The sequence below is a fragment of the Phocaeicola abscessus CCUG 55929 genome (assembly GCF_000312445.1).
GTDB classification, from domain to species: domain Bacteria; phylum Bacteroidota; class Bacteroidia; order Bacteroidales; family Bacteroidaceae; genus Phocaeicola; species Phocaeicola abscessus.
This window is the reverse complement of sequence record NZ_HE997182.1, coordinates 428,360-486,030: the sequence shown is the minus strand read 5'-3', so window position 1 is coordinate 486,030 and position 57,671 is coordinate 428,360. Positions and strand designations below refer to the sequence as shown.

Genomic DNA, 57,671 nt, shown 5'->3' with positions numbered 1-57,671 from the left:
TATTTCAATACCGCTAACGAATTGACCATATTCGATTTCGAGGGGTTTTCCCGTCCTTTCTTTGCCCAATAAGGATTTAAAACTAAGGTGGATTTAGGCGTCCACGTCAATTGTTTAAGATGTCCCATCTCGTCGACATAGGACCCGGCTTTTATATCTTTCGTACGGATGCTGCGGGGCATAATAAAGGCCTGCATCATCGGGCTAAAGTCACTGTCACCTTGGTCGGGAGAGTTCTTGACGTCCTCCAGATACCAAGTCACTTTGAAATCGAAAGTCACATGCTTCCACAGCTCGGCAGTCATTTTCAGATTGAAATTATGCCGTTGCATTTTATTGGTATTGATCAGGCCTTGGGCTGTCGTGTTCGCATACGAGAAATAGGCACTGTATTTCTCGTTTCCTGCACTGTACGAAATGCCGTTTACCAAGTTGTATCCCGTACCGAATATATCTTTCACATTATTTTTCTGAGGGAGCAACGGAATATCCTCTCCCGTCCAATTTTTTACCGTTTGTCCCATCATCCTGGCTCCCCAACTATCGCCTTCGGCATTGGCCGAATATACGCCGTTACTGCCTTGCGAATATTCATTTTGAAATTCCGGATAGAGAAAAGGCTGATCAAAAACAGACGACGAGTTAATCTCTATCTGCGGTTTTCCGATTTTACCTTTTTTAGTGGTCACGATAACAGCACCATTCTGAGCGCTCGATCCGTAAAGGGCGGCTGCCGTCGGCCCTTTTAAAACGTTCATACTGGCAATATCGTCCGGATTCAAACGGGATAGGCCTCCTCCCGAAGAAGAATAAGGGTTGCCGTCGACCACTATCAGCGGTTGGTTGTTTCCATGAATAGAACGGTTACCGCGGATGATAATACGCGGATCTCCCGTAACACCTGCGCTGCCGGTGGAAGAAAGGATCGTTACGCCGGCAATTTTCCCGGACAGGCTGTTTCCCAAGCTCACGTCTTTGATTTTACTCAAGCCCATCACGTCCACCTGCTGGGAAGAGTAGCTCAATGTCTTTTTGTTTCTTTCGATTCCCAATGCCGTCACGACGACCTCTTCCAGAAACTTGGTATCCTCATTCAGGACGATGCGAAGCGTTTTCTGAGCGGATGTTTTCACCTCCTGTTCGACATAGCCGATATAAGATATTTTCAATATCGCATTCGCATTCGTTTCGATTGAAAAGTTACCGTTCATATCCGTAATCGTACCGTTGGTCGGCTCCCCGATTTCTACGACATTGGCTCCGATTACCGGATCTCCGTTCGAATCCGTAATCGTTCCGGAGACTCGTTTTTTCTGCCGAATTTGCTCTCGTTCGTCAAGTTTTTCCTTTTTAACGGACAACCACACGTGTTTTCCCGCGATCTTATAGTTGACATCCGAGTGCTCGAATAAGATATCAAGCGTTTCTTCCAATGATTTATCCCTTACATTGATCGACACTCGTTTCTCTATATCAACATGGTCGTCCCGCAGAAACAGAAAATCGCTTTGCTTCTCGATGACATTCAGTACTTCCTTCAAAGAAACGTTTTCTCTCCGAATGGAAATTTTAATACCCGATAAATTCGTTTGTTCTGTTGCCGATGAGAAAAAAGGTATCAAAGAAAAGATAAAATACACGACATATAAATTCAATCGAAACTTTAAACCGCGTGTTTTCCATAAAAATGTATACGGCGCACTCATTTTATCCATACCTTTGTATAATTTATTATTAATACGATTAGAAATTGGTTGTATTACGCTGCATTTCCCGGGAAGTGTTGCTGCGCTTCCCGGAATCTTAACTGTCAATCTTCTTCCATAGACATATCCTCCTTCTGTTTTTTCATTTCTACCTGATATAAATTTCTCCCGTTCGCTCATCGCGTTCATAGTCGAAGCCGATCTTCTGCTTCAACACCTGCAACGCGTAATCGATCCCGTCCAATTGGCGGAATTTCCCGCTATACGTATGTGTTTGTTTCAGACACAGATCGCGATTCTGGATAATGATTTTTAAATTATAGAGCAGACTCAATTGCGAAATAATCTCTTCCAGATTCTTTTCTTTAAAAGATAAAATTCCTTCCCGCCAAAGGAACTCATCGTAATCGACAATCGGCGATACGACTAATCTCCCGTTCTTCAGCACGGCCCGATCCTTCGGTTTCAATTGGAGAGGCTTTTCAACCTCTTTGTTCAAGCTGATCAGAACCTGTCCCTCGATAAGAGAAACCGTAAAAATGTTTCGTTCGGGAATGGCGTCTACATAGAACATCGTTCCCATCACTGTGATCGCTCCGTCCCGCGTCGTGACCACGAACGGGCGACGCCGATTCTTAGCGACTTTAAAAAAAGCCCTTCCACTCAGATAAACGTCGCGCTCTTTCTTATCGAATACCGGAGGGAAGGACAGTTTAGAGTTCGAACCTAATTCGATCAGCGTACCGTCATCCAGGGTAAGAGACGTCATTTGCGCGGTAGGGACATAAACCGTTCGCAAAGCAGAAACGTCCGAGCGTTTGGTAAATCGGTTCCATAACGAGGCGATCGCCAATAAAAGGCAAACGGCGGCGGCCGCATATTTAACTCTACGAGCAATGCGGATGTTCTTTAAGGCGAAGATGCCTTTCTTTTTCTCTCCGTCAGACTTCTCCGTTTGTTTTTCCGCAGAGCGGAAAAGAGAAAGTTCATACAGCCGTTTCTCCGTCAAATATCTTTTCAGATGTTGCGGATGCGCCGATATCCATCTGTATGCTAGTATTCGTTCCCTATCGGAAGCTCTTCCTTCAATATATCTTTTAAGCAATTCCTTATCAATTTCCATTCTTATCATCCTTATAACTACAGAGAATGACAATTCTGAACCCAAATACCCTAAAAAGGTCGGTTGCTTTCATCATGTCTATGCGTAAAATGGCCGGACAACGATTGTTCTGCATTCGTTCGCCTCGCAGGAAAGAATAAAAGAACGCGCCGCCCCCCGTCAGCCATCGGCATAGCTATGCATCCCTCCGAGGAAATAGTTTACGCCGAAATAAGTCATCAATACCGTCAGGAAAGCAACAATCATATAAATATGAAAGAATCGTGACTGTCTGAATAGCGACAAATCACGCCGGTGAAAAGCTGCACCATAAACGAGAAAGGTAATCAATGCCCAGACCTCCTTCGGGTCCCACGCCCAGTAACGTCCCCACGAGACATTCGCCCAGACGGCTCCCAAGAAGATTCCGATTCCCAAAAGGAACACGGCGGGGTAAAGCATCAGGCGACTGAGGACAGTCAGCTGCGCTATCCGTTCATCCTTCTCAGGCTGTCTGTCCGCCGTCTTCTTCCCCCAAAAGAGACACAGTGCCAACACGCCATTCAACATAATGAAAGCCAGCAACGCATAAGCCATCATGATCATCGAGACATGGATGCTGAGCAAAGGCGATACCAACACGGGCATCAAAGGGGTAATCTGAGGATTCATCTGCCCGAGGTAAGCCACCAATAATGTAAATCCGGAGAGCAGGAAACCGAACGGCAACATGAATGGAAAACGGCGGTGAAGCAACGCGGAGATACCTCCTGCGCACAAAGCCATGAACAGCATCGTCTCGTAGCCGTTACTCAAAGGAATGCGCCCTCCGATATACCAGCGCAAAGCATACCCCACTAAGCCGAATAATAATACTCCGTACAAAGTAAAAGAAAAGACAAAGCCGATTATCTTTCCGCCCCTTCTCATTTCGGCCTTGTACAATCCGACAACGAGCCAGTGCAAAAAGACTACTATTCCCATCGTCAGATTGATCATGAAAAGGATTTTGCTGAAAGGAATCCGGTTATAGAGCAGTTCGGCTTCCAACTTTATTTTCGACAGCGGTTTTACCTTCCCGTCATCAGGCAAAGGACGAATCAAGGTTCCACGTTCCAACATCAGGATCAACCCGATTTTTTCATCGGTTTCCCGAATGGCTTTCGCCAATTTCCCCCGTCCTTGTTCGCGCTGCCAATATGCTTGCAGCCGATACACATTCCCATCGTACAAATCCGTCAAACTTGCACACGCAGTCCGTACGTTCAATAATCGACGCAGCGCTTTGCTTTTTATCCGAATAATCGGTTCCTTCTTCCATGCTTCAGGACGAAGCAACCAACCGCCCATCACCTGTTCGGGCGTTAATCCGTAGTACGAACTCTTCCCGTAGAGTTTTTGCAAAAAGTCGCGAGCCAGCGTATTGAACGGCGCTACCCGGTCGTGATAAATCACCTGCCGGCGTGCCAAACTGTCTGCCTGCACACGTCGCAATACGGGCACCTTCTTCGATTGCATTTGCGCCGCCCCCATCCAAGGGAAGAGGAGCAACAAGACGAACAATCCGCTCCGCCTCAGCAAGGGATGCCTTAGCAAACGTCGGAAATCTTCCCGTCTGGAAAATAGTAAACCGAATACGGCTATCCCGAACAGCAGATATCCCGCATAAGTGATATCCGTACCCCAGCGATCGTAGTTTACCGTCAACCAACTGCCCTGCTTATCCTCGTCGAACGAAGACTGGTAAAAACGGAAACCGTGCGAAAGGAAGATCCGGTTCATCGCAATGCGTTCGTGCGAGATCTCCTTTCCGGATGCAGACAGACACGTCGTATAACTTACGTAATCGGAAGGCGCCTTCGTACCCGGATAATACTCGACTTTGAAACTATCCAATCGCAAAGCGAAAGGCAAACTCGCACTTTTTCCGTTCTCTTCTAGCAAAAAACGACTCTCCGCCACACCCGGACGCAAATGGATGTACCCCTTCTTTCCGGTAACGAACGTCACCGTCGCTCCCGCCAAAATAAGCAGGAAAGAACCATGAAGCAATCCCACAGGAAAACGACGCCACAGCGTTCTGCGAATAAAAACGACAGATGTTCCGACAGCTATCGCCGCCCACAATCCGAAGAACCAGAGGGTATGATAGATGTTTTTTACTGCATAGTCCGTCCCTTTCGCCTGTTCTACGAAAGTAGCCACAGCGAGTATCCCCACCAGACAGCTATAACAGCCTATGAGTACTTTTTTCAAGAATTCTCGTGCTTTTATGGATTGAAACGGAGCGCGACCGTTCTTTATCGAAGCCTCCGCATCCTACTCCTGCGCTTCGTTCAGGATCCAACTATCTATCAATTCTAATTTTTCCGGCTTGGCCGAAAGCAAGTCGACATGATCATGACGTACATGGCCGTTTTCCTTCAGGACCAGGTGCAACAAACTTTCCTGCAGCTGTCGTGGCTTGACGCGTAACATATCGGGATTCGCCTTCGACGGTTGATTGACTAAAGAAACATAGCTCTTCCCCTCCGTCAGCCATAGGCCGGCAGCAGCCTCGTTACTCTTTCCATGACAACTGATGCAATCCGCATTGAACACTATCGTTTGGATAGCATGGAACATGCCAGCGTCGACCTTATCCGCTTTGATTCGAATCGTATCACCCGTCTCCGCCTTGCAGTCCACTTCTTTAAACGAAAGGATTCGTTTACGCAACTTGTCGATGACGCACAATTCTACCGTAGCAACCTTCTCGGTAATGCCGGACATGGTAAGTTGTATCTCCCTACCTTCCTTTTCAGGGGCCGGTATTGTCTTAGAGACGATCGCATACGGGCTCGACGCGTCAAAACCGGCTATCACCACGCTGTAATCATTCGACCATTTAGCTATTCCGCTGATGACTCCCGTCAACTCCACAGTACGTCCTTCCCCCGTCGGTTCGTATTCCTTTTCGTGAATCCGTCCGTCGTCGCAAGCCGTCAACACGGCACCGAAGAAAACAAAGAAGAGGAAAATCGTTCTCATACCTTACTCTCCTTTCCGTTAGAAGGTATATTGCAACATGACGCATGCCGAGTGTTTTGCCAAGCCTAAATCATCGTTATCCCGATCGAGTTGCGTGTCATGTCCCGTACGAGCGATGAATTGGTACATCGCCTGCAATTTCAGGTTGCAATCCTTAAAGAAATAATTCAGGCCTACAGCAGGCATATTCAGAAAGCCGTTTTTATCCAGTCCGTTCCGATTAAAGAAATCATAACGAAGCGCCGCCTGCACTTGCGGAGCCACAAAATAACCGCCTTGCACATAGCCTCCCAAGAAGTCGAAAGATTCGGATATCTTCATGCGATTGGTAAAGCCCAGATGCATGTAATACATCTCCGCAGCCAGGTAGAGCCTATTCTTCAGCATCGCAAATTCCAATCCGCTACGAAAATCGTTCGTGCTCTCATTCTCGCTTTCCACATTCATTGAAGCAGAAACGCCGAAAAGAATCTTATCTTCCTTCAATCGGTTAGGATTACCCTGCATGGAAGGCATAATACCCTTCGGCATATAAGTAAAGCGGCCGGCATAGAGCAAAGAAGGAATGTGCCAATCGTCGCTGAAAGTTTTAGAAGCCGTATTGACCGAAATTCCCGTACCGTTAAACAGACCTACCTGATAACCGTACTTACCCGCTAACAACCCGTGCAGTTCGATACCTAAATCGAAGCCTGTCCCGATGTTCGGCGTTACGGCATTGAGCGTGTGAGGAATGATCACGGAAGAAGTCAAAGAAACCGGCAGCGAAGGCAATAACGTCTCCCCCAACGTAGTCAGATACGCATGAGTGAACGGCGTTTTGAATTTACCCGCACGAACGGCAAGCTGTTTACTTAACTGAACGTCGAACCATGCCTGTTGCAGCAATGCTCCTCCCGTAGCGGCCGCATTGATGGAAAGGTTGAACGTCACTTTATCAAAAGCTTTACCCGTAAAACCCAATACGGCATAAGGAATGGCAAAGCCGGAATTAGCTACGTTATCCTGATTATAGGCTTTATCCAACCCTTCGTCGTCATAATAGTTGAACCGCCCGGATGTTTGCACCAACAAATAGGGTTTAAAGACAAAATCTCCCTTTTTCGTCCCGATGGTGAATCCTTCTCTTCCTGCTAACGAAACGACTCCGTTCTCCGTATCGGCTTCTTGCTGCGCCTGTACATACAGGGGCAAAAGAGCCATGACCATAATGATTATTTTTTTCATAAGAAAATATATCTGAAAATATCCAAGTAATACAAGTATTAAAATTAAAGCGAATTCAGAAATGCGAGCAAGGCATCGCGGTCTTCCTTGTTCATCCGTTTAAAAAGATTCTTCGATGCTTCTCCCTCTCCACCGTGCCACATGATCGCTTCCGTCAGATTGCGAGCTCGTCCGTCATGCAAGAAATACGTATGTCCGTTCACCTTTTCCTGCAAGCCGATTCCCCAAAGCGGAGTGGTTCGCCACTCGTTGCCGCGCGCCAAACCGCTGACGTAATTGTCGTTCAGTCCTACGCTCATAATCTCAGACCCCATGTCGTGCAAGAGATAATCCGAATAGGGATGAATCGTCTGACTGCCTAACCACGGCAATTGGGTCCCGTTTAGCAGCACAGTGCCTCGAGGTTTCGTATGCAGCGTAGTTACATGGCACAGATGACATTTCGCTTTATAGAAGTTCTGTTCCCCTTTGATTACCTGTGGATCGTTGACATTACGCCGTGCAGGAACACCCAAACTCTGCAAGTAAAGATCGACATTTTCCATTTCCTCGGTAGAAACATCCAGCTGTGCGTACGAAAGTCCCATCATGCTGCCCTGGTCTACCTGAGCCTGTCCCTCGCAAATCTCTTCCGGGTAACGGCTGTTGGTAACTCCAAGGTCACTGGAGAAACCTAATTCCACCGTCAAATCGGCATGCTGCGCCTTATTTCCAGACAGCCCCAAGCTTCTCACGCCTCGTTCGACGATGTAGTTGCAACGTCCACTGATACCATATTCCGGGTAATTGCTTCGAGCGGCGAGCATTTCGATTTCGTGCGGATCGAGCGCCATCATCTGGCCCATACCTACATGTCGTAAGGGGATGCGTACGGTACAAAACATATCTTCCGGTTTGATGCTGTCGGCATACCATTTAGAAATAGAATAGGAGGGTTTACATAGTTCATATTTTTCTCCGTCGGGAAAATAAAAAGTCTCGTAGGCGTATTTTACGGAGAGTTTGCCTTCGGCCTTTACGCCATAGATGGCTTGATCATGCAATACGCGCCCATAGTTCTGGAAGAAAGCTCCGTTTTTACGACTGATATACACCAACATGGAAGAAAAGCCGTAGCTGCCCGAGCCGTCTTCGCTCCACAACGTCGGCTTCGTACGCCCGGCATTACGGTGACAACTGCCGCAAGAATAACCGGCATAAACCGGCCCTAATCCTCCCGTCATACCGTTATCGCTCGTACGCACATCGTCATACAGACCATCTCCGTCATTGAAACGGCTATTATAGCTTCCCGACAACCAGGAAGCACCGGTATCGTAGGCTTTCGACGAATTCAAGAAAATTGTCGACGTACCTGCCGAGAGCGCATAACCTTCCGGAATCTCCATATCCTGTACTTCTATTCCTTCTTCGTTACAGGCACTGCATAGCAATAGGCCAAGACTAACAAACAACCACTTTCTCATTCTTTAATCATTTAATCATGTCTTTTTGGAAAACCACCAATCCAAATACGCCAAAGAAGTGAAGGCAAAGCCTCTCAGCTTTTCCCTCCACTTCTATCATTCTTTTTTATTCCGGCGCCCTATTTCAATCCTTTGCGCGGATTGCCGTCTTTGAATAGCAAGAACTCCAACGTATGGAAACCGCGAACATTCTGGGCAGCTTCCACTTTCTTCTCGTCGTCGCCCTCTTTCCATTCCAGTTCTTTCCAGTTTTGCGACTTCAAGAGCTGTTCGATGGCGTTCTGGTCTAAGGGCCAGCTATCCATATTCGGATCCAAACCTAACTCATCTACCGGACCGAATAAGAACGCTTCGCTAGTTTCCCACGGTTCCCTCGACGCGATCCACGCCTTACACGTTTTTTCGAAATTGGCATCGTTCGGAGTGGAAGCCAGTGCAAATACAGCGCTGTACAACAGTTCGTTCTTCTCTTTCAAGTCTTTATACGTAGGCAATACTACTACATCTACATAATTCGATACGACGGGATCCAGCACCTCATTGGTATTTATCGCCTTATGATCGCGAATATAAGGCTTCAGATTCTTTTCCAGCGTCTCTTTCAACACGCTGCAAGCTTCCATCGCAGCTACCGTCTCCTTACTGTTGATATTGTTGCGGAAAGGTTGCGGAATGGCCTGAATAGCTTTCGCCGCTCCTTCAATCGCATCGATCACCTTTTTATCCAATTCTTTGTTAACGCCGGCAACCAAAGCCGAAATGGATTTGGTGCTTACCTTCCCGTCCATGGAGCCGTAGTAAGCATTACGGATAGAATAAATATTGTTGGTATAATCATCGCGCGAATGCCAGCTATACCACGATTCTACCGAATACAAAGCCTCCGTTTTATTTCCGGCCATATATTTTTTGTAGGGATCGCCAATCTTCTTTTCGCCTACCTCGTCGGAAATTTCCACACAACCGTCGATAATCTGGGCAATACAGTCAAAGGCCGTATTAAATTTCTCCCTGCCGTCATGCGCTTTAAAAATGGACGCAAAAGAATCGCCTTTTTTATGGCTCGTATTCCATGAGTTGTATAGAGCCGTAGCATCGTCTCTTAATAATGTGGCTACATTCTTCATGTAATTATGCCAACTCGAAGCCGTTTCGGGAGTATAATCCATTCCGTCGGGATTGGGGTTCGGAGTTTCTTTCTTATCGTCGCCACATGCCGTAGCAACGAATACCAGCCCTAAGGTCAGGGCTACCGTGTAAAAAAGATTTCTTTTCATCTGATATAAAAATTAATGTTTATTTCTTAAAAAACCAGCCGATATAAGCCAGTCCGATAGAAAATTCGTTTTCGCTATTATAACCTTTGGCCCTGCCAAAAACTTTATCCGTACCTATTTGACGAGTAGCATAGTCTGCTTTCACCACCAAGTTGGGCAAAGCAAACCAGTTGGCACCTATCGTCCACATCGATATCTGACAACGCTTGTCCATCGTTTGTCCGGATTCGCCTTTTTCTTGCGGATTATAATATTCGTAACGGACAAAGGGATAGATTGCCGGAACCTTCTTTCCTTTCAGGAATGCACCGATATGAATACCGGCTTCAGCCGCATAGCTCACTGCATTCTTAGCGATCGGCGCAAGACGGCTGTAAGGCGATTTGTTCGACTGTTTCACGTTTGCTTGGCTCAGCATGAAAGAGTTACCCAAGTTACCGTACACCACATTGCCGCGAGCGGTCACATATTTGTTCCGGTATTGCGCATCCGCCGTAAAAATCCGTACGGGAATCTTACCCATCGTTGAGTAGGTATCAGGAATATCCGAATTGGTTCCGGCATCGGAACAGTAGTAGAACGAAGTCCCTATACGCAGACCCGGTACTCCTTTATAATCCAAACGAACTACATAAGCGGGCGAAGTAAAGTTATCTTCTTCAAAGATTCCTTGTTTTCCATCGGCCACCCATGTATTACGATCGAAACCGTTAGCGTTCAGTCCGGCAACCACCATGGCCTGATAGTCAAAACGGGCATAACCGACACCGAAAGAACCGAAAAATTCCAAGCCGTTCTCATGCCACGTGGAAGGGAGGATGGTCGTCTCTCCTTCAGGACGGGAAGTACCGAAGAAATTGATCGGCTCATGATGCGCATTCGTTAATCCCACAGGTACGATGATATGACCTGCTCTGACGTTGAAAGCAGGATGGATGAGACGAGTGATATGAAACTGTTCGATGGCGACTTCACCGCCCTTTTCCACTTCCGTTTCATATTCGCCATTCTCCGTATTTTCCAATTCATAGGCCGTACCCGTACCGCCGGATTCAAACTCTATCTCTGCGCCGAGTATCCACTTGGACGTAAACTTGTAATCCAATGCCAAAATGAAGCGAGGAATAGCAATCGTGTTGCGATTCTTCTTCGGATTACCGTCGTTCCCCCCGTAGAATCGGTTGATTCCGTAATCCTTAAAATTCGCTACCATCTCTCCATATCCTCCAAAACGAAATCGCCGATATGCGTCGTCTACCGATTCTTTTTCTTTATCTTGTCGTTCTTTAGCCGGGAAATTCTTTTCCGGTTCGACCGCATACAATGCTGTCGCCGTAGAACACAGACATCCGAAAGCCAAAATACCTACTATTATTTTCATTCCTTAATTTCCTGAAAAATTCGTCGCAAAGGTAGAAATAACTCCAACAATCAACAATACCTAAAAATAGGTATTTTCTTCCGTATAAATAATGAGCATAAAGGACAAAGGAAAGGCATCGGGAAATCGATATCTTCACCTGGTGGCAGGAGAACAGCACTGCCACGGAGATGAATCTCCAAATAATTTTCCTTATCGTAGTATGATTTAATAAGTAACAATAAATGAATGTGCCTTACTCTAAATTCGATTTCAAGGTGTCAGATAATAACTCGTAATAATATTTCCCGATTTATAAGTCTGCTAAGATGATAAAAAAACAAAATCCTCTGTTCACGTTGAAGGAATATAAAGACGAGGAAATAAGCCCTGCTTGCTTATCTCCTCGTCCACGCCTTTCTTTGTTACTGTTTTATTTCTCGGCGTGTGCTCCGCCGGTTGTCGGCCAGTAGATGTTCTGATAAAGATTACTTGTTTCTATTTTCTTATCTGGAGAAGCCAAGCGTAAATCTTCGTTCCCGATGGGATAGAGATAGTATGCCTCGTGCCAGTTATAACCGTCGCGCAGTTCGTTGGTACTTTGCATGCTCCGACTGTAAGGACGCAGATAGATACTCAGGTCCTTGCTTGAGACGATGGCTTCGGCCGATCCGTCGGCTTTCAAGTCGCCGTATTTTTTATAGGTTTCGGTCCAGAAGTTGACACCTTCGGGAATCCATTTGGTCGTAATCATGCGATCGAAGGCACGCCAGCGTATCAGGTCAGGAAAGCGTTGTCCTTCACTGAAGAGTTCGGCCATGCGTTCACGACGGATGTTGTAGAGGGTTTTGTCTATCATTGCCGTACCTGAATAGACTGCGAAGTCGTTTTCTTTCGTCAAGTCAGTAGCTGCAATCGTGGCATCGATATCCGTACTTACCCCTGCGCGTGCACGCAACTTCTGCCAATAACCTTTGGCAGTGGCATCCAAACTTTTGTTCAGTTCATAGGAAGCCTCCATATAGTTCAGGAGTGCTTCGGCAGAACGGAAGATAGGACAGGCGTTGGTACCCCGGCGTTCGTCGTTTTCCGTCTGGTTATAATCGTAAGTATAATACTTGCGCGGCTGATAGCCGGTGATGGCACGTTTTGCGCTTACACTTGTAGTAATGTCAGGTTTGGTAAAGGCAGTACCGGCAGTAGGGGTTTTCGGATCGGAATCGAGCATGTTGCTTTCTCCCCATACGAAGAGTTGCAGGCGTTCGTCGCGTCCGGCCTTGGCATCGTCTATCGACACGTCACCCTTGTACGTATCGTCCGCATAGATGGGAAGCCCCTTCTTGGTCAGGAAAGTCTCGACAAAGACGCGGGTATAACCGTCGGCACATCCTATCTTGACGCGATGTGGGACATCGTTCTTGATGTTTTGCGCCGAGCTGTACTCTTTCCACAGCAATACTTCAGGCACGTTTGCCAGCAACGGTTGGCTGTACATTTCGAAATAGCCGTTCCATCCGTAAACAGTTCCGTTTGCGGGATTCATGGTGTGAGTATTCTCCGTCAGTTCTGCTTTGTCGGCCACTTGCTTGGCTGCGTTCATCGCTTCGGTCAGGAAAAAGCGTATTTCGGCATCGATATCGAAAGACTTTCCGTTGTTGTACGCCATCTTGGCTCCCGGCCAGTTGGCATCGCCCGGCACGCGTCCCGAGCCTTTGTGGTATTTTTCGAATGTTCCTTCAAAAAGAGCCACTCTCGACTTGAACAGCAGGGCTGTCTCTTTATTAATGCGCTGTCCTTTGAATTTTCCACGGTCGGCAAGGAAACCGATGGCTTTGTCCAGATCTGCAAGGATGAAACGTGCCACTTCATTGCGCGGGCTCCGCTTGCTGGCTTCTATGATGGCCGCATCATTGTCTTCCAAAACAGTGGTAACGATAGGCAGGTCGCCGAATCTGGCCATCGTATTGAAGTAATTGACGGCTCTCAGGAAATAGGCCTCACCGATATAGTTGCGAATAAGAACGTCGTCACCGCTGATTTTCTTAGCCTCATAAGCCGGAATGACCCTTTCGAGGAAGTAGTTGCAGATACGGAAGTTTCCATAGTAGCCTTGCAAGCTTTTTCCGGCAGGTACTTCCCAGTGTCCATTGGAGAAAAGTCTCGTATTTCCGTTCACATCCTGCACAAAGATGTCGGTATTCCGGTCGGAGCGTGCCAGACCGTCATTCCATGTATTTACATCGTGATACATGCCGCCGTTGAAAGGCAACTGTAGAAAGCCGTCGTAGTAGCTGTTCAGGTATGAAGCCAGCTGGTCGGCGTTGTTGTAGTAGGATTCGGGCGTAATCTGGCTCACCGGATCCAGGTCCAACAGATCATTGCACGAGGTGGAGATCATGGAAACGGCTCCCAGTATCGTGCACAGACTTAGATATTTTATATTGATTTTCATACGTTTTTTTTTCTTTAGATGATTAAAAACTGAGGTTTACACCTACTGAAACAGTTCTTTGCAACGGGTAGGTTTTGGCTGATCCTCCCCATTCGTTTCCATAAGTGCCGAATACTTCCGGGTCGTAGATGCTGGAGAGTCTGGTGAGGGTGAACAGATTGTCGCACGATACATAGATGCGGCAGTTGCTCAGACCGGAGGGACGGAGAACGGATTGCGGCAGCGAGTACCCGAACTGGAGATTCTTGCAACGGATGTAAGAAGCATCCTGCAGGTAGCGCGTCTGTGTAACTTGGTTCTTCCGGATTTCTCCAAAGTAAGGTTTCGGATAATAAGCTCCCGTATTTTCCGGTGTCCAATAGTCCATGTGTTCTTTAAAGGCAGCGCTTTGCCACACATCACCCACTGCCCCCCAGAAGTAGGGGTCGCCCGAACCGAAATGCCAGTCGCGTTTCAACACACCTTGGAAGAAGATGGAAAAGTCGAAGCCTTTCCATTCGGCATCCAGATTGAGACCGAAGCGATAACGCGGCGTAGAGTTACCGATGCGCTTCAGATCACCATGGTCGTCCAACGTATTGTTTCCGCTGTTCACAATACCTTCGTCGATGATTTTACCACTGGCATCCTTGCGGTCTGCGAGGTTCTTGAACATTACGTCGCCTGCTCCCCAGTTGCTGCCCCAATTGGGCTTGTTCTTTTTCAGCCACTCGGTCATTTCGGCATCGGTTTTGGCAATGCCGACACTTTCGTATCCCCAGATTTCGTTGAGGTATTTGCCGTTATAATAACTGTAAATATCTCCTGTTTCATTGGGATATCTCAGAATCTTAGAACGTGCATCGGAAAGATTGAGGCGTGCGCCGTACTTAAAGTCGCGTATCCGGTCGCGCCAGCCTATTTCCAGTTCCCAACCGGTAGTACGCATATCGCAGTTGTTGGTTTTGGGAGCGTTGGTTCCCAATACGGAGCCCAGTCGCGGAGCAGGGCCGATCATATCTTTGGTGGTGCGGCTGTACCAATCGAACGAGCCAGTCAAGCGGTTATTGAACGCAGCCCAGTCCAGACCGACGTCCCACGTTTCTACCGTTTCCCAAGTCATACTACTGTTAACGATGCCGGGAATGTAGGCAGTATTGGGTTTTTCACCGTTGATGAGCCATCCGCCACTGGCTGAGGAGATGCTCTGCTGCTGATAGAAAGGATACCAATCCCAAAAGCTGTCATATCTGGAGCTGGTGTTACCCAATTGCCCCCACGAAGTGCGCAGCTTCAGCAGGCTGATGTTGTCGGTCAGTTTTTCAAAGAAGTCTTCGCGAGCAATGTTGTATCCTACGGAAAAGGAGGGGAACCAGGCCCAGCGCTTATCACCCACGAAACGTGAAGAACCGTCGTAGCGGATATTGGCTTCAAGGAGGTATTTACCGTCGTAGTCATAATTCAACCGGCCGAAGTAACCGGCCGTAGCACGATTCCAATAAGAATCGCCATTCTTTTTATCCTTTTGCGCCTGGCTCAAGTAAGGTTTCTCCGAAGTCGTCAAATCGGTGCCACTACCCCACAAGTTGTCCTGATCATAGCGTTCGTAGTTGACACCCGCCAGTAACTTACCGTTATGTTTGCCGAAGCTGCGAACGTAGTCGGTGTATATATTGACCGCGTAGTAATTCTGCCGGAAGCGTTCGGCGGAAACGGAGGTTGTTGATCCATAGCCGCTATCGCGCAGGAACGGTGTGTTGTCCACATAGTAGTGGTAAACGGGAATGCGGTTTCGGGTGAATTTCTCGTTTTGGGTGCGCATGGCGCCTTCGGCATAGATGTTCCAGCCTGTGATCGGGTTGAAGGTGAATTTCACCTGCTGGGTGAAATGATCTTTGTGTTCCCGAGAGATACCGCCGTCTTCCAGCTCAGCGATTTCCATACCTTTAAACCAATGCCCGTTAGGATCTTTGACGGGGCAGGTAGGCCAACGACGTGCGATATTGTGGAAGAAGAGCCCCGTGAGGTATTGGGGCTTTTCGAAATCGGTACGCGTCCATTTGGTGGAGTATTCCAGTCGTGCCCACTTAGCCAGCTCGGCCGAAAGTTTACTGTTCATGGTGTAGCGGTTCAGCTCGTCGTGTCCGTGGCGGATGAGACCGTTTTGGTTGAGGACACTCCCGCTGACCGACCAGTTGAACTTTTCCGTTCCTCCGCTCAAGCTGAGGTTGTGCTGGGTAGAAGGAACGTTTTTCTTATAAAACTCGCTGAACCAGTCGGTATTGGCAAAGGAACCGGTATAGCCTTTCCATTTTCCGCTTTTAGGATTGGCTATTGTGCCGTAATACTCGGGTTTGGAGGGGTCTGTGTATTCGCCACGCAGGAATTTTTGTATCCTTTCCATGGTTTCATCGTCGAATTGGTTGGAACCTCCGGCATTAACGGAAGCCCGATTGAAGTAGGAGGCAAAGGAATAAGAGTCTACCATATCGGGCAGTTGGGTGGCGGTGCTGAAGCGCATGTCGCCCGAATAGTTTACCTTCACCTTTCCGGACTTGCCGCTCTTGGTTGTGATGAGGATGACACCGAACGCAGCCCTCGAACCGTAGATAGAAGCCGAAGCGGCATCTTTCAATACGGAGACCGACTCGATGTCGTTCGGATTCAGCGTGTTCATATTGCCTTCGATGCCGTCGATCAGAATCAGCGGACTGTCCACAGAGCCATCGCCGATGGTACCCGTACCGCGGATGTTGATGCGCATCGCGGTGTTCAGGTCGCCGCCATTGGAGCTGGTAGTCAAGTTCAGGCCCGGAATGGCTCCCTGCAGAGCCTGAGATACGTTGGCCACCGGACGTGCTTCGATAGCGTCGGCATTAACCATGCTGACGGCTCCCGTCACGTTGACTTTCTTCTGCGTACCGTATCCTACCACGACCACCTCATCCAGCACCTTACTGTCTTCTTTCAGAACGATGTTCAGCGGAGCTCCCGTCCAGCTGACTTCCTGTGTCTGGTAGCCTACGAATGAAATTTGGATAATGCTTCCCTGCGGAACATTTTGGAGTGAGAAGTCGCCATCGATACCGGTAATCGTACCGTTGGCGGTTCCCTTTACTACGACGGAGGCGCCAATGACGGTTTCGCCTGATCCGTCTTTTACGGTGCCGGTGCATGTGCCGTTCTGCTGGACGACTTCAATGCCTATCACATTCGTTGCGAATGAGGTCTGAATGCCTCCACAACAAAGAGAGAGAATTACCCCCCCCCCCCATTTTTAGAATTTTTAACATAGTATTTAAGTTTTTACTTATGATTGAGATAAACATAAATCGGTGTTTATCCGAAAAAACCCAGAACAATACTTCTATTTTTTAATATTACCCCAATATAAATTAATAGTACAAAATTAGATATTTTTTAAGAAAAAACAATTTCTTATCAATTTATTTGAAATAAATTAAAAATAAAGACTCGAAACGCCGCATTCACCCATAGCGATAGAATATCTCCGTGCGTTCGGAAAAAACTATCGTGATAAGAACAGAATATACCAAAGATTGCGACATATAATTGACATCCAGATTCTTTCTTGACCGAAGCGATTTTATTCTGTCGTGATCTCAAACTCTTTTTAACGCGTGTGAGGAGCATATCTTGACGTTCCGAATCCCGCCGTTGAGGTTAAAAATAGATCCGTTCAGGTTAGAGAACCTATCCGTTGACGTTATATAACCTAAAATTTGACGTTCCGAACCTTGCCGTCGAGGTTAAAAATAGATCCGTTCAGGTTAAAGGACGTGATCGGTGAGATAAAAGACCCGAACGGATCTATTCCAGACGTGGTCGTTTAGGTTGAGGAACGTCGACGGCAAGATCTATCGCATAAACGCCACCATTTGCGAAGGCAAAGGAAACTAAAGAAAACGCAGAATATTTACGAATCTTCTTTTTTCCCACTTTATTACGCTATATTTGTACGTATCAAATTAGGACAGCATAACTGAACCGTCTCATTAACGATATGAAAGAGAAAAGCAAACGACGGATAGCCATCTACCTCTACGATACGAGAAAGCCCTACGTAGGCTTGGGAGAAATGGAGAACGCACTGGCCACGAGGTTGGCAGACCGTGCGGGCAAACTGAAAGAAAAATACGGTCTTCAATTCTGTTTCATCGTACCGAAAGAGAAGAAAGGATGCTACGGCAACGACGTGGAATACATGGTTTTCGGCAAACGGCATGAAATCCTATACAAATATCCGATGCTCAACCCCTTGGCAAAGCGGCTTTTCCCCAAAGCGGAACTCGTGCATTGGTGTCAACAATTGCCCAAACTGTGTGAAACGTATTCCCCCCACACGCTCATTACCGTACACGATATTAATTTCATGCATAACGGATTAAAAATTCGAGAAATAGAGCGAAAGAAAAAAAGAATACGGCAAAGCCTCGACAAAGCCACGCACTTGTCGTTCATTTCCCACTTCACGGCCGCAGACGTACGGTCAAACTTCGACATCCGGCAACCGTACCGCATCGTTTACAACGGCGTAACAGACCTCCAAGCCGTAGAAACGTCTTGCGACATGTCGCTTCCCGACCGTTACCTGTTTCACCTTTCCAGCTTGGACAGCAAGAAGAATCCCCACCTCTTAGTAGCAATGATGCGTTATCTGCCCGACCAAAATTTAGTCTTGGCAGGAAAAGGAGATATCAGCGAATTATGCGACATCGTCAGAAAACATAAACTGCAGAACGTGTTCTTCAAAGGGCTCGTTTCGACGGAAGAAAAAGCCCACCTTTATGCGCGCTGCGAGGCTTTCTTGTTCCCTTCGCTGAGCGAAGGCTTCGGTTTACCCGTACTCGAGGCCATGTGCTTCGGCAAACCGACCTTCATCTCCCGCCTCACCTCATTGCCGGAAATCGGTGGCGAAGTCTCCCGTTACTTCGATACACTGGAACCCGAAGCGATGGCGGCTGTCGTAAGGCAAGGACTTGCGGAATACCGCCGAGACGAAGAAACATGGAACGAGAGAATCAAACGCCACGCAAAGCTCTTCAGTTGGGACAAAGCCGCTGACGAATACATCGATTACTACTTGGATATCCTCCGCATACCCAAATCGGAGGAAGAGGAAGATCACTCCTTCTCCGCCAGTCTTACCAAAGACACCTGACCGTTTTCATCCGAAACGGCAGCATAAAAAGCATCGGCATCCCGAACGCTCTTCGAAAGCGAAAGCACGGCCATTCCCGCACGGTAACTCTGTACGAAGTTCCCCTCCCAGTCGAACTTCAAAATCCAGTGGGACAAGCTATTCATCGCAGCTTCTTTCTTCAAATAACCGCCCGCATAAACCAGATATACATAATCGGCATCCGCGCAACAATTGAGATAGGCATAAGGAACAGGATGTTTGAACTCGATGCGGTAATAACCTCCCGTTCCTTCGAAACGATAGTTGGGAACGATATTCATCGGGCCAGAGACCGACCGAATCAAGCGAAGGTCCGAATCGTACACCTCGAGCAACGACTCGTACAGACGTCCATACAGCACCCGCCCCTTTTCTTCGTCGACCAAGATCTGTCCGTTTACGGCCAGATGTTTGGTGTAATACTTATACGACTTGTTCGCTGTATAACTCTCTCCCTGCTTCATCACGATAAAGCGGAAGTCGCCCTGACGGATGCGCATATCCTTGTTATGGAAGAAATCAGGATTCTCTACCAACAGATCATCGTAAAACGGAACGGCCTTAGGCGCTCCGATCTTTCCGTAACGAAGAGGAGGGGGGGCATAACGGTGATTACGTAACACCGAATCTATGTTCAACGTGACTACCTGCGAGCGGACGGAATCGTTTACAATCAATCTGTTTCCGTTCAGCACCGCCTCGGCAGAGAGTAAGCCGTCCGTTCCGCTTCCGAAGCGGTACAACCGGGCTATTGTCCGACAGTCGGATAAATCGTACAATTCGATCGCATGGGCATCATCGACATTTTTATTCAGTACGATCAAGATACTGTCTCTATATACGAAAAGCGCTTTCGCATTCTTCTTCAGACCGTCGACAAGAGGCAACGGTCCCGCCTGCAAATCTCTTGCCGAAGCAATGATGTCCTCATCCAGAGCAAGCGTAACTTTCTCGTCGAAAGAAGTGCAACTCACCGCAACCGCTCCCAACAGGAGGAGCAAACGATATCGAATCGAACGATGCATCATATACACGAATCTTTTATCGTGCAAAGATAACGATTTCATTCCTAAAATCATAACCTCCTTTCCTAACGACACGATACAACCATTCATGCAAGGCTATTTAAAACTTCCATCGCACTTGAACACATAAATCGTGCTTATTACATCCGTTAATCAAGTCCAATCCGGTGCCTATCGTCTTTCTATTCAGATAATGCATCCAGCCGTACTTGAATTGTATAATCAGCCGGTCGGCAAATGCATACCGGATATTGGATACGAATTTTATCCCTTTATAGAAGAAAGAAGGCATCGAAAAGGCATAAAGTATACTTTTCTCATACAGATAAATACGTGTATCGTAATCGGTCGTATCGAACCACACGGCCGAGAAGTCGATCCGAAGAGGCAATGGTTCGAAAACACAATCGGCCGTTTGCGATACTAAATAACCTTGCTTTGTTTTCCGATAACGCCCATCGATCCTATGATATTCGGCAACCGTTTTCAAGGTCCACTGTTCATTCGGGCGACAGTTCAACTGATACCGGAGCCTGTGTTGAATCAAAGGAACGGTTTGCCTTTTGTTCCCGGTTATCTCGACGTCTCTGTCTTTCTTCTTATACTTATATCTTATGAACATGTTCAGTTCATAACTCGGTGAATAATTCAATTGAAAGAGTCCGTCGAAACCTTTTGTACCGGCTTTGCTCACCAAATATTTTTTCCAAGGGAAGTAAAAGAAATCGCCGTAAGCCGTCAGCGATACTTTCCGCAACAATTTGGTCTCCAATCCGATATAAAAAGCATTTTCGTTCTGAACCGTTCCTCCTTCGGAAACGGAACGGGCATACAAGCTTTGATACTTTGCGTCGTAATATCTGTTCATAACTACGAATTGAGTTTTCGGATTCGGTGAATAACGCAGCACGTTCAGAGCTGCAACCGTACCCTTTTTATCTGCGGCAATTTCGCCCGACAAGGTAAATTCTTTCACAAACAACTTATAATTCAGCCCTATGTTAAAAAAATCCCGGCCTGCAGGAGCGTAGTTATTATACGGTCGGGAAGTTAGTTTCAACCGTTTGTTCAAAACGTTATGAACAGCCGTCAATCCAAATTCGCCATATTTTCCGTTATAATTCAAATGACTGCCTATTAACCGGTTATTATAGGTATTTTTCCTTTCAAACTCTCTCTCCAATCGGTGCAATCCGTCTCTTTTCAACGAAGTTATGCACAGACCGTCCACTTTTCCGTCCATTTTTCTAAACGAATAAAAGGCATCGATCGTCCAACGCTTGAACAACTGAATGCTTGCCCCTATTCCCTGAAAATAATTGTACTCATCGACGGAAGAGTGCTTCTTCAAACCGGTGCTCCTATTAAACAACGTATTCAAAGAGGCAGTCTTACCTAAACTGAAATCGGAATTGACAACCAACCCGTATCCGTAATTAGAACGATAATTGCCGATCACCAACGTTTTTATCTTACACAAGTCATGCAAGAGAAGATAAGGCGAATAATAATCGTAGCCCTTCCGGTTTTTACCTGAGAAGAAGGGTTCTCCGGCATCGTTCTCCGCAGTCAGTCCCGCATAAATCCGATTGGCATACCGAAAACTATAACGCAGATAATGACGATAGGGACGACCGATATACTGCTTATTCGGATCTTTCTCCAATGTCTTCTTACGATGCAGTTTGAATCCTTCCCGATTATAAAAAGGGATATCTGCCCGGACTGTCAACTCCTGCTTTCCGTATTTCAATATTTGTTTAAGATTCAACGATTTATGCGTCTCTTCCGTTTGCCGGAAACAAACGAAAGGTTTCAATTTTTCAGCCGTTTCCCTGTCCATGCCTTCCACCATCATCAGTTCATTATCCGTCAACATCGGTCCGTATTTGTACAAGTAATAGAGGATACGCTCGATCAGTTCATCGGATAAAAAAGGAAAACGCTTTAACTCCTCTCTCGTCGCCTGATTGATATTCAAGGGAGAAACCGAGTAATCCGCCAAATCTTCGAACATCGATTCGCTTTGAGCTGCTCCGTTTTCCATCGCCTGTTGAGCCAGTTCTTCCAACACTTCCTGTCCTCGGACAGGCAGGCTTATCAAAAAACAAATCGTCAGCGCTGTTTGAAACAGTTTACTCATCCGGTCATTAATATTTAAGCGTTTTATGCTAAAAATAATTATCACTTGGGCGAACAATCGCTTTTCTTACTACTTTTGTGCCAGTATGATCAGCATGAAAAGAAAACTCTTTATAGTATTTGGTTTGTTGCTATCTTCCGCAGCGGCTTTTGCACAACAGGAACTGACTACCGAAATAGGAGGGTACCGCGTTCCCGCAACCATCTATAAAAACGATACCATTCCTTTTCTAAGACTACCCGACGTTTATATATTCAAGCCTATCGTCTTCAGAAGCAAGAGCGCACAGGCGAAATACAACAAACTGGTACGCGATGTCAAAAAAACATTACCCATAGCCAAGGAAATAAAAGGAATCGTCATCGAAACCTACGAATACATACAAACATTGCCCACACAAAAAGAGCGCGACAAGCACCTGAAAAGAGTAGAGAAAAGCATTAAAAAAGAATATACGCCGCGAATGAAAAGGCTAACCCTGACGCAAGGAAAACTATTGATCAAGTTAGTGTACCGTGAAACGAATTCTTCTTCGTACGATTTAGTTAAAGCCTTTTTAGGATCCGTACGTGCCTGGTCGTACCAAGTTTTCGCATCGATATTCGGAGCCAACCTGAAGAAACAGTACGACCCTTCCGGAGACGACCGACTGATCGAAAGAGTCGTCCTCCAAGTAGAGAACGGCCAACTATAAGTTTCCCTCTACCGTCAACAGTTTCCTGGCATATTCCCAAAGGACTATCCCTGCCGCCACAGACACGTTCAGCGAATGCTTCGTGCCGTACTGAGGAATCTCTATGGCATAATCGCAAGCATCGACTACCTCCTGCCGTATTCCTTTCACTTCATTCCCCAACACGACGGCATACTTCTTACGCTTATCCAACGAAATACGATCAAGCATCGTACTTTCTGCCGTCTGTTCGAGAGCCGATATGAGATATCCCTCTTCGCGAAGTTCGTCGATAGCATCCATCGTATTCTTCTTATATGTCCAGTCGACGGAATCCTCAGCTCCCAACGCGGTCTTATGAATTTCAGGATGAGGAGGTACGGCGGTAATGCCGCATAAATAAATACGGCTCACCCGGAAAGCATCGGATGAGCGAAAAACGGAACCCACATTATACAAACTGCGTACTTCGTCCAAGATTACAACTAACGGCAATTTCTTCGCTTTCTTGAATTCGTCTACCGTCATTCGGTTTAGTTCAGTTATCTTTAGTTTTCTCATAACGATTATTTTTATCCGAACAAAAGTAACGAATTTATTCACAAAAACGGTTCATAACGTATAAAAAACTTGTTGAAAGTTATTCGAAACTTTTCCTTGCATTATCAATTTAAATTTATATAGTCGATCGAATATCAACTATCCAACTAAATAACTGTTTTTTTATCGAATAATTTCAACTTCGAAAACCGTATTTTTCAATTCGTTTTCAAAAAGAAAATTTCAACCTTCTTTCTTTTGAACAAGCGGTTGATATATACATAAAATACAATAGATCAACAACCTAAACGGTTAACAATAATTGCCTGTGAGCAATTCTTAAAAGAATAACTTAAAATCCAATCGATACGCCGATTATTTATCAACCGAATGAACAGTCTATTATCATTATCAAAAATCTTTCTTTTTATAAAATAAAAAAAGATAATTATAATGGGCGATTTGAAAAGTTGTCGGGTAATCTTCAAAAAGATGCTAATCTTTCTTTCAAAAGATCCTAATCTTTTTCGCAAAAGATACTGAGTTTTCGCTGAAAGGTGGCGCTGTTATCGATAATGAGGCGCAGGGCGGCATAGCCTCCCTGCGCCTCATCGACGATGGATTAGAACTGGTTCAATACTTTCTTTACCCTGTCGACGTCGGTCGAAGCCGGTACGACGTTCAGTTTCAGTTCGTCCATCGGTTTCAGCGCATTTTCTATTTTTCGCAAGGCCGATTTGTTTCCTCTCTTGGTAAATTCGTCGCGCAGGATACGTATTTTCTCGTAATCCTGAATGCCTGCGATCAGTCGCTCGAAACGAATGCTCGTTCGCGCTCCGGGATAAACCAGATATGTGTCACCGGCCGCCCATTTGGAGAAGCGACTGTCGAGCAGAGGTTCCGGAACCCAGCTGTTATAAGCCCATCGAAGGTAACCGTCGAGGTTGGCTTTTGCTGCATACAGACCGATCCATTCGGCTTCGGCGGGGGGGCTGAATGTAAAAGTGTTCGGATAAGGTTCTGCGCAACAGGTATAGAATGTGGTTACTTTTTCTTTTGCTCGACGGGCTTCGATCGCTTCTTTCGAGAATTTCAACCGAATGGGGATGCAGTAGTCGTTCAGTTCGTCCAACAGTTCCTGATGGAGGTTACCGGCCATCGATATGTTGAAATCGGGGTCTGCATGGCGGATTATTTTTAATGTCTTCAGCATGACGTCGATGGAGCGTTCGTCCATGGATATGTGAGTAATGTCGAACCAGCCTTTTTCTTTCAGGTGTGTGGCGAACGATTTCAATAGCGAAGTCCATATTTCTTCGTATACGGCGTCACCCGGTTGCATGTGAATCGTTTCCATTGAGTTGGTCGCTTGGTCAAAATATCGAAACGACAACGCCCACGGTACCATCGAGTAGCAGTCGATTTCTTTTTTCACACCGAGATCCATCATGAATTGCACCCATTTATCGAAGACGGCGAAGTCGAAAGTCCATGTTCCGTCCAACTTTTTGATCCACGTTATCATCGATTCGAAATAGTCGTATGTCTGTGCATTCCAGGGCTTGTGCATGATCGAGGTGGTGATTACTTTCCCTCCTGCCTGCTGATACATTTTCATAATGGGGCGCATGGCGTCGAGATGTGCTTTGCTCCATGGTTTTACTTGGTAGTAACGTGCTACGGCATAGGGGTTCTGCCATAGATCCAAATGGAATTTCCAATCTTCTACGGCGGGAAGTGTGCGGTTCTTTACCGTTACTTTCAGGGTCAATGTATTCAATAGTGTATTTCCGTTTCGCACGATCACTTTTCCCGTATAGGTTCCGGGTGCGGCGTCACGGGGAACGCGGACGCAGATCCACCCGGCTTGCGTATTCATTGGCGGTAGCGCTAATTCTTTGGTGATATGATCGATGGGGTCTGCCACTAATGTAGAGTCCCATTCGGTGGGATCGGGTCGATTGCTACATCCTCCGTTTTTATCTTTATTCAGTTCGTCGGTCATCACATAACGAACAAATCCGCTTCCTATGTTTTCTTTGGCGATTTTATTCTTTTTCGAAATGAGGTCGGTCGCTTCGAAGGTGAGATGCGACAGGGCTTCTTTATTCCATACTACGAATTGTGCATTCATTCTCTCTCCCCTCCAGGCTGTAAGTTCTTTCATGTCGCCGTCCGTAACGATGGGGGGCTCTTCCTTTTTATATCGGATGTCGATGGAACCCCATTCTACGTTCGTACCGTTTACCTTACTCCAGAGTTGCGGGTTTACTGCCACGGGGTTCGATAATTCTCGATATGTGCTTTGCGGATACGCTGGTTGGCCGGTATTTCTTCCTGCAAGGGTCGTTCCGTTGTTTTCTTGAGCCGAAACTTGTAGCGTCATTACGCAAAAACAAGCTGTGGCGAATACTTTTGTCTTTTTATTCATGATATTGTACTGTTATTAGTTTTATTTCACGGACAAAGATAAAAATTTTTGCTTACATTTGTGAGAAGAATTTTTGTAATAAAATGGAAAAGACGAATCGTATTACTCCCGATTGCATTACTTCGCTGGGCGAATGCGAGATTTTTGTTTTTGGCAGCAATCTCGAAGGGTTGCATGGCGGAGGGGCGGCTTATTTGGCTTATCGACGATTCGGTGCGATAATGGGGCAGGGCGACGGCTTGCAGGGACGGAGTTACGGCATTCCGACCATGCACGGAGGGCCTGATGCGATTGTTCCTTATGTAAATCGTTTTATAAATTTTGCGGCATCGCACCCCGAATACCGTTTTCTAGTCACGAAGATAGGATGCGGTATCGCCGGTTTTTCGCCGAAAGACATAGCTCCTTTATTCGAAAGAGCTGTTGATGTAGAGAATATTTCTTTGCCCCGAGAGTTTTGGGATCTGTTGACGTAACCGTGCCGGTTTTGTTCCGAATATGTTTGATGTTTATTTCTTACGGAGATAACGGCAAAGTTGTTCGACAGCTTTTGCCCGGTGGCTGATTTTATTCTTGACGGTTTCTCCCAGTTCGGCGAACGTGCGATCATATTCGTCGGGCATGAAGACGGCATCGTATCCGAATCCGAAACTTCCCCTTTCTTCGTCGAGGATTTGTCCTTTTACTTCGCCTTCGAAAAGGTGTTCTTCTCCGTTCTCTATCAGACAGATGACGGTGCGAAAACGAGCTCTCCGATCGGTTTGACAGTTCATGTCCTTCAGGAGTTTTCTTCGGTTGGCGGCAGAATCATGCCCATCTCCGGCATACCGTGCTGAATATACTCCCGGTGCACCGTTCAACGCTTCTACTTCGAGTCCGGTATCGTCGGCGAAACAGTCTTCATGATAATGTTCGTAAACGTACGAAGCTTTCAGACGTGCGTTCCCTTCCAATGTCATCGCCGTTTCCGGGATGTCAGCATGGCAACCGATATCCTGCAGACTTAAGATGTGACAGTCGTTTCCTAATATTTCTCTGATTTCTTGCAGTTTGTGTGCGTTGTTGGATGCTAATATTAATTTCTTTTTCATTTTATTTTCAATTTATCGAAGCCTTCGCCGTAAACGCCGACGACGTTACTTTGAGAGATGAACGCGTTCGGATCGATTTCTTTGACTAAACGAAAGATGTCGAGCGCTTGGTTCTTTCTCGCCAAGACCACTACCACTTTGATTTCTATTTTGCTGTACCATCCGATGCCGTCGATTAGTGTCACTCCTCTTCGTACTCGTGTATTGATAGCTTCTGCAATCTCGTTGTATTTTTTTGAAAAGATGAGGAATTGTACGGACTGCCGGGCAGCGTTGATGACGTAATCGAGTACGAAGTTGGAAATAAAGAGAATGCAATATCCGAAAAGTACTCGTTTCCAATCGCTGAAGACAAAATAGCACGAGGAAACGATGATGATATCCAGATACATCATCAGTTGGCCGAGGGGAACATCCCTGTATTTATTGATGACCCAGGCGATGATATCCGTTCCGCCGGTGCTGCCGTTCTTGCTGAAAACCATTCCCACACCCAATCCCACCAAACAGCCTCCAACTACGGCTGCCATAAATTCTTGATTGGGACCCAAGAGCTGAGGCAATTCAGACTTGCCGGCCTTTACGAAAATCTGTGCCAAGCCTAAGAAAAGCGTAAGAGAAAGCGTAGCGTAAATGGTTTTTATTAAAAAGCGTAACCCGAGAATTTTCAGGGCAATTCCCAACAGCAGCACGTTGACGAAGAAATAGGTGTATTGAATCTCTATTCCGGTGACATAATAGACAATCGTACATGCTCCCGTTATTCCTCCTGTCGTCAATTTGTAGGGCAGCAAAAAAACGGCGAACCCCAAGGAGATGATGATGGTGCCGATGGCGATGATGATATAATCTTTCCACTCTTTTTTAATGCTTTCTGTGATCTGTGTATTATTCATGGTTTTAGATTTTAGGTTTACAGGAAAGATGATGAATTATAAAACGATATTGACGATCTTCTTCGGCACGACGATGATCTTTTTCGGCGTTTTGCCATCGATCCATTTTTGCGATTGTTCTTCCGATAAGACAGCACTTTCTATACGTTCCCGATCGGCATCCGCCGGGAAATCCATGGTAAAGCGGGCTTTTCCATTGAAGGAGATGGTATATTTTACAACTTCTTCTGTCAGATAAACTTCGTCGTAGACGGGCCATCGGGCGTCGCATACGGAGGAAGCATGTCCCGACGCTTCCCATAATTCTTCACTGATATGGGGGGCGAACGGAGCGAGCAAGACGATAAGATCGTTCAATACGGTTTTGTTGCGGCTCTTTAATTGAGTCAATTCATTGACGCAGATCATAAAGGCGCTGACGGAAGTATTGTACGAGAAGGTCTCGATATCGTTGGTTACTTTCTTCGTCAGTTTGTGGATGCTTTTCAGTTCGTCCTTTGTCGGTTCTCCTTCGATGGGCAGAAACCGTCCTCCCTTGTCGTAGAACAGATTCCACAATTTCTTGAGAAAACGATGTACCCCGTCGATACCGTTTGTATCCCATGGTTTGCTTTGTTCTACCGGACCGAGGAACATCTCGTACATGCGCAAGGTGTCGGCGCCGTATTTCTCAACAATTCTATCCGGGTTGACGACGTTGAACATGGATTTGCTCATCTTTTCGACCGCCCATCCACAGATATACTTGCCGTCTTCGAGAATGAACGTCGCTTCGCGGTATTCGGAACGCCAATTCTTGAAAGCGTCGATATCCAGCACGTCGTTCGATACGATATTGACGTCGACGTGGATAGGCGTTACGTCGTAATTGTCTTTCAAACCGAAAGAGACGAAACTATTCGTATCTTTGATGCGATATACAAAGTTGCTTCGCCCTTGAATCATTCCCTGATTGATTAACTTCAGGAACGGTTCCTCGGCGAGGCTGACGCCGTAATCGTGCAGGAATTTGTTCCAAAAGCGGGAATAAATCAAATGTCCTGTAGCGTGTTCGGTTCCACCGACATATAGATCGACGTTTTGCCAATAGCGATCGGCCTTTTTCGAGACAAGTTCCCGCTCGTTGTGGGGATCCATGTAGCGGAGGTAATAAGCGGACGAACCAGCGAATCCCGGCATAGTATGCAGATCCAAAGGAAATACGTCGACATCGTCGATCAACGAGTTCTCGACCATCTCGCCTTTGATGACATCCCACGCCCATTTCGTGGCCCGCCCCAAGGGTGGTTCGCCCGTTTCGGTCGGCTCGTACTTATCTATTTCCGGAAGTTGCAGCGGCAACTTGGTTTCGTCGATCAGGTAAGGCATTCCGTCTTTATAATATACGGGGAATGGTTCGCCCCAATAACGTTGACGGCTGAAGATAGCGTCGCGCAATCGGTAATTGACCTTAATACGCCCTAAACGGTGGCTTTTCACATACTTCTTCGTAGTGGCAATAGCTTCCTGAACGGTTAGCCCGTTCAAATTTAAGTCGCAGTAAGGTATCACGCCTTCCCTCGGCGAATTGCAAACAATGCCTGCTTTGGCATCGAAACTCTCTTCGCTGATATCGCAACCTTCGACCAATGGAACGATGGGCAAGTCGAAATGCTTGGCGAAAGCGTAATCGCGGCTATCGTGAGCAGGAACGGCCATGATCGCTCCCGTTCCGTAACCGGCCAGCACATAGTCGCTTATCCAGATAGGAACGGCCTCGCCGGTAAAGGGATTGACAGCATACGAACCGCTGAACACGCCCGTCACTTTTCTGTCGGAGATTCGTTCCCGTTCTGTCCGTTTTTTGGTCTCGTCCAAATAAGCACGCACTTCCGCTCTTTGCAAATCGGTCGTTACTTTGGTGACCAAGTCGCTTTCCGGAGCGAGAACCATGAAGGTTACGCCGAACATGGTATCCGCCCGAGTGGTAAAAATGGTGAATCGTTCGTTCGTACCTTTGATGTCGAAAACGACTTCCGCTCCTTCTGAGCGACCGATCCAATTGCGTTGTGTTTCCTTTAACGAATCGCTCCATTGAAGGGTATCCAAACCGTCCAATAATCGTTGTGCGTAAGCGGAGACGCGGAGACACCATTGACGCATCTTCTTCTGAACGACAGGATAACCGCCGCGAACGGAGACTCCGTCGACCACTTCGTCGTTGGCCAAGACCGTCCCTAATTCGGGACACCAGTTGACCATCGTTTCACCTACGTAGGCAATTCGATAGTTCATCAGAACCTCCTGTTTCTCTCTCTCCGATTTTGCATTCCATTCTTTTGCGGTGAAACTGATTTCTTCGGAACAGGCTGCATTCAAATCGCTTGTCCCTGCTTTTTCGAAATGCCGAATCAGCTTTTCAATCGGTTCCGCTTGCTGACAGTTGTTGCAATAGAAGCTGTCGAACATCTTTTGGAAGGCCCATTGCGTCCAATGATAATAATCGGGATCGCACGTACGGATTTCACGGTCCCAATCGAACGAAAAGCCTATCTTGTCTAACTGTTCCCGGTACCGGTGGATATTGTTCACTGTGGTAATAGCCGGGTGTTGGCCGGTCTGGATAGCATATTGTTCCGCAGGAAGTCCATACGCATCGTATCCCATCGGGTTCAGCACGTTGAAACCCTGTAAACGTTTGTAACGGGCATAGATATCGGAAGCGATGTACCCTAACGGGTGGCCGACGTGCAATCCGGCTCCCGAAGGATAAGGAAACATATTTAAAACGTAATATTTCTTTTTTGTCTCATCCTCGACAACCCGATAGGTTTTGTTCGTTACCCAACGTCGTTGCCATTTCTTTTCAATCTCTTTGAAATTGTATTCCATAGTTATATCAACTGTGTTCGGATTTGATTTTGGGCGTAAAGATAGTGAAAACCCAACTAAATAATGATAGATTTGAATTAATTAATCATGTATGACGATTGATTAATATATACAAGGAGAAAGCATTGAAGGTCTTTCCCCTTTAATTCGCGCGATAACGGTTTATTCGTATTTCCGTTTGAAGATCTCGGAATAGATAAAAGCCCGACGGGCTTCTTCGGGAGTTTGTAAACGTATTTCATCGCTGACGGACTTTTCCGTTGTCTGAGATGCTTTGCGAACTTGCGCCGAAGCTTTCGGAATGCTTGAGCTGTGAGGTGCTTTGCGGAAGTTTTCCGTTCCGGACGAATTCTCTTTCGATGTATTCATTACCGAAGGGGAAGCGGTTTTCTTCCTTTCGGGTTTGCTCCATTCCGTTATCTCGGGAAAAATCTCTTCGAAAGATTTTTTGGAAGAAGGCTCCTTGCCTCCCGTTTTCTTTGCGAATCCGCTCGTTAAGAGGAAGAACAAAATAAGTCCGACAATAAAAAGTATATCCATCGTTTCCTGTTTTTGCAAAGGTATCAATTAATTTGGTTGAAGCATGAAAAGAGAGAATAAAAAAGGAAGAGAGCTTCTCAGCTGTCCTCCTTCATTTTTAACCTAAACCTTAACTATGAAAAAATCTAATGTTTTTCATTGCAAATATATAATGAGATTACTTTAATGCGTATAAAAAAATGCTCTTTTGTTATAATATTACAATTTATTAACTTTTAAAGGGATGAAATTATTAATTTGATACTTTTTATGGCATTAAAAGTTATAAATTAACAAGAAGTGCGTATCTTTGCAGCGATAAAAATATAATTTATGACGAAAAAGAAGACGGAAACAGACTTAAAATTTGCGACTGAAACCGGAAAGAAATTGTTTATTGAAACGTATGGTTGCCAGATGAATGTGGCCGACAGCGAAATAATTGCTTCGATCATGAATATGGCAGGTTACGATATTTGCGATCGTGTGGAAGAAGCCGACGCCGTTTTTGTGAATACTTGTTCTGTGAGGGAAAATGCGGAGAATAAAGTTTATAACAGGCTGGAGTATTTCTATGCTTTGAAAAAGTCGAAGAAACCGCATCTCATTGTGGGAGTATTAGGCTGCATGGCCGAGCGAGTAAGGGAAGATCTGATTCGAAATCATCATACGGATTTGGTCGTTGGTCCCGACTCTTATCTGAGTTTGCCAGACTTGATCGCTTCTGTCGAGGCGGGAGAAAAAGCAATAGATGTGAGCCTCTCTACCACTGAAACGTATCGGGATGTGATTCCTTCGCGTATTTGCGGGAATCGTATATCCGGATTTGTCAGTATCATGCGCGGATGCAATAACTTTTGCCATTATTGTATCGTGCCTTATACCAGAGGCAGAGAGCGGAGTCGAGATATAGAAAGTATTTTGAACGAAGTGATCGATTTGAAAAGTAAAGGATATAAGGAGGTCACCTTGTTGGGACAGAACGTGAACTCTTATCGATTCGAAAAAGAGCAGAAGGCGATTACCTTTCCTGTCTTATTGCGTACCGTAGCGGAAGCTGTCCCGACCATGCGGGTTCGTTTTACTACTTCGCATCCGAAGGACATGAGTGACGAGACATTGCATGTCATCGCTGAAATTCCGAACGTGTGCAAGCATATCCATTTGCCGGTTCAAAGTGGAAGTAATCATGTGTTGAAGCTCATGAATCGAAAGTATACGCGTGAGTGGTACTTGGATCGAGTGACAGCCGTTCGACGAATCGTTCCCGATTGCGGATTGACGACCGATATCTTTTGTGGTTACCATGACGAAACGGAAGAAGATCAGCGGGCGACATTATCCCTGATGAGAGAGTGCGCTTATGATGCTGCTTTTATGTTTAAATATTCAGAACGGCCGGGAACGTATGCTGCCAAACATCTGGCGGACAATGTGCAGGAAGAGTTGAAAATTAAACGATTGAAAGAGATTATTGATTTGCAGAACCATCTTTCGGCGGAGAGTAATGCAAGGGATGTGGGTAAGGTTTTTGAAGTATTAGTGGAAGGATTTTCAAAGCGGTCGCGATCTCAATTGTTCGGGCGGACGGAACAAAACAAAGTAGTCGTCTTCGATAAAGGGAATCGCCATATCGGCGATTTCGTGAAAGTCCGTATTACGGAATCGAGTTCCGCCACATTGAAAGGTGAAGAAGCGATGAATAGCGAATGAATGATTCGTGTGTATTCTATTAAAAGTGTTTAAAAGAAAGTGCGCATCTAACTTTTTATTCGTTTCTTTGCATCAAATTAGGATATAGTAGTGAATACGCTCCATATTGACACCTGTCCGCTTTGTGGCGGAAAGCATTTTAAGCCTGTGACGGCGTGTACGGATCATGTTGCTTCGGGTGAGCAGTTCGAAATCTGGAAGTGCATTGATTGCGGGTTTGCATTCACTCAGGATGTCCCTGTCGAGCGAGAGATGGATCAGTATTATGAAACATCGGTTTATATTTCTCATTCTGATACGCAGAAAGGACTGATAAATAAGGTATATCATGTGGTCAGGACGTTCATGCTTCGAAAGAAAGTTCGGCTGATACAACGTACTTCCGGCTTGAAAAAAGGCTCTTTATTAGATATCGGCACGGGTACGGGATATTTTCCTCATGCGGCTCGAAAGAGCGGCTGGGATGTCCAGGCTATAGAAAAGAATGAAAAAGCGAGCGCATTTGCCCGAGCACATTTTAATTTGGAGGTACGGGGAGACGGGACTTTGTCTACGTATGACGATCGTTCTTTCGACGTGATTACGATGTGGCACGTGATGGAACATATAGAGCACTTGAATGAATTATGGGAAACTCTTTACCGTTTGTTGAAAACACGAGGAATATTGGTGGTAGCTGTTCCGAATCCCGCCTCGTATGATGCGAACGTTTACGGCCCGATGTGGGCGGCCTATGATGTGCCGAGGCATTTATGGCATTTTACGCCTTCGACGATGCAACAGATGGGAGTAAAGCATGGATTTATTTTGACAGAACAACATCCGATGCCTTTTGATGCCTTTTACATATCCATGTTGTCGGAAAAGTATAAGGCTTCCCGAAGTGTTTTTTTAAAAGGATTATGGATGGGATGTAAAGCTTGGTTGCATGCTTTGGCGAAAAAAGAACGGAGCAGTTCGATGGTATATGTATTCAGAATGAAGTGATGATGGCAAAGAAACGAACCTCTTTTTTCGATATGCAGTTTATTACTTCCAGCATCAGTACCATGTTGGTATTGTTGTTGTTGGGCATGGTTGTATTCTTTGTGTTGTCGGCGAAGAACTTATCGAAATATGTCCGGGAGAATATCAGCTTTACCGTTATGCTGAGCGACGACATGAAAGAACCGGAAGCGCTGACCTTCCAGAAAGTGCTGAACGAAAAGCCATATGTGAAAGAAAGCGCGTACATTTCGAAAGAATTGGCGCTGAAAGAACAAACGGAAACCATGGGTACCGATCCGGCTGAGTTTATCGGGCACAATCCTTTCTCGTCGAGTATTGAGGTGAAGCTGAAAGCCGATTATACCCATTCCGATAGCGTGAGATGGATTGAAAAGGAAATCCTTTCAAATAAAAAAGTGCTGGAGATCGACTATCCTGAAGATCTGTTGGATGAGGTGAACAGCAATATACGTAAGATCAGTTTTGGACTCTTGGGATTGGCGACTCTGCTGGCGCTTATTTCGTTTGCCTTGATAAACAATACCATTCGGTTAGCCATTCATTCCAAGCGTTTTCTCATTCATACCATGACCTTGGTGGGCGCCAGTTGGGCTTTTATTCGTCGTCCTTTCCTATGGAAGAATGTATGGGTCGGAGTAGTAGCTGCAATCTTAGCCGACGCGGCTCTAATCGGCATGGCTTATGCTTTGATCGGATACTGGCCGGAACTGATTGCCGTCATAACGCTGCCTACCCTGTTGATAGTGATATCTTCCGTGTTCGTCTTCGGCGTATGGATAACTTTAATGTGTTCTTATATCTCTATCAATAAATACTTGCGAATGAAGTCGAGTGCCCTTTATTACATATAGAAACTATGGACAAAAAGAAATTTGCTTTTGATAAGATCAACTTCATCTTATTGGCTGTTGGGATGGCGATAGTTATTTTGGGATTTGTCTTGATGACCGGTCCCGGTACGACGGAGACGGTTTTTCAACCTGATATCTTTAGCGTTCGCCGTATCAAGGTCGCCCCCGCGATGTGCTTCCTCGGCTTTGTATTTATGATTTATGGCATTCTTCGCAAGCCGGAGGATAAGGATGCGAACAAAGAATAACAGCTAAGAATGGATGGATTGGAAGCTTTGATCCTCGGATTGATTCAGGGATTGACGGAATACTTGCCGGTGAGCAGCAGCGGGCATTTGGCCATCGGCGCAGCTCTATTCGGCATAGAGGGTGAGGATAACCTGACGTTTACGATCGCCGTGCATATTGCAACGGTGTTGAGTACGTTGGTGATTCTTCGAAAAGAGATCGACTGGATATTCCGTGGACTGGTTAAATTTCGAATGAATGAGGAAACTGACTATGTCGTCAATATCCTTGTTTCTATGATACCGATCGGCATCGTAGGCGTTTTCTTTAAGGATAAGGTGGAGGAAATCTTTGGCTCGGGTTTGCTGATAGTGGGACTGATGTTGCTTTTGACAGCCTCTCTCTTGGCTTTTTCTTATTATGCCCGCCCCCGAAGGAAGCCGCATATCAGCAGGAAGGATGCTTTTATCATCGGTCTGGCTCAGGCATGTGCGGTGATGCCGGGATTGTCCCGTTCCGGAAGTACGATCGCTACCGGCCTAATGTTAGGCAATAAGAAGGAAAGCTTAGCTCAGTTCTCTTTCTTGATGGTTATACCTCCCATTCTTGGAGAAGCGTTATTGGACGGAATGAAGATTGTCAGAATTTCGGCGGAGGGATCGACGAACATTTCGCTAACCGCTTTGATCATCGGTTTCTTGGCGGCTTTCTCTTCCGGTTGTCTGGCATGTAAGTGGATGATTCATCTCGTAAAGAGAGGGAAGCTGATTTACTTTGCTCTTTATTGCGCCCTCGTCGGGGCGGTCACTGTTATTTCTACTTTAATCTGAGGGAGAATGAACTTTATTGAAGGGGAAGTTTTATATGTGAATAAGCCGTTGAGGTGGACTTCTTTTTCGGTCGTAAACAAAATCCGCTATCACATCAGTCGCAAGCTCGGAGTGAAGAAGATCAAGGTAGGACATGCGGGGACACTCGACCCGCTCGCTACCGGTGTGATGATTGTTTGCACGGGGAAGGCGACGAAACGTATCGAGGAATTCCAATACCATACCAAAGAATATATCGCGACCTTGTGCCTGGGTGCGACAACGCCCTCTTTTGATTTGGAAAAACCCATAGACGCTACCTATCCGACAGCCCATATCACTCGTGAGATGGTAGAAGAAGTACTGAACGGATTTATCGGAAGTATTGAGCAGATCCCGCCGGCTTATTCCGCTTGCAAAATAGACGGAGAACGAGCCTACGAATTAGCCAGGAAAGGAAAGAGTGTGACGTTGAAACCGAAAACTTTGGTTATCGATGAGATGGAATTGCTCGATTATCGAATGCCGACCATTAAGATAAGAGTGGTTTGCAGCAAAGGAACCTATATCCGGGCTTTGGCCAGAGATATCGGAGAAGCCTTGTATAGCGGAGCGTACCTGATCGCATTGCAACGGACCAGAATAGGAAAGGTGACGTTAGCCGATTGTATGAAGATGGACGATTTCCCCGCGTGGTTGAACACCCAAGAGGTAGAAAAGACGGTAAAGCGGGAGGGCGACTTATTTGAAGCGTTTAAAGATTCTTAACATCCAAATCCTTGACAACCCTTCCTTCAGAATCGTATTTTTGCATATTATCGATAGATAATCGTTTTTTATTGATCATAGAAACATGAAACTTTCACAATTTAAATTTAAACTGCCGGAAGAAAAAATAGCATTGTATCCGACACATTTCAGAGACGAGTGTAAACTGATGGTGGTTCACAAATCGACCGGCGAGATCGAACACAAGACATTTAAGGACGTTTTGAACTATTTTGATGATAAAGATGTATTTATCTTTAACGATACCAAAGTTTTCCCGGCACGTCTTTATGGCAATAAGGAGAAAACGGGTGCGCGGATCGAAGTCTTCCTGCTTCGAGAATTGAATGAACAGTTCCGCCTTTGGGATGTGTTGGTCGACCCTGCCCGTAAAATCCGTATCGGAAATAAGCTTTACTTTGGTGAAAACGACTCGATGGTCGCCGAAGTTATCGATAATACGACCTCTCGAGGTCGTACGCTTCGCTTCTTATACGATGGACCTCACGACGAGTTCAAAAAAGCTCTCTATGCCTTGGGAGAAGCCCCCTTGCCTAATTTCATCGACCGGGCGGTAGAACCGGAAGATTCCGAACGCTTCCAATGTATTTTCGCCAAAAACGAGGGAGCGGTGACGGCCCCTACGGCCGGTATGCACTTCAGTCGGGAATTGATGAAACGCTTGGAGATCAAAGGCATCGACTTTGCTTTCATTACTTTGCACGCAGGATTAGGTAATTTCCGGGACATCGATGTCGAGGACCTGACCAAACATAAGATGGATTCGGAACAAATGTTCATTACGAGGGAAGCCTGCGATACGGTCAATAAAGCGAAAGCCGCAGGAAAAAGTGTCTGTGCCGTAGGCACGACGGTGATGCGAGCTATCGAGACGGCAGTAGGTACCGACGAGCGACTGAAAGAGTTCGAAGGATGGACGAATAAGTTCATTTTCCCTCCGTACGAGTTCACCTTGGCTAACAGCATGATTAGTAATTTCCAACTGCCCTACTCCACATTGTTGATGCTCACTTGCGCCTTTGGAGGGTACGATCTGATCATGCGTGCCTATGAGGAGGCTTTGGTAACCGACTATAAGTTCGGTACTTACGGCGATGCCATGTTAGTGCTTAACAAATAGAGCGAGGATGGAAGTCGCTTATTTGGCTTTAGGCGCTAATTTAGGGGAGAGGGAACGCCATTTGCAATTAGCTGTAGAAGAAATAAAAAAGCGAATAGGGCAAGTCATTACCCTTTCCGCTTTTTATGTTACCGCTCCGTGGGGCTTTGCTTCTTCCCATACTTTCTTGAATGCGGCTTGTGGCGTTCGGACAACCCTTTCGCCTGTAGCATTGCTCGAAGCGACACAGTGTATCGAAAGAAAGATGGGACGAACAGCGAAGAGCATTGCCGGGACGTATACCGATCGCCTTATCGATATAGATATCCTGCTTTATGGCGAACAGATCATCGAGAGCGAGAAGTTGGAAATTCCTCACCCCTTGATGGAAGAACGCCGTTTTGTCCTTGAACCCTTGGTCGAGATCGCTCCGGATGCCTTTCATCCGATTATGAGGAAGACGGTAAGAGAGTTGTATACGGAATATACGAAGGTTATCCATTGAGCAACTCTTCTTTTCTTCGCTTTTCAATATCCGACGGGGACGAATTTATCCTGTATTTAGTTTTTGTATATCCGATCTTATTCGGAATTGTTCCGACCTGCGACAGGTTCGATCGTTTTCCGTTCGGAATTGTTCCGACCTGCGGCAGGTTCGATCGTTTTCCGTTCGGAATAGCTTCGATCTGCGACAGGTTTGATTGTTTTCCGTTCGGAATAGCTCCGACCTGCGACAGGTTTGATTGTTTTCCGTTCGGAATTACTTCGACCTGCGGCAGGTTCGATCGTTTTCCGTTCGGAATAGCTTCGACCTGCGACAGGTTTGATTGTTTTCCGTTCGGAATTGTTCCGACCTGCGGCAGGTTTGATTGTTTTCCGTTCGGAATTGTTCCGACCTGCGGCAGGTTCGATCGTTTTCCGTTCGGAATAGCTCCGACCTGCGACAGGTTTGATTGTTTTCCGTTCGGAATAGCTCCGACCTGCGACAGGTTCGATCGTTTTCCGTTCGGAATTACTTCGACCTGCGACAGGTTTGGTCGTTTTCCGAAAAGGAATGATATTCTGAGCCTTATTTTAAACTTATGTTTTTATTGTTTTAAAAGAATTTAGCATCAGGTATGCTAATTATTGCTTATCTTTGCGGTTGTTAACGAACAGTGGAAAGATTTGAGTAGCTTGCAACCACGGAAAAAAATGCTAAAACCTATTATTTTCTACGTACTTCTACTCTTATTTGTCCCCGTTTGATAACCGAATTAATTTATTAGTTACATCTTAATTCTTTATTCAATATGGGGTATTTATTTACATCCGAGTCGGTGTCAGAAGGACATCCCGACAAAGTGGCCGATCAAATATCGGACGCTATCCTCGACAAGCTGCTGGCGTTCGATCCTAATTCCAAAGTTGCTTGTGAAACGCTGGTCACTACCGGACAGGTGGTGTTGGCAGGCGAAGTGAAATCGGAAGCCTATATCGATATGCAACGCGTCGCTCGCGAGGTGATCAACCGTATCGGTTATACCAAAGGTGAGTATATGTTCGACGGGAATTCGTGCGGCGTATTTTCCGCTATTCATGAGCAAAGTCCGGATATCCATCGCGGGGTGGTACGTGAAGATCCGATGGATCAAGGTGCCGGCGACCAGGGCATGATGTTCGGTTACGCGACGAACGAGACGGAAAATTACATGCCTTTGCCCTTAGACTTGGCGCATCATTTGATGCGGACCTTGACGGCGATCAGAAAAGAAGGAAAAATCATGACTTATCTCCGTCCGGATGCGAAGAGTCAGGTGACGGTCGAATACGATGACAGGGGTAAGCCGGTTCGTATCGATACGATTGTTATTTCAACCCAACATGACGAATTTATTCTTCCCAACGAGGATACGGCCCAAGCGCGGATGAAAGCCGACGAGGAGATGCTGGCAAAGATCCGCGAAGATGTGATCCATGTCCTGATTCCCCGCGTGAAAGAGGAAATTCATGCGCCTGAAATCGTCGCTTTGTTTAATAAGCAAATCAAATATTTCGTGAATCCGACGGGTAAGTTCGTCATCGGCGGCCCGCATGGAGATACGGGGCTGACGGGACGGAAGATTATCGTAGATACGTATGGGGGTAAAGGCGCTCACGGCGGAGGCGCCTTCTCGGGAAAGGATCCGAGCAAGGTCGACCGAAGTGCTGCTTACGCCGCCCGGCATATTGCAAAGAATATGGTAGCGGCCGGCGTGGCCGACGAAATGTCGGTCGAGCTTTCGTATGCTATCGGAGTAGCCGAGCCGATAAATATTTACGTGAATACTTACGGTCGGAGTCATGTTGATTTGACCGACGGCGAAATCGCAGAACGGATCGGCCGATTATTCGATCTTCGCCCCAAGGCGATCGAAGAGCGATTGAAATTGCGCCATCCTATTTATGAAGAAACAGCTTCTTACGGTCATGTGGGACGTACTCCACAACAAGTGCGAAAGACGTTCCGTTCGCTTTACCACGAAACGAAAACGGTCGACGTGGAATTATTTACTTGGGAGAAGCTGGATTACGTCGATAAAATCAGAGACGCGTTTGACCTATGATGCGATGAACGAAACACCCGAAATATCGTACTCCTTTCATTGTTATAACGAATATCGGAACGAAACGGAAAACGCACTGATAAAGCAGGCTCGCTCTTCTACCGAGCAACCCGGCATGGAGGGGGAGTCTTTGCCCTATCAGTTGCGTTCCGATTGGATGGTGAACGACGTTTTGTTGCTTTGCTTTATTTTGGTTTCGTACGTGCTCTCTCATGGCAAAAGGCACCTGATGGAAGAATTCAAGAACTTTTTCTCTTCCAAGGAACGGGGAAGTCTTTTCGACGATACCACAGCTTCGGATATGCGTCATACGTTGGTTCTTATTTTCCAAACCTGTTTACTGTCGGGCTTCTGCCTCTTCGATTATTTCTTCGATCATGCAAACGCTGTCTTCGATGGTGTTCCTCATCAGGTTGTATTGGTTTCGTCTATCGCCGTTTTTACGGTTTACTTTCTTTTGAAGTGGTTGGTTTATTCGTGCGTCAATTTGATTTTATTCAACAAGGCAAAGACGTTGATTTGGAATAATGCTTATTTTAATGTGATTATTTGGATAGGTTTTTTACTCTTTCCGCTTGTTTTATTGATCGTATTCTTTGATCTGTCTTCTCAATTGTCGTTTATTTTTGCCGGCATCATTGTCATTATTTCTAAATTTTTGTTAGCATATAAGTGTTTTAAAAACTTTTTTAACCAATTGCACCACGTTTTACATTTTATTTTGTACTTTTGTGCCCTGGAAATTCTCCCAGATCTGATTCTCTGGAAAGGAGTCGTGTTTGTAGATAGTTATTGGTTTTAAAAAATTGAGTACAATTGAAGATTAAAAAGGTTCTCGTCTCTCAGCCTAAGCCGACCTCGGAGAAGTCGCCTTATTATAGTATTGCTGAGAAGTATGGAGTGAAAATAGATTTTCGCCCATTTGTTAAGGTAGAGTCATTGCCGGTGAAGGAATTCAGAAAACAGAAGGTATCTATTTTGGATCATAGTGCGGTTATATTCACCTCACGGCATGCCATTGACCATTTCTTTACATTGTGTTCCGAACTTCGTATTACTGTTCCGGAGACGATGAAGTATTTCTGTCTTTCGGAGACAATCGCTTTATATATTCAGAAATATGTTCAGTATCGGAAACGTAAAGTCTTCTTCGGCCCGACAGGAAAGTTCTGCGATTTGTTGCCTGTGATTGTAAAGCACAATGCGGAGAAATATTTCGTGCCGATGTCGGATACGCATACCGATGAGATAAGGAACGCTTTGGACGAGAATCGGATTCAACATACCGAAGCGATCATGTACCGGACCGTCAGTGTGGATTTTACTCCCGACGAACATATCGATTACGATATGCTGTTGCTCTTTACGCCGGCCGGCGTGCACACCTTAGTAAAGAACTTTCCGAAGTTCGATCAGCGAAAAGTAGCTATCGGCTGCTTTGGTCCGGCGACGGCGAAGGCTATCAGAGATGCAGGTTTGAGGTTGGACTTGCAGGCCGGTACGGCGGAAGTTCCCTCCATTACGGCGGCACTCGATTTGTTCATCAAGGAGCACAATAAAGATTAATTCTTTTCGGATTTATAGATAAGACCGAAGGTTTTGTATGCATAACTTTTTAATTTTGCATTCGAAACTTTCGGTTTTTGTTTTAGTCATGAAAGAACGTCCGCATACGTTAGGTAAAAGAGAGAGATTAACCAGCAAGCTGTTGATTGATCAACTGTTTGCCGGAGGGAATGGATCTTTCCCTTCCTTTCCTTTGCGGGTGGTTTATAGAAGATTGGATGCGGTCGAGGGGCGCGCCGATGTTTCCGTGTTGATCTGCGTTTCTAAAAAACATTTTAAGCAGGCAGTCAAACGGAACCGCATCAAACGTCAAATTCGCGAAGCCTATCGGAAGCATAAATATCTGTTGTTGGACAAGCTGGCAGAACAATCTCAGCAACTGATCGCGGCTTTTATTTGGCTTGATGATAAAATCCATCCCTCGGAAGAGGTGGATGCAAAAGTGGAGAAATTGTTGCGTTACATAAGGGAGCGTATAGCATGAGAAAAACGTGGATCGTCTTGAGGAAAACCTGGGAATTTTCGATGAAATGCGTCGCGAGTGTACTCTTGCTTCCCATTTACTTTTACCGGCGGTATATCTCGCCTTTCACGGCGCCTTCGTGCCGGTTTACGCCGACCTGTTCTCAATATGCGATCGAAGCGATCGGGAAGCATGGCCCGATCAAGGGCCTGTACTTGGCCATACGTCGGATTCTTCGCTGTCACCCTTGGGGCGGCTCTGGGTACGATCCTGTTCCTTAATCCGTATGCCATGTTAATCGATGTTCATACCCATCATCGACCTGCGATTCCGGAAGAGAGCATTTGGAATGTACCGGCGGGCGGTTTCCGTCGGGAGAAGGGATTTTACTATTCCGTCGGCATTCATCCTTGGCAAGTGAAAGAGGATTGGGAACCGGAATTTCTTTTGGTAAAGGAAATCGTGTCGATCCCGACGGTCTTGGCCGTCGGAGAAGCGGGATTAGATCGCTTTGCCGCGGGAAATATGGCGCTTCAGAAGACTGTCTTCGAACGCCAGATCGAGTTGAGCGAAGAATGGAGGAAGCCCTTGATTATCCATTGTGTGAAATGTTTCAACGAACTCATTCAATTGAAGAGAGAGTTGAAGCCGAAAATGCCCTGGATCGTACACGGGTTCCGGAATAATCCGTTTATTGCAGAAAGGTTGTTGAATGAAGAGTGTTACCTGTCATTCGGCGAACGGTATCAAACTGCCGTCTTACAAATGATTCCCGAAGATCGGTTGCTGACGGAGACCGACGAGGGCACGGCCGGTATCCGAACCGTCATACGAGGTATTTCGGAAAGGAAGAATCTCTCTTACGAAGCGCTGTTGAAACGGATAGATGAAAACGTCCGCAGCCTCTTTTTCAAAAGATAAGTTTTGCTCGTTCCGCAAAAGTATGGTATTTTTGCAGCGAAGTTAAAAGGAATTTGAATCAAACGTTTAATAAAGATTTATCAGTCGACGATGAAAAATTTTGTGGAAGAATTGAAATGGCGCGGGATGTTGGCCCAAATGACGCCGGGAACAGAAGAACTGCTCCTGCGGGAGAGGGTGACCGCTTATTTGGGAACGGACCCGACCGCAGACTCTTTGCATATCGGCCATCTGTGTGGCATTATGATGCTCCGTCATTTGCAACGTTGCGGACATAAGCCGATTATCCTTGTGGGAGGAGCGACGGGCATGATCGGCGACCCTTCGGGAAAGAGCCAGGAACGCAATCTGTTGGATGCTGAGGTTCTCTACCATAATCAGGAATGTATTAAACGGCAAATCGCCAAGTTTTTGGATTTCGACGGAACAGCGCCGAATAAAGCCGAAATGGTCAACAACTACGACTGGATGAAAGATTTCTCTTTCCTCGATTTTGCACGCGAAGTAGGAAAACATATCACGGTAAACTATATGATGGCCAAGGATTCTGTCCAAAAACGACTGAACGGAGAGGCTCACGACGGACTTTCTTTCACGGAATTTACGTACCAGCTACTGCAAGGCTACGATTTCCTCTATCTCTATCGGCACATGCAGTGCAAATTGCAACTGGGTGGCAACGACCAGTGGGGAAACATTACCACGGGGACCGAATTGATCCGTCGCACGCTGGGACCTGAGCACGAAGCCTTCGCGCTGACGTGCCCGCTGATTACCAAATCCGATGGGAAGAAGTTCGGCAAGACGGAAAATGGAAATATTTGGTTAGACCGTAGCCGCACTACGCCTTATAAGTTTTATCAGTTCTGGCTCAATGTCAGCGATGACGATGCAGCCAAGTACATCAGGATTTTTACCTCGTTGGAAAAAGAGGAAATCGATTCCCTGGGCGCCCGGCATGCCGAAGCTCCGCACTTGCGTATCTTGCAGAAGCGCTTGGCGCAGGAGGTGACGACAATGGTTCATTCCAAAGAGGAGTACGTAGCGGCAGTGGTGGCTTCCGACATCCTGTTCGGCAATGCGACACCCGACGTCTTGGCCGGCTTGGACGAACCGACGCTACTGGAAGTCTTCGACGGAGTTCCGACCTTTGAAGTTGCCCGCGAGGAGCTGGCGGTTGGCATCAAGGCCGTCGATCTGACTACCGCCAATGCCGCTGTATTCGCTTCGAAGGGAGAGATGCGCAAATTGGTACAGAGTGGCGGCGTTTCGCTCAACAAAGAGAAATTGACGGTTTTCGACCGAGTAATTTCTACGAGAGACCTTTTGGCCGATAAATATCTGCTCTTTCAACGTGGCAAAAAGAACTATTATTTGCTTATTGCAAAATAGCAAATAGATTTTAGTTTATCGCCTGTATCTCTCTTTTTCATCCTTTCCGGCTACCTCCCCGTCTCAGAATAGTTACCCGGTCTCAACGGTGGGATCCGGAACGTCGCCGTCTTCTGGGAGCGTAACGAAAATGAGTCGGGATTTATACCTCTTTCCCATCGGTTTTTCGAGAACTTGGAAATAGGGTAATTGCTTTTTCTCGAGGCGACGAGGCTTGCTTCGACAACACCCTTTTTACCGAAGTAATGATTAAATAATATTAATTGACGTGATCTTTATGTCTTGTTTGCTTGCCTTAATGTAATGTATCCTTTACTTTTGTGGTGTCTTTTTAAAACGAATGCTTATGAAAAAGAATTATTTATTTCCGAACAAATACAGAAAAGTCGGTTGGTTGTTGGCGGTTCCTTGCGCAATATTAGGTTTGTACTGTCTGTTTGATGGAGAGGTGGCCTTCCTTCCGTCTAAGGCTATTGCATTGATTGGAGGCGACACCTTGGGCGGATTCAACTTCCTCTCTGTAACAGACAATGGAAGTTGGTTGGATGAGATTGCCGTAATAGGCTTGGCCGTCTCCCTGCTCTTTATCACTTTTTCGAAAGAGAAAGACGAGGACGAATGCATTGCCAATATCAGGATGAAATCGTTAGTCTGGGCGATTACCGTGAACATGGCTTTACTTATTTTAGGAACCGTGTTTTTCTTTGAGTTTGTTTACCTGTATTTCGTTTTCATTTATATGTTTTCGATGTTCATCCTTTTTCTTTTGAAATATCATTATGATCTTTGGAGATTCAGGAGGGCTGGTAATGAAGAATAACATAAGAGTGGAACGCGCTATTAAACGGATAACTCAGCAACAACTGGCCGAGCGGATAGGGGTAAGCCGGCAGACCATCAATGCGATAGAATCGGGGAAATATATTCCCTCTACCCTCTTGGCTTTGAAGATGTCGAAAGTGTTCGAGAAGCCTGTCGATGATATTTTTCTGTTGGAAGAAAGCGACTGAAGCGATCTGTACGGAAAGGGGATTATTCTGAACGATAAGCCCCTTTCCGCAAGTCTTTTATTTCCCGTCTATTTCCTTTAGCAATTCGTCGACTGCCGTTTTTAGTTGTGTGTCTTGCCCTTTAACGACAGCCTCTGGCGAATTGGCTATCTTGATATCCGGTTCCAATTGGGTGTTCTCCAAATAGCTGCCGTCGGGGAGACGGTACCCGATGATAGGGATACCGAATACCAGCGTGTTGTCCTGCAATGTCTCCCACGAGACGCTGGTCATCGTGCCGGGAACGGGCATTCCTACCAATTTGCCTAATCCCTGATGCTTGTATACCCAGGGGGTACCGTGTGCGTTGCTGTAATTGGCTTCGCCCTGAACCATGATGCTCGGTTTGTTCCATCGCCGGCTTGGCATGTCGCAAGCTTCTATCCCGCGAATTACTTGAGTGAAATACTTTTTCCCGCTGAACAGGATTTCGATATCTTCGTGTAATCGACCGCCTCCGTTGAAGCGCGTGTCGATCACCATGCCTTCTCGTTGGTTGTACTTGCCTAGGATATCGGAATAAATGGAGCGGAAGCTGTTGTCGCCCATCGATTGGATGTGGACGTAGCCCAATCGGCCGTTCGACCATCGATCGACGTCCGCCGCACGCTGTTTTACCCATCGTTGGTAGAGCAGATTATTGAAATTTCCTTGCGTAACGGGTAGGACGACCTCGTCCCACCGCGTTTGACTTTGTGGGTCGTAGAGTGAGATCAGGGTTTTCTTTTTCACCTTGTCGTTCAAGAGGGGAGCGATGTTGATTTCGGGCGTGATGGCTATCCCGTCGATTTTTTCTACGATGTCTCCGACCTTCACCTTCGAATCGGCGCGATCGAAAGGGCCTTTTTCCACCACCTCCGCCACCTTCAATCCTTGGCCGGTGTAGTTCCAGTCGTACAAGAGTCCCAGGTTCGCCGTTGCGTTTCCTTTCGCATCGGGGTAATAACGCCCTCCCGTATGCGAGACGTTCAGTTCGCCCAACCATTCGCTCAGCATTTCTGCAAAGTCGTAATTGTTGTCGATATGCGGCAGGAATTTCCGGTAGGCTTCTGTCATTTGATCCCAGTTTACTCCGTGCATGTTCAGGTTATAGAAGCGCTGTTGTTCCTGTTTGTAAATATGGTTGAACATATATTCCCTTTCTGCGGGCAGGTCCATTTTCATCTCCGCCGTATAGGTGATGGGTTTCAGTGTTTCCGACTTCACTTCCATTTTCTGCATGCTGCCGCTGCCTAAGAGGAAGATCTGCTTTCCTTCCTTGTCCATTTCGAAGAATCCCGGTCCGGCTCCCTTGCTGAGCAGCTTCATTTCTTTCTTTTCTCGTAAGTCGAGTTTCCAGAGGTCGTAATCTTTCTCGAAGGAGGTGAGGTAGTAGAGGCTTTTGCCTTCTTTATCGATGATTTGTCCGCTCATGTTCGAAGAGTTCGGTGTTAAGCGGACGATACGGTCTTCTATGTTTTTGAGTTCTACTTCAATGGTTTTTACCTCTTCCTCCTTATCTTCTTCTGGTTTGTCTTTATCCTTTTTTCTGTCTTTTTTCCCGTCTTTTTTTTCTGCTTTCTTCCGTTCTTTTTCTAATTCCTTTTGAAGCTCGTAATCTTCTTGGCTGAGACAGAATTTGTCATAGGCATCCTCATTGAGGAAGACGAGCATGGCGTCGGTTAGCGAGCCCCATGAGGCGTGGTTTCGCATCCCGTAGCGTTCTGACTGGAAAAGGATGGCCTGGCCGTCTAAAGTCCATTGTGGATCACTATCGAAATACCCGCTGTTGGTCAGATTGACAATGGTTCCTCCCTGAGCGCTTACCAAACCGATGTCTGTGTACGGATCGCGTCGATGGCCGATGAATTCGAACGCAAACCATTTGCCGTCCGGCGACCACCGATAAGTGAATCCTCCGTTTGTTCCGTACCAGGTCGATCCGTCGGTTATTTGGCGGACAGCTTTGGAAGCGAGGTTCATCACCATGAGCTTCTTTCTGCTTTCGATAAAGGCTAACTCCTTGCCGTCAGGAGAAATTTGCGGGAATGTCCGTTCGATGCCATCCGATGCATCGAATAAAGCGCGTTCTTCGATCAACGTGGCATTGGGAAAATTCAATTCTTCTTTGCGGGATATTTTGGCCTCGTAAAGGTTCCAGTGTCCGTCGCGTTCGCTGACATAGTACAACGTGCGGTTATCTTTGCCGAATTCGACACTTCGTTCGTTTGCTGCCGTATGGGTGATTTGTTTGGTCGTATTGTATTCGACCGACGTGACGAAAACTTCGCCGCGTACGGTGAATGCGACTTGTTTCCCGTCCGGCGAGACGGAAGCGGAGGAAGCCCCCCGACTGAAGCGCAAATCGACCGGTTGGTTTTCGTCGTCGCGAACAAGGTTTATCGTTACCTTATTCGGCTTCTCGCCGTCCCGTTGCGTGTATATCTCGCCGTCATAAGTAAAGCAGAGCAACTCGTTCCGGGCAGAGGAAAGGAAGCGTACCGGATGAATGTCGAACGTTGTAATTTCTTTTACTTGCTGCGGGTTGCTTAGGGCAAAGGAATAGACGTTGAAACTCTTGCCGTTGCGTTCGCTGAGGAAGTAAACGGTTTGGTCGTCGTTCGCAAGGATCGGATTGCGGTCTTCGCCAGCCCTGTCAGTGAGGTTGGTATGCTTCCTCTCCCTTGCGTCGTATAGCCAGATATCGCGCGTGATGGAAGAGGTATGATGTTTTCTCCATTCGCTCTCCACCCCTTTCTGGTCTTGATAGACAAAGCGATCGCCTTCTTTGGAAAAATTGATCATCTCCGCCGGCGTGCCGAGTACTTGCTCCGTTCGTCCGCCCTCAACGGGAACTCTGTACACTTCAGTCATCGTGGGTTTGGGGAAGAGGGCGCTCTCTACGGGATCTTGGATGGCGGCCGAGAATACGATGTATTTTCCGTCAGGCGTAAAGGCAGAAGGGATTTCGGCCGAAGAATAAGTGGTCAGACACTGAGGTGTACCACCTGCCGAAGGCATCACGAAGATATCGAAATTTCCGTTCCGATCGCTGGCGAATGCGATTTGCTTTCCGTCTGGCGACCAGACGGGATTGCATTCGTAGGAATCCTGTGTAGTCAGTCGAAGAGCTGTGCCTCCTTGTGCATTTACCCTGTATACATCGCCTTTATAACAGAACACGATGGCTGTTCCGTCCGGCGAGATTTGAACGTCGCGCAGCCATAAAGGAGTGATGGCGAAACATTGAAGTGAAATAACCGACCATGTCAGTACGGAAAAAAGTTTTTTCATCATAAAATTGTTTTTTCATAATTCACAAAGTTAATCAAATAGAGTTGTATGCGAAAAAAATAAGGAATTATTTGGCTGATCTCGGCAGAAAAACGTATATTTGCAGCGTTTCGGCGGAGGCGCCGTCGATTGGACTATGGTGTAATGGTAGCACAACAGGTTTTGGTTCTGTTTGACCAGGTTCGAGTCCTGGTAGTCCAACTCGAAAAAAGAGAAAGAGCGATTTTGCAGAGGATCGATCTTTAGGGGGAACAAGTTTTTCCAACAAAACCGTTATACGACAGTCCTTTTCATTTTATCAAGACGTGCGGATACCTCGGTCGGAGAGGTGTGGTGGTTCACGTTTATCTTCTTTTCGCTTGTGATTTTTTAGCAAGCGGGGGAATGGAATTTTTCGGAGATTGTTTATCTTTGCCAACTAAAGCGAGAATACTAAAAGCCATGGCAAAAGAGATAGTAATGACCCCCATGATGAAGCAGTTCATGTCGTTGAAAGCCAAACACCCGGATGCGATTATGCTGTTCCGTTGCGGTGACTTTTACGAGACGTATTCGGAGGATGCGGTCATTGCTTCTCAAATTCTTGGAATAACGCTTACCAAACGGGCCAACGGACAGGAAAAAACCATTGAGATGGCCGGATTCCCCCACCATGCACTCGATACTTATTTGCCGAAACTTATCCGATCCGGTAAGCGCGTCGCCATTTGCGACCAGCTGGAAGACCCCAAGCTTACGAAGAAATTGGTAAAGCGCGGGATTACCGAATTGGTTACGCCGGGAGTGGCCATCAACGATAACGTACTTTCTTACAAAGAGAATAATTTTCTCGCTGCTGTTTACTTTGGCAAAGGGGCTTGCGGAGTTGCTTTTCTCGATATATCTACCGGCGAATTCCTCACCGCAGAAGGAACATTCGACTATGTGGACAAGTTGTTGGGTAGTTTCGCGCCGAAAGAAATACTTTTTGAGCGAGGAAAACGCACCCTCTTCGAGGCGAATTTCGGTAATCGTTTTTATACGTATGAATTGGACGATTGGGTTTTTACGGAGGATTCCGCTCGCGGAAAGCTTTTAAAACATTTTGAGACGAAGAATCTGAAAGGATTTGGCGTAGAACACCTGAAGAACGGTATCATTGCTTCGGGCGCTATTTTGCAATACCTGGATCTGACGCAGCATGATCAAATCGCCCACATCACTTCGCTTTCTCGAATCGAAGAAGACCGGTACGTCCGTTTGGATAAGTTTACGGTACGTTCGCTGGAATTGCTGAGTAGCATGACCGATGACGGCATCAGTCTCTTAGATGTGATAGATAAGACTGTCAGTCCGATGGGAAGTCGATTATTGCGTCGCTGGATCGTATTTCCGTTGAAAAATGAAAAATCGATCGACGAACGCTTGGAGGTGGTGGAATATTTCTTCCGCGAACCGGAATTTCGGAATTTTATTCAAGATAAACTTCATGAAATCGGCGATCTGGAACGGATTATTTCGAAAGCGGCGGTAGGTAGAATTTCGCCTCGCGAAGTCGTTCAACTGAAAATAGCTTTGCAAGCTATCGAACCGATGAAGAATGCCTGTTTGCACACCGATAATGAGAGTCTGAGACGAATGGGAGAGAATCTGAATCTTTGTATGACCGTTCGCGAAAAAATAGCCAAAGAACTGGTGGACTACCCTCCCGTGATGCTGAATAAAGGCGATGTCATCGCAAACGGGGTCGATGCGGAATTGGATGAACTCAGGCGTATCTCACGCTCGGGGAAAGATTATCTGTTGCAAATACAGCAACGGGAAAGTGAACGTACTGGCATACCGAGTTTGAAAGTGGCGTACAACAATGTTTTCGGTTATTATATCGAAGTTCGCAATGCCCATAAAGAAAAAGTACCGCAGGAATGGATCCGTAAACAGACGCTGGTAAACGCCGAACGTTATATTACGCAGGAATTGAAGGCTTATGAAGAGAAAATCCTCGGCGCGGAAGAGAAGATTCAATCGTTGGAGTATAAAATATATAACGATTTGGTACTTTCGTTAGGAGAATTTATTCCCGCTATCCAGATAGATGCCGCTCAAGTAGCCCGTCTCGACTGCCTTTTGGCTTTCGCAAACGTGGCGGAGGCAAATCGTTACATCCGTCCGGTGGTCGAAAATAGCGATGTCTTGGATATCAAACAGGGGCGTCATCCGGTAATAGAGCAGCAGATGCCCGTCGGCGAGAAATATATTGCCAATGATGTCTACCTCGATACGGCCACGCAGCAGATCATGATCATTACCGGACCGAATATGGCCGGTAAATCCGCCCTCTTGAGACAAACCGCATTGATCACGTTGATGGCGCAGATCGGTTGTTTCGTCCCGGCGGAAAGCGCTCGTATCGGACTGGTCGATAAAGTGTTTACTCGGGTAGGAGCCAGCGACAATATATCCATGGGCGAATCTACCTTTATGGTCGAAATGAATGAAGCTGCAAGCATCTTGAATAATATCTCGCCGAAAAGCTTGGTGCTGTTCGATGAATTGGGTCGGGGGACATCTACTTACGACGGTATTTCCATCGCATGGGCTATCATCGAGCATATTCACGAATATCCGAAAGCGCGCGCGAGAACGTTATTCGCTACGCACTATCATGAGTTGAACGAGATGGAGAAATCGTTTGCGCGCATTCGGAACTACAATGTGGCCGTAAAGGAAGTTGACAACAAAGTGATATTCCTGCGAAAATTACAAAAGGGCGGGAGCGAACATTCTTTCGGAATCCATGTGGCCAAGATGGCGGGCATGCCGAAGAGCATTGTCGAACGCGCTAATGAAATTCTGCATCAATTGGAGAATTCCACGAGTAGAGAGGGATTGGGATCGTCTTCCGATTCTGTCGTTCGGACAAAGCAGGAAGATGGCATTCAGTTGAGCTTTTTCCAACTGGACGATCCGGTACTTTGCCAGATACGGGATGAAATCTTGAATTTAGAAGTCGATCATCTCACGCCGATCGAAGCGTTGAATAAATTGAACGATATTAAAAAGATCGTGAAAGGTAAGTAGACCCCGGCGTTTTGCAACTTTTCAAAAGAGAAAGTTCTCGTCGAAGATCCTTTTTCTTGCTTGCATCAGGTGCAGGTTTGAAAGGTAATCCCTATTTTTTGTATGATGACAAACGGAGCTGCTTGCGGGAGAGAGATGTTTTCGACTTCACGGAAGTCGCGTGAACATTCTTATTTGGAAACGTTGAAGCGGAAATGCATGATATCTCCGTCCTGTACGACGTATTCCTTGCCTTCGATAGCCATTTTTCCCGCTTCTTTTACGGCGTTTTCGGATCCGTAGTGGAGGTAATCCTCGTATTTGATCACTTCTGCCCGTATGAAGCCCTTTTCGAAATCGGTGTGAATGATTCCGGCGCATTGCGGGGCTTTCCACCCCTTCCGGTATGTCCAAGCCTTCACTTCCATTTCGCCGGCGGTAATGAATGTTTCTAAATTCAAAAGCCGGAAGGCTGCCTTGATTAATCGGTTGGCTCCGGACTCTGTCAATCCGATTTCCTGAAGGAATAGCTGACGGTCTTCATACGTTTCTAATTCGGCGATGTCGGCCTCTGTCTTTGCAGCCGCCACCAATAACTCCGCATGCTCTTCTTCGACCGCTTTGCGGACTTGCTCCACGTAACTGTTGCCTGTTGCCGCACTGGCGTCGTCGACATTGCAAACGTAAAGGACGGGTTTGTTCGTCAAGAGGAATAAGTCGTGAGCGATATGTCGGCTTTCTTCGTCGTCGAAGGTAAGGGTACGAGCCGATTTCCCTTCTTCCAACACCTTTTGATATTGTGTTAAGATCTCGTATGTTTTCTTTGCCTCCTTGTCGCCGCTTTGGGCTTGTTTCAGAACTTTCGAAATACGGCTTTCAACGGTTTCCAAATCTTTTAATTGAAGTTCTGCATCGATCTCCTCCTTATCGCGAATCGGATCGATATTTCCGTCTACGTGCGCGATATTGTCATCGTCGAAACAGCGTAAGACATGGATGATCGCATCGGTTTCGCGAATGTTCGCGAGGAATTTGTTTCCGAGCCCTTCGCCTTTACTTGCTCCTTTTACCAATCCGGCAATATCGACGATTTCGACCGTCGCCGGAACGATACGTCCGGGATGAACCAATTCCGCTAATTTATTTAATCTCTCGTCGGGAACGGTTATCACGCCCACATTCGGTTCGATGGTGCAGAAAGGGAAGTTTGCCGCTTGAGCTTTTGCGTTCGACAAACAATTGAACAGCGTTGACTTTCCTACATTGGGAAGCCCGACGATGCCGCATTGTAAAGCCATAATTTATTTCTTTTGGGGTTTCTTCTCATAGACTGCAAAGATAATGTAAATGTGATAAATAAGCCCACGTTGATCAAAATAATATACGTAAGGAATTCCGAAGGTCGCCTCCGACGTGAAGTTTTGGCGAAAACATTGTTCGCAGAGGGCCGTAGTACTTCATTCGCTATCCTGTTTGCAGGAAATGGCCGCAACGACATTCTGGATCCCATCGCTGGGGTCGGGTAACCTCTCCGTTGGGGTTAAATATAGATCCGTTGAGGTTGTACAACCCCGTCGTCGGGTTATCGGACGTCAATGGCGGTATAAACAACCGCGTCGGATCTATTCCGGACGTATCCGACGGGGTTCGAGACGTGTCCGTTTAGGTTCCGAACCTCATCGTTGAGGTTGTACAACCCCGTCGTCGGGTTATCGGACGTCAACGGAAGGAAATACTATCCGATCCCCGGTGATTTTCCGGTGAGTTGTGTTTAGCTTGTCGTTTTATTGCAACGTTATAGCCTTTTTACACGTACGCCTGTTTAAAATGGCGACGAGAAGGGAAAGACGGGCAGAATAGCTCTTGTATAGACCGATCGATTTGTTTTTATAACCATGAAACTGAAGGGAATGATAATATTCGGAAATGCAGTTCAGTGCGCTTCTAACCAATTGCTTCCCCAACCGCTGTCTACTCTTAACGGAACTTTCATGGTGTAAGCCTTTTCCATTTCATCGATTACAATTTGACTGACTTTTTCTCTCTCGTCTGGATAAACGCTGAAGTTTAATTCGTCATGGACTTGGAGAATCATTTTAGACTTCAATCTTTCGGATTGAAATTTCTGACAGATCCGAATCATTGCAACCTTGATGATGTCGGCTGCACTGCCTTGTATGGGAGCATTGATGGCATTCCGTTCTGCATAACCTCTGACGACGGAATTATGCGAATTGATATCCGGCAGATAACGCCGTCTTCCCGAAATCGTTTCGATATAGCCGTTTATCCGGGCCTTTTGGATGCTTTTATCCATATACTCCTTAATTTGCGGATATGTTTTGAAATAGTCGTCGATAAGCTGTTTGGCTTCTGTGCGCGATACTCCCATTCGGCCGGCTAACCCGAAAGCGGATATGCCGTATATGATGCCGAAATTGGCTGTTTTCGCCTTTCTTCGTTCTTCTTTGCTGACTGCCTCGAGAGGCCTCTTGAAGATTTTGGCGGCGGTGGCGGCATGAATATCGTTTCCTTCCATAAAAGCTTCTATCATATTTTTATCTCCGCTCAGATGCGCCATTATCCGCAATTCTATTTGCGAATAGTCGACGGATAAAAATTCGCAGCCGTCATCCGGAATGAAAGCTTTTCGTATTTCTTTTCCGTCTTCGTTTCTTACCGGTATGTTCTGCAGGTTGGGGTTACTCGAAGAAAGCCTTCCTGTGGCAGTGACGGTTTGGTTGAACGAGGTGTGTATTCTTCCGTCTTTCGGGTTTATTAAAAGAGGCAATGCGTCGATATAGGTTCCTACTAATTTCTTTAAGCCGCGATGCTCCAAAATCTTCCCGACGATTTCGTGCTTACTTCTTAAACTCTCGAGCACTTCCTCGCTGGTAACATACTGACCGCTTTTCGTTTTCTTTGCTTTGTCGATGATGTGCATCTTGTCGAACAACACTTCGCCTACCTGTTTGGGAGAAGCGATATTGAAATCCGTACCGGCTAACCGATGTACTTCCTCTTCCAACTGAGTCATACGTTCGGTATATTCTTTCGAGGTTTGTCTTAGTACTTCGGTATCGATTCGAACCCCGTTTCTCTCCATCTTCGCAAGAACGGGGATTAGCGGCATTTCTATCTCATAGAACAACGGTTCGGCTTTATACTTCTTCAGTTCTCCTTCCAGCACGTTTTTCAATTTCAAGGTCACATCCGCATCTTCGCAGGCGTATTCGTATACTTCTCGAGGGAACAAATCCCGCATATTTTTTTGATCTTTCCCCTTCGGCCCGATCAGTTCGTCAATATGAATAGTTTGATAGTGAAGATATATCTTGGCCAAATAATCCATGTTGTGGCGCAGCTCGGGTTGAAGAATGTAGTGAGCGACCATCGTATCGAATAATTTTCCTTTGAGGCGAATGCCATAGTTTTCGAGAACGGTCATGTCATACTTGATATTCTGGCCTATTTTCAATGATTTTTCGTTTTCGTAGACCGGACGGAATTCTTCTATCAGTTGTTGAGCCTCCGATTGTTTGGCGGGGATGGGAACGTAAAACGCTTCGTTTTCTTTGTAGGAGAAGCTTAGTCCGACTAATTCTGCATAGAAAGGGTCGATGTTCGTCGTTTCCGTGTCTAAACTGATTCGATCCATTGTCAACAAATTTTGAATCAATTCTCTCCTTTCGGCTTCATTTTCAATGAGTTTATACGTCGCGTTTAACGTTTTTAAACTATCGAGCGTGCGATTTTTCAAATCTTCTTCCCTATCGGTCGGGAATTCTGCAAACAAATCTCCTTGAACTGGAGCCTTTTGCTGTTCTCCTTGCCGTTCGTTCTGCGGTTGATCGAAAAACGAAAGCATCGGATCGAAGAGGGTCGGTTGCCGATCGAAGAGGAGCTGACTGTTCTTTTTCTCTGTTTGGACGGATTCGACAACCGGACCGACGGATGCATTCCGTTGAAATACCCGAGTTTGCAAATTTCGGAATTCCATCTCGTCAAAGAGATGCTTCAGCTTCTCTTCGTCGGGCTGTTCTATCTTCAGTTCTTCCATATTGAGTTCGATAGGAACGTCTGTTTTGATCGTCGCTAAGAATTTCGAGAACGTGATCATTTCTTTGTTCTCTTCTATTTTCTTCTTCAATACCCCTTTCAGCTGGTCTGCATGTTCCAATAAATTCTCTATCGAATCGTATTCCTGAAGGAGCTTTTGTGCGGTCTTCTCGCCCACGCCCGGACATCCCGGAATATTATCGGAAGCGTCTCCCATCAGACCTAACAAGTCGATCATTTGGGACGGGCGTTTTAAACCGTATTTTTTCTCGATTTCAACGACTCCTAAAACCTCGAAACCTTTATCTCCGTATTGCGGGCGGTACATGAATACGTTTTCTTTCACCAATTGCCCGTAGTCCTTATCAGGAGTCATCATGTACGTTTTTATTCCTGCCGCCCCCGCTTCGGTGGCAAGTGTCCCGATAATATCGTCGGCCTCATACTTCGGAACTTCTAAGATGGGGATGCGATATGCCCGGATTATCTCTTTGATGATAGGCACCGACAGACGAATCACTTCCGGCGTCTCTTCCCGTTGAGCCTTGTATTCCGGGTATGCTTCATGACGAAACGTCGGTCCGGGCGGATCGAATGCGATACCGATATGAGTAGGTTGTTCTTTGCGTAAAACATCTTCTAAAGTATTTACGAAGCCGAGTACCGCAGAAGTGTTGAAGCCTTTTGAGTTGATACGTGGATTTTTGATGAATGCATAGTATGCGCGATATATCAATGCGTATGCATCGAGGAGAAACAGTCGTTCCATGCTAAAAATTAGTTTGATTTCAGGGTAAATTTAATAATAAAATACAGTATTCCGGCTTTTATTACTATTTTTGTACTCAAATTTACTTCATGGATAAGCTGCAACTCATCAAAGCGCCCATAATGAAAGAGTTTGGTGCATTTAAAGCTCTTTTCGATTCTTCGTTGCAAAGTTCCAATCCCTTGCTTAATGAGGTCTTAATTCATATTAAACAGCGGAATGGAAAGATGTTGCGCCCGATCCTCACTTTGCTCGTTGCGAAGGGCTTGGGCGATGTGACGGAAACCGTATTCCATGCTTCGATCTCTTTGGAACTCTTGCATACGGCCAGTCTGTTGCACGATGATGTGGTCGATGAAAGCGATGAGCGTCGCGGACAACCTTCCGTGAATGCTGTTTACGATAACAAAATTTCTGTGCTGGTCGGCGATTATATCTTATCCAACTCCTTGAAACATGCTGCTTTAACGAATTCGACGCAGATTGTCGACGTGATTGCTCGCTTAGGGCAGAATTTGGCCGAAGGCGAGATCATCCAGCTAACGAATGTACAAAGCACTTCTTTCGATGAAAAGGTCTATTTTGATGTCATCAGGAAGAAAACCGCCGCCCTCTTTTCATCTTGCGCTGCAGTAGGAGCCATTTCGACCGGTGCGCCTGAAGAAAAGGTGGGTAAAGTGTACAATTTCGGCGAATTGGTGGGGCTTGCCTTCCAGATTAAGGATGACATCTTCGATTATTATCCCTCGCCTGAGATAGGAAAGCCGACAGAAAATGATATGCACGAGGGAAAATTAACTTTACCGGCCTTATATGTCATTAATCACACGGAAGATGCTTCCGTTCGCGAAATTGCGTTGCGTATCCGTTCTTTAAAGGCTTCAGCGGGTGAGATCTCCCATTTCGTCGACATTGTCAAATCCAATGGGGGTATTGATTATGCCAACAAGATCATGCACGAATATCGGGATCGTGCAGTAGGAATGTTGAAAGAGATGGTCTCCGACGATATTTGCGAAACGCTTACCGCCTATATCGACTTTGTGGTCGATCGGGAAAAATAAGCT

At 46.2% G+C, this 57,671-nt stretch carries 44 protein-coding genes and 1 tRNA gene (1 of these 45 cut by a window edge); 24 read left to right on the top strand and 21 right to left on the bottom strand.

Annotation, left to right across the window (positions count from 1 at the left end; genetic code table 11):
- Positions 1-1,541: the 5' portion of a SusC/RagA family TonB-linked outer membrane protein gene (locus BN102_RS02015; protein ID WP_198006533.1), read on the bottom strand. The gene continues 1,663 nt to the left of window position 1, outside the view; only the first 1,541 of its 3,204 coding nucleotides appear in the window; the start codon lies at positions 1,539-1,541; its stop codon lies beyond the left edge, outside the window.
- Positions 1,542-1,560: 19 nt separating this feature from the next.
- Between BN102_RS02015 and BN102_RS10990 the strand changes: the two genes are divergently transcribed.
- Complete coding sequence (locus tag BN102_RS10990; protein WP_198006532.1) at positions 1,561-1,827, top strand: hypothetical protein; 267 nt, start codon at positions 1,561-1,563, stop codon at positions 1,825-1,827.
- Between the two features lie 27 nt (positions 1,828-1,854).
- Here BN102_RS10990 and BN102_RS02010 read toward each other — a convergent pair whose 3' ends face one another.
- The 9 genes from BN102_RS02010 to BN102_RS01970 all read right to left on the bottom strand — a co-directional run bounded on the left by BN102_RS02010 (position 1,855) and on the right by BN102_RS01970 (position 16,807).
- Positions 1,855-2,829 carry a FecR family protein gene (locus BN102_RS02010; RefSeq protein ID WP_019207392.1) on the bottom strand — a complete coding sequence of 325 codons (975 nt, stop codon included), beginning with the start codon at positions 2,827-2,829 and terminating at the stop codon, positions 1,855-1,857.
- 159 nt (positions 2,830-2,988) lie between these two features.
- Positions 2,989-5,064, bottom strand: a complete 2,076-nt coding sequence (locus BN102_RS02005) for a cytochrome c biogenesis protein CcsA (protein WP_036786942.1) — start codon at positions 5,062-5,064, stop codon at positions 2,989-2,991.
- Positions 5,065-5,127: 63 nt separating this feature from the next.
- Positions 5,128-5,838: a hypothetical protein gene (locus BN102_RS02000; RefSeq protein WP_019207390.1), complete on the bottom strand. Its 711-nt coding sequence runs from the start codon at positions 5,836-5,838 to the stop codon at positions 5,128-5,130.
- Between the two features lie 18 nt (positions 5,839-5,856).
- A complete protein-coding gene (locus BN102_RS01995; protein WP_019207389.1) occupies positions 5,857-7,065 on the bottom strand; it encodes a porin in 1,209 nt (402 codons plus the stop codon).
- Between the two features lie 44 nt (positions 7,066-7,109).
- Positions 7,110-8,531: a di-heme oxidoredictase family protein gene (locus BN102_RS01990; RefSeq protein ID WP_036786941.1), complete on the bottom strand. Its 1,422-nt coding sequence runs from the start codon at positions 8,529-8,531 to the stop codon at positions 7,110-7,112.
- A gap of 119 nt (positions 8,532-8,650) precedes the next feature.
- On the bottom strand, positions 8,651-9,808 hold the full coding sequence (locus tag BN102_RS01985) for an imelysin family protein (protein ID WP_019207387.1): 1,158 nt from the start codon (positions 9,806-9,808) through the stop codon (positions 8,651-8,653).
- A 19-nt stretch (positions 9,809-9,827) separates the two neighbouring features.
- A complete protein-coding gene (locus tag BN102_RS01980; RefSeq protein ID WP_019207386.1) occupies positions 9,828-11,189 on the bottom strand; it encodes a putative porin in 1,362 nt (453 codons plus the stop codon).
- Positions 11,190-11,601: 412 nt separating this feature from the next.
- Positions 11,602-13,620: a RagB/SusD family nutrient uptake outer membrane protein gene (locus BN102_RS01975; protein WP_019207385.1), complete on the bottom strand. Its 2,019-nt coding sequence runs from the start codon at positions 13,618-13,620 to the stop codon at positions 11,602-11,604.
- A 22-nt stretch (positions 13,621-13,642) separates the two neighbouring features.
- A complete protein-coding gene (locus BN102_RS01970; RefSeq protein WP_425357564.1) occupies positions 13,643-16,807 on the bottom strand; it encodes a SusC/RagA family TonB-linked outer membrane protein in 3,165 nt (1,054 codons plus the stop codon).
- Positions 16,808-17,623: 816 nt separating this feature from the next.
- On the opposite strand from BN102_RS01970, the gene BN102_RS01965 reads away from it, so the two are divergent.
- Entirely contained in the window at positions 17,624-18,781 is a 1,158-nt protein-coding gene (locus BN102_RS01965; RefSeq protein ID WP_019207383.1) for a glycosyltransferase family 4 protein, read from the top strand.
- On the opposite strand, the gene BN102_RS01960 is transcribed toward BN102_RS01965, so the two are convergent.
- Complete coding sequence (locus BN102_RS01960; RefSeq protein WP_019207382.1) at positions 18,745-19,830, bottom strand: hypothetical protein; 1,086 nt, start codon at positions 19,828-19,830, stop codon at positions 18,745-18,747. The genes BN102_RS01965 and BN102_RS01960 overlap by 37 nt on opposite strands.
- Positions 19,831-19,927: 97 nt before the next feature.
- Complete coding sequence (locus BN102_RS01955) at positions 19,928-21,970, bottom strand: ComEA family DNA-binding protein (RefSeq protein WP_019207381.1); 2,043 nt, start codon at positions 21,968-21,970, stop codon at positions 19,928-19,930.
- A gap of 94 nt (positions 21,971-22,064) precedes the next feature.
- On the opposite strand from BN102_RS01955, the gene BN102_RS01950 reads away from it, so the two are divergent.
- Positions 22,065-22,664 (top strand): DUF4294 domain-containing protein, encoded by a 600-nt coding sequence (locus tag BN102_RS01950; protein ID WP_036787121.1) that lies wholly within the window; start codon positions 22,065-22,067, stop codon positions 22,662-22,664.
- On the opposite strand, the gene BN102_RS01945 is transcribed toward BN102_RS01950, so the two are convergent.
- Positions 22,659-23,204: an RNA methyltransferase gene (locus BN102_RS01945; protein ID WP_019207379.1), complete on the bottom strand. Its 546-nt coding sequence runs from the start codon at positions 23,202-23,204 to the stop codon at positions 22,659-22,661. The genes BN102_RS01950 and BN102_RS01945 overlap by 6 nt on opposite strands.
- A gap of 601 nt (positions 23,205-23,805) precedes the next feature.
- Positions 23,806-25,614 (bottom strand): DUF4091 domain-containing protein, encoded by a 1,809-nt coding sequence (locus BN102_RS01940; RefSeq protein WP_019207378.1) that lies wholly within the window; start codon positions 25,612-25,614, stop codon positions 23,806-23,808.
- Positions 25,615-25,697: 83 nt separating this feature from the next.
- Here BN102_RS01940 and BN102_RS01935 point away from each other — a divergent pair, with 83 nt between their 5' ends.
- Positions 25,698-26,090 (top strand): A1S_2505 family phage non-structural protein, encoded by a 393-nt coding sequence (locus BN102_RS01935; RefSeq protein ID WP_019207377.1) that lies wholly within the window; start codon positions 25,698-25,700, stop codon positions 26,088-26,090.
- 33 nt (positions 26,091-26,123) lie between these two features.
- Here BN102_RS01935 and BN102_RS01930 read toward each other — a convergent pair whose 3' ends face one another.
- The 4 genes from BN102_RS01930 to BN102_RS01915 all read right to left on the bottom strand — a co-directional run bounded on the left by BN102_RS01930 (position 26,124) and on the right by BN102_RS01915 (position 31,012).
- Positions 26,124-26,705, bottom strand: a complete 582-nt coding sequence (locus BN102_RS01930; RefSeq protein ID WP_019207376.1) for a non-canonical purine NTP diphosphatase — start codon at positions 26,703-26,705, stop codon at positions 26,124-26,126.
- Positions 26,702-27,601, bottom strand: coding sequence for a YitT family protein (locus tag BN102_RS01925; RefSeq protein ID WP_019207375.1), 900 nt, complete (start codon positions 27,599-27,601; stop codon positions 26,702-26,704). The genes BN102_RS01930 and BN102_RS01925 overlap by 4 nt, the downstream gene beginning before the upstream one ends.
- Before the next feature lie 36 nt (positions 27,602-27,637).
- A complete protein-coding gene (leuS, locus tag BN102_RS01920; protein ID WP_019207374.1) occupies positions 27,638-30,472 on the bottom strand; it encodes a leucine--tRNA ligase in 2,835 nt (944 codons plus the stop codon).
- A 162-nt stretch (positions 30,473-30,634) separates the two neighbouring features.
- Positions 30,635-31,012, bottom strand: coding sequence for a hypothetical protein (locus tag BN102_RS01915; RefSeq protein WP_019207373.1), 378 nt, complete (start codon positions 31,010-31,012; stop codon positions 30,635-30,637).
- Positions 31,013-31,324: 312 nt separating this feature from the next.
- Between BN102_RS01915 and miaB the strand changes: the two genes are divergently transcribed.
- The 17 genes from miaB to BN102_RS01825 all read left to right on the top strand — a co-directional run bounded on the left by miaB (position 31,325) and on the right by BN102_RS01825 (position 45,425).
- On the top strand, positions 31,325-32,704 hold the full coding sequence (miaB, locus tag BN102_RS01910) for a tRNA (N6-isopentenyl adenosine(37)-C2)-methylthiotransferase MiaB (protein ID WP_019207372.1): 1,380 nt from the start codon (positions 31,325-31,327) through the stop codon (positions 32,702-32,704).
- Between the two features lie 90 nt (positions 32,705-32,794).
- A complete protein-coding gene (locus tag BN102_RS01905) occupies positions 32,795-33,691 on the top strand; it encodes a methyltransferase domain-containing protein (protein ID WP_021311010.1) in 897 nt (298 codons plus the stop codon).
- 2 nt (positions 33,692-33,693) lie between these two features.
- A complete protein-coding gene (locus BN102_RS01900) occupies positions 33,694-34,563 on the top strand; it encodes a cell division protein FtsX (protein ID WP_083867190.1) in 870 nt (289 codons plus the stop codon).
- 5 nt (positions 34,564-34,568) lie between these two features.
- Positions 34,569-34,811: a DUF3098 domain-containing protein gene (locus BN102_RS01895; protein WP_019207369.1), complete on the top strand. Its 243-nt coding sequence runs from the start codon at positions 34,569-34,571 to the stop codon at positions 34,809-34,811.
- A gap of 9 nt (positions 34,812-34,820) precedes the next feature.
- A complete protein-coding gene (locus tag BN102_RS01890) occupies positions 34,821-35,621 on the top strand; it encodes an undecaprenyl-diphosphate phosphatase (protein WP_019207368.1) in 801 nt (266 codons plus the stop codon).
- A 6-nt stretch (positions 35,622-35,627) separates the two neighbouring features.
- A complete protein-coding gene (gene truB, locus BN102_RS01885) occupies positions 35,628-36,368 on the top strand; it encodes a tRNA pseudouridine(55) synthase TruB (protein WP_019207367.1) in 741 nt (246 codons plus the stop codon).
- A gap of 85 nt (positions 36,369-36,453) precedes the next feature.
- Positions 36,454-37,509 carry a tRNA preQ1(34) S-adenosylmethionine ribosyltransferase-isomerase QueA gene (gene queA, locus BN102_RS01880; RefSeq protein WP_019207366.1) on the top strand — a complete coding sequence of 352 codons (1,056 nt, stop codon included), beginning with the start codon at positions 36,454-36,456 and terminating at the stop codon, positions 37,507-37,509.
- 7 nt (positions 37,510-37,516) lie between these two features.
- Positions 37,517-37,993, top strand: coding sequence for a 2-amino-4-hydroxy-6-hydroxymethyldihydropteridine diphosphokinase (gene folK / locus BN102_RS01875; protein ID WP_019207365.1), 477 nt, complete (start codon positions 37,517-37,519; stop codon positions 37,991-37,993).
- 787 nt (positions 37,994-38,780) lie between these two features.
- The gene (gene metK / locus BN102_RS01865) at positions 38,781-40,073 is read left to right on the top strand and encodes a methionine adenosyltransferase (RefSeq protein ID WP_019207363.1); all 1,293 of its coding nucleotides are present in this window, start codon (positions 38,781-38,783) and stop codon (positions 40,071-40,073) included.
- Positions 40,074-40,077: 4 nt separating this feature from the next.
- Positions 40,078-40,875: a DUF4271 domain-containing protein gene (locus tag BN102_RS01860; RefSeq protein ID WP_019207362.1), complete on the top strand. Its 798-nt coding sequence runs from the start codon at positions 40,078-40,080 to the stop codon at positions 40,873-40,875.
- Positions 40,876-40,889: 14 nt separating this feature from the next.
- Positions 40,890-41,639 carry a uroporphyrinogen-III synthase gene (locus BN102_RS01855; protein ID WP_036786934.1) on the top strand — a complete coding sequence of 250 codons (750 nt, stop codon included), beginning with the start codon at positions 40,890-40,892 and terminating at the stop codon, positions 41,637-41,639.
- Between the two features lie 88 nt (positions 41,640-41,727).
- Positions 41,728-42,123 carry a ribonuclease P protein component gene (gene rnpA / locus BN102_RS01850; RefSeq protein ID WP_019207360.1) on the top strand — a complete coding sequence of 132 codons (396 nt, stop codon included), beginning with the start codon at positions 41,728-41,730 and terminating at the stop codon, positions 42,121-42,123.
- Positions 42,124-42,164: 41 nt separating this feature from the next.
- Positions 42,165-42,383, top strand: coding sequence for a membrane protein insertion efficiency factor YidD (gene yidD / locus BN102_RS01845; protein WP_035455456.1), 219 nt, complete (start codon positions 42,165-42,167; stop codon positions 42,381-42,383).
- Positions 42,295-43,023 (top strand): TatD family hydrolase, encoded by a 729-nt coding sequence (locus BN102_RS01840; protein ID WP_245545295.1) that lies wholly within the window; start codon positions 42,295-42,297, stop codon positions 43,021-43,023. Before yidD ends, BN102_RS01840 begins: the two co-directional genes overlap by 89 nt.
- A gap of 90 nt (positions 43,024-43,113) precedes the next feature.
- Positions 43,114-44,415 (top strand): tyrosine--tRNA ligase, encoded by a 1,302-nt coding sequence (gene tyrS, locus BN102_RS01835; protein WP_019207357.1) that lies wholly within the window; start codon positions 43,114-43,116, stop codon positions 44,413-44,415.
- A 346-nt stretch (positions 44,416-44,761) separates the two neighbouring features.
- Positions 44,762-45,235 carry a hypothetical protein gene (locus BN102_RS01830; RefSeq protein ID WP_019207356.1) on the top strand — a complete coding sequence of 158 codons (474 nt, stop codon included), beginning with the start codon at positions 44,762-44,764 and terminating at the stop codon, positions 45,233-45,235.
- The gene (locus BN102_RS01825) at positions 45,225-45,425 is read left to right on the top strand and encodes a helix-turn-helix transcriptional regulator (protein ID WP_019207355.1); all 201 of its coding nucleotides are present in this window, start codon (positions 45,225-45,227) and stop codon (positions 45,423-45,425) included. Before BN102_RS01830 ends, BN102_RS01825 begins: the two co-directional genes overlap by 11 nt.
- Positions 45,426-45,482: 57 nt before the next feature.
- Here the strand turns inward: BN102_RS01825 and BN102_RS01820 are convergent, their stop codons facing one another.
- Entirely contained in the window at positions 45,483-48,737 is a 3,255-nt protein-coding gene (locus BN102_RS01820) for a S41 family peptidase (protein WP_036787117.1), read from the bottom strand.
- Between the two features lie 130 nt (positions 48,738-48,867).
- Between BN102_RS01820 and BN102_RS01815 the strand changes: the two genes are divergently transcribed.
- A tRNA-Gln gene (locus tag BN102_RS01815) sits at positions 48,868-48,938 on the top strand.
- 240 nt (positions 48,939-49,178) lie between these two features.
- Complete coding sequence (mutS, locus tag BN102_RS01810; RefSeq protein WP_019207352.1) at positions 49,179-51,797, top strand: DNA mismatch repair protein MutS; 2,619 nt, start codon at positions 49,179-49,181, stop codon at positions 51,795-51,797.
- 170 nt (positions 51,798-51,967) lie between these two features.
- On the opposite strand, the gene ychF is transcribed toward mutS, so the two are convergent.
- Together ychF and polA are read right to left on the bottom strand one after the other, a co-directional pair.
- On the bottom strand, positions 51,968-53,074 hold the full coding sequence (gene ychF / locus BN102_RS01805; protein WP_019207351.1) for a redox-regulated ATPase YchF: 1,107 nt from the start codon (positions 53,072-53,074) through the stop codon (positions 51,968-51,970).
- 635 nt (positions 53,075-53,709) lie between these two features.
- Entirely contained in the window at positions 53,710-56,604 is a 2,895-nt protein-coding gene (polA, locus tag BN102_RS01795) for a DNA polymerase I (RefSeq protein ID WP_019207349.1), read from the bottom strand.
- An 89-nt stretch (positions 56,605-56,693) separates the two neighbouring features.
- Here polA and BN102_RS01790 point away from each other — a divergent pair, with 89 nt between their 5' ends.
- Positions 56,694-57,668: a polyprenyl synthetase family protein gene (locus BN102_RS01790; protein WP_019207348.1), complete on the top strand. Its 975-nt coding sequence runs from the start codon at positions 56,694-56,696 to the stop codon at positions 57,666-57,668.
- Positions 57,669-57,671: the final 3 nt, after the last annotated feature.

Excerpts from the sequence above, each read along its gene's own strand:
- BN102_RS10990 (WP_198006532.1), top strand. The coding sequence starts at position 1,561 with ATGGAAATTTTAATACCCGATAAATTCGTTTGTTCTGTTGCCGATGAG.
- BN102_RS02010 (WP_019207392.1), bottom strand. The coding sequence starts at position 2,829 with ATGGAAATTGATAAGGAATTGCTTAAAAGATATATTGAAGGAAGAGCT.
- BN102_RS02000 (WP_019207390.1), bottom strand. The coding sequence starts at position 5,838 with ATGAGAACGATTTTCCTCTTCTTTGTTTTCTTCGGTGCCGTGTTGACG.
- BN102_RS01995 (WP_019207389.1), bottom strand. The coding sequence starts at position 7,065 with ATGAAAAAAATAATCATTATGGTCATGGCTCTTTTGCCCCTGTATGTA.
- BN102_RS01990 (WP_036786941.1), bottom strand. The coding sequence starts at position 8,531 with ATGAGAAAGTGGTTGTTTGTTAGTCTTGGCCTATTGCTATGCAGTGCC.
- BN102_RS01985 (WP_019207387.1), bottom strand. The coding sequence starts at position 9,808 with ATGAAAAGAAATCTTTTTTACACGGTAGCCCTGACCTTAGGGCTGGTA.
- BN102_RS01980 (WP_019207386.1), bottom strand. The coding sequence starts at position 11,189 with ATGAAAATAATAGTAGGTATTTTGGCTTTCGGATGTCTGTGTTCTACG.
- BN102_RS01975 (WP_019207385.1), bottom strand. The coding sequence starts at position 13,620 with ATGAAAATCAATATAAAATATCTAAGTCTGTGCACGATACTGGGAGCC.
- BN102_RS01965 (WP_019207383.1), top strand. The coding sequence starts at position 17,624 with ATGAAAGAGAAAAGCAAACGACGGATAGCCATCTACCTCTACGATACG.
- BN102_RS01960 (WP_019207382.1), bottom strand. The coding sequence starts at position 19,830 with ATGATGCATCGTTCGATTCGATATCGTTTGCTCCTCCTGTTGGGAGCG.
- BN102_RS01955 (WP_019207381.1), bottom strand. The coding sequence starts at position 21,970 with ATGAGTAAACTGTTTCAAACAGCGCTGACGATTTGTTTTTTGATAAGC.
- BN102_RS01950 (WP_036787121.1), top strand. The coding sequence starts at position 22,065 with ATGAAAAGAAAACTCTTTATAGTATTTGGTTTGTTGCTATCTTCCGCA.
- BN102_RS01945 (WP_019207379.1), bottom strand. The coding sequence starts at position 23,204 with ATGAGAAAACTAAAGATAACTGAACTAAACCGAATGACGGTAGACGAA.
- BN102_RS01940 (WP_019207378.1), bottom strand. The coding sequence starts at position 25,614 with ATGAATAAAAAGACAAAAGTATTCGCCACAGCTTGTTTTTGCGTAATG.
- BN102_RS01935 (WP_019207377.1), top strand. The coding sequence starts at position 25,698 with ATGGAAAAGACGAATCGTATTACTCCCGATTGCATTACTTCGCTGGGC.
- BN102_RS01930 (WP_019207376.1), bottom strand. The coding sequence starts at position 26,705 with ATGAAAAAGAAATTAATATTAGCATCCAACAACGCACACAAACTGCAA.
- BN102_RS01925 (WP_019207375.1), bottom strand. The coding sequence starts at position 27,601 with ATGAATAATACACAGATCACAGAAAGCATTAAAAAAGAGTGGAAAGAT.
- leuS (WP_019207374.1), bottom strand. The coding sequence starts at position 30,472 with ATGGAATACAATTTCAAAGAGATTGAAAAGAAATGGCAACGACGTTGG.
- BN102_RS01915 (WP_019207373.1), bottom strand. The coding sequence starts at position 31,012 with ATGGATATACTTTTTATTGTCGGACTTATTTTGTTCTTCCTCTTAACG.
- miaB (WP_019207372.1), top strand. The coding sequence starts at position 31,325 with ATGACGAAAAAGAAGACGGAAACAGACTTAAAATTTGCGACTGAAACC.
- BN102_RS01900 (WP_083867190.1), top strand. The coding sequence starts at position 33,694 with ATGGCAAAGAAACGAACCTCTTTTTTCGATATGCAGTTTATTACTTCC.
- BN102_RS01895 (WP_019207369.1), top strand. The coding sequence starts at position 34,569 with ATGGACAAAAAGAAATTTGCTTTTGATAAGATCAACTTCATCTTATTG.
- BN102_RS01890 (WP_019207368.1), top strand. The coding sequence starts at position 34,821 with ATGGATGGATTGGAAGCTTTGATCCTCGGATTGATTCAGGGATTGACG.
- truB (WP_019207367.1), top strand. The coding sequence starts at position 35,628 with ATGAACTTTATTGAAGGGGAAGTTTTATATGTGAATAAGCCGTTGAGG.
- queA (WP_019207366.1), top strand. The coding sequence starts at position 36,454 with ATGAAACTTTCACAATTTAAATTTAAACTGCCGGAAGAAAAAATAGCA.
- folK (WP_019207365.1), top strand. The coding sequence starts at position 37,517 with ATGGAAGTCGCTTATTTGGCTTTAGGCGCTAATTTAGGGGAGAGGGAA.
- metK (WP_019207363.1), top strand. The coding sequence starts at position 38,781 with ATGGGGTATTTATTTACATCCGAGTCGGTGTCAGAAGGACATCCCGAC.
- BN102_RS01860 (WP_019207362.1), top strand. The coding sequence starts at position 40,078 with ATGAACGAAACACCCGAAATATCGTACTCCTTTCATTGTTATAACGAA.
- rnpA (WP_019207360.1), top strand. The coding sequence starts at position 41,728 with ATGAAAGAACGTCCGCATACGTTAGGTAAAAGAGAGAGATTAACCAGC.
- yidD (WP_035455456.1), top strand. The coding sequence starts at position 42,165 with ATGAAATGCGTCGCGAGTGTACTCTTGCTTCCCATTTACTTTTACCGG.
- BN102_RS01840 (WP_245545295.1), top strand. The coding sequence starts at position 42,295 with ATGGCCCGATCAAGGGCCTGTACTTGGCCATACGTCGGATTCTTCGCT.
- tyrS (WP_019207357.1), top strand. The coding sequence starts at position 43,114 with ATGAAAAATTTTGTGGAAGAATTGAAATGGCGCGGGATGTTGGCCCAA.
- BN102_RS01830 (WP_019207356.1), top strand. The coding sequence starts at position 44,762 with ATGAAAAAGAATTATTTATTTCCGAACAAATACAGAAAAGTCGGTTGG.
- BN102_RS01825 (WP_019207355.1), top strand. The coding sequence starts at position 45,225 with ATGAAGAATAACATAAGAGTGGAACGCGCTATTAAACGGATAACTCAG.
- BN102_RS01820 (WP_036787117.1), bottom strand. The coding sequence starts at position 48,737 with ATGAAAAAACTTTTTTCCGTACTGACATGGTCGGTTATTTCACTTCAA.
- mutS (WP_019207352.1), top strand. The coding sequence starts at position 49,179 with ATGGCAAAAGAGATAGTAATGACCCCCATGATGAAGCAGTTCATGTCG.
- ychF (WP_019207351.1), bottom strand. The coding sequence starts at position 53,074 with ATGGCTTTACAATGCGGCATCGTCGGGCTTCCCAATGTAGGAAAGTCA.
- polA (WP_019207349.1), bottom strand. The coding sequence starts at position 56,604 with ATGGAACGACTGTTTCTCCTCGATGCATACGCATTGATATATCGCGCA.
- BN102_RS01790 (WP_019207348.1), top strand. The coding sequence starts at position 56,694 with ATGGATAAGCTGCAACTCATCAAAGCGCCCATAATGAAAGAGTTTGGT.